Annotated in this window: 52 protein-coding genes and 4 pseudogenes (1 of these 56 running past the window's edge); 34 read left to right on the plus strand and 22 right to left on the minus strand. The window is 70.9% G+C overall.

Annotated features, from left to right (window positions below; genetic code table 11):
* Positions 1-91: 91 nt before the first annotated feature.
* From ACFU95_RS37540 to ACFU95_RS37555, 4 genes and pseudogenes are all read left to right on the plus strand, one after another.
* A pseudogene (locus tag ACFU95_RS37540) lies at positions 92-640 on the plus strand (universal stress protein); the annotation flags it as partial.
* Positions 641-797: 157 nt separating this feature from the next.
* Entirely contained in the window at positions 798-1,403 is a 606-nt protein-coding gene (locus tag ACFU95_RS37545) for a hypothetical protein (RefSeq protein ID WP_383837766.1), read from the plus strand.
* Positions 1,404-1,442: 39 nt separating this feature from the next.
* Positions 1,443-2,834 (plus strand): nicotinate phosphoribosyltransferase, encoded by a 1,392-nt coding sequence (locus tag ACFU95_RS37550; protein ID WP_383837769.1) that lies wholly within the window; start codon positions 1,443-1,445, stop codon positions 2,832-2,834.
* An 11-nt stretch (positions 2,835-2,845) separates the two neighbouring features.
* Entirely contained in the window at positions 2,846-3,133 is a 288-nt protein-coding gene (locus ACFU95_RS37555) for a DUF1876 domain-containing protein (RefSeq protein WP_383837772.1), read from the plus strand.
* 100 nt (positions 3,134-3,233) lie between these two features.
* Here the strand turns inward: ACFU95_RS37555 and ACFU95_RS37560 are convergent, their stop codons facing one another.
* On the minus strand, positions 3,234-3,908 hold the full coding sequence (locus ACFU95_RS37560) for a CBS domain-containing protein (RefSeq protein WP_383837775.1): 675 nt from the start codon (positions 3,906-3,908) through the stop codon (positions 3,234-3,236).
* A gap of 138 nt (positions 3,909-4,046) precedes the next feature.
* On the opposite strand from ACFU95_RS37560, the gene ACFU95_RS37565 reads away from it, so the two are divergent.
* Positions 4,047-4,928 (plus strand): pyridoxamine 5'-phosphate oxidase family protein, encoded by an 882-nt coding sequence (locus tag ACFU95_RS37565; protein WP_383837778.1) that lies wholly within the window; start codon positions 4,047-4,049, stop codon positions 4,926-4,928.
* Between the two features lie 103 nt (positions 4,929-5,031).
* Positions 5,032-6,024 carry an Acg family FMN-binding oxidoreductase gene (locus tag ACFU95_RS37570; RefSeq protein ID WP_383837781.1) on the plus strand — a complete coding sequence of 331 codons (993 nt, stop codon included), beginning with the start codon at positions 5,032-5,034 and terminating at the stop codon, positions 6,022-6,024.
* A gap of 46 nt (positions 6,025-6,070) precedes the next feature.
* Here ACFU95_RS37570 and ACFU95_RS37575 read toward each other — a convergent pair whose 3' ends face one another.
* Positions 6,071-6,748, minus strand: coding sequence for a CBS domain-containing protein (locus ACFU95_RS37575; protein WP_383837784.1), 678 nt, complete (start codon positions 6,746-6,748; stop codon positions 6,071-6,073).
* A 24-nt stretch (positions 6,749-6,772) separates the two neighbouring features.
* Positions 6,773-6,949, minus strand: coding sequence for a hypothetical protein (locus ACFU95_RS37580; protein ID WP_383837786.1), 177 nt, complete (start codon positions 6,947-6,949; stop codon positions 6,773-6,775).
* A 293-nt stretch (positions 6,950-7,242) separates the two neighbouring features.
* Between ACFU95_RS37580 and ACFU95_RS37585 the strand changes: the two genes are divergently transcribed.
* The 5 genes from ACFU95_RS37585 to ACFU95_RS37605 all read left to right on the plus strand — a co-directional run bounded on the left by ACFU95_RS37585 (position 7,243) and on the right by ACFU95_RS37605 (position 12,808).
* The gene (locus tag ACFU95_RS37585) at positions 7,243-8,118 is read left to right on the plus strand and encodes a universal stress protein (RefSeq protein WP_383837789.1); all 876 of its coding nucleotides are present in this window, start codon (positions 7,243-7,245) and stop codon (positions 8,116-8,118) included.
* Positions 8,119-8,136: 18 nt separating this feature from the next.
* Entirely contained in the window at positions 8,137-10,554 is a 2,418-nt protein-coding gene (locus tag ACFU95_RS37590; protein WP_383837792.1) for a glycoside hydrolase family 65 protein, read from the plus strand.
* Complete coding sequence (locus tag ACFU95_RS37595) at positions 10,551-11,429, plus strand: potassium channel family protein (protein ID WP_383837795.1); 879 nt, start codon at positions 10,551-10,553, stop codon at positions 11,427-11,429. Before ACFU95_RS37590 ends, ACFU95_RS37595 begins: the two co-directional genes overlap by 4 nt.
* 348 nt (positions 11,430-11,777) lie before the next feature.
* Complete coding sequence (locus ACFU95_RS37600; protein WP_383837798.1) at positions 11,778-11,978, plus strand: hypothetical protein; 201 nt, start codon at positions 11,778-11,780, stop codon at positions 11,976-11,978.
* Between the two features lie 80 nt (positions 11,979-12,058).
* The gene (locus ACFU95_RS37605; RefSeq protein WP_383837958.1) at positions 12,059-12,808 is read left to right on the plus strand and encodes a glucose 1-dehydrogenase; all 750 of its coding nucleotides are present in this window, start codon (positions 12,059-12,061) and stop codon (positions 12,806-12,808) included.
* A gap of 126 nt (positions 12,809-12,934) precedes the next feature.
* Here the strand turns inward: ACFU95_RS37605 and ACFU95_RS37610 are convergent, their stop codons facing one another.
* Positions 12,935-13,987: a class I fructose-bisphosphate aldolase gene (locus ACFU95_RS37610; RefSeq protein ID WP_383837801.1), complete on the minus strand. Its 1,053-nt coding sequence runs from the start codon at positions 13,985-13,987 to the stop codon at positions 12,935-12,937.
* A 323-nt stretch (positions 13,988-14,310) separates the two neighbouring features.
* Here ACFU95_RS37610 and ACFU95_RS37615 point away from each other — a divergent pair, with 323 nt between their 5' ends.
* Positions 14,311-15,198 (plus strand): universal stress protein, encoded by an 888-nt coding sequence (locus tag ACFU95_RS37615; RefSeq protein ID WP_383837804.1) that lies wholly within the window; start codon positions 14,311-14,313, stop codon positions 15,196-15,198.
* An 84-nt stretch (positions 15,199-15,282) separates the two neighbouring features.
* Here ACFU95_RS37615 and ACFU95_RS37620 read toward each other — a convergent pair whose 3' ends face one another.
* A complete protein-coding gene (locus tag ACFU95_RS37620) occupies positions 15,283-16,308 on the minus strand; it encodes a 6-phosphofructokinase (protein ID WP_383837807.1) in 1,026 nt (341 codons plus the stop codon).
* A gap of 604 nt (positions 16,309-16,912) precedes the next feature.
* Here ACFU95_RS37620 and ACFU95_RS37625 point away from each other — a divergent pair.
* Complete coding sequence (locus ACFU95_RS37625) at positions 16,913-17,128, plus strand: hypothetical protein (RefSeq protein ID WP_383837810.1); 216 nt, start codon at positions 16,913-16,915, stop codon at positions 17,126-17,128.
* Between the two features lie 118 nt (positions 17,129-17,246).
* On the opposite strand, the gene ACFU95_RS37630 is transcribed toward ACFU95_RS37625, so the two are convergent.
* Complete coding sequence (locus ACFU95_RS37630; protein WP_383837813.1) at positions 17,247-18,323, minus strand: flavodoxin domain-containing protein; 1,077 nt, start codon at positions 18,321-18,323, stop codon at positions 17,247-17,249.
* A gap of 374 nt (positions 18,324-18,697) precedes the next feature.
* Between ACFU95_RS37630 and ACFU95_RS37635 the strand changes: the two genes are divergently transcribed.
* Positions 18,698-19,573 carry a universal stress protein gene (locus ACFU95_RS37635; RefSeq protein ID WP_383837816.1) on the plus strand — a complete coding sequence of 292 codons (876 nt, stop codon included), beginning with the start codon at positions 18,698-18,700 and terminating at the stop codon, positions 19,571-19,573.
* A 316-nt stretch (positions 19,574-19,889) separates the two neighbouring features.
* Here ACFU95_RS37635 and ACFU95_RS37640 read toward each other — a convergent pair whose 3' ends face one another.
* Positions 19,890-22,166, minus strand: coding sequence for a heavy metal translocating P-type ATPase (locus ACFU95_RS37640; RefSeq protein ID WP_383837819.1), 2,277 nt, complete (start codon positions 22,164-22,166; stop codon positions 19,890-19,892).
* 88 nt (positions 22,167-22,254) lie between these two features.
* Positions 22,255-23,121: a universal stress protein gene (locus ACFU95_RS37645; protein ID WP_383837822.1), complete on the minus strand. Its 867-nt coding sequence runs from the start codon at positions 23,119-23,121 to the stop codon at positions 22,255-22,257.
* Positions 23,122-23,441: 320 nt separating this feature from the next.
* Here ACFU95_RS37645 and ACFU95_RS37650 point away from each other — a divergent pair, with 320 nt between their 5' ends.
* Positions 23,442-24,317, plus strand: a complete 876-nt coding sequence (locus ACFU95_RS37650; RefSeq protein ID WP_383837825.1) for a universal stress protein — start codon at positions 23,442-23,444, stop codon at positions 24,315-24,317.
* Between the two features lie 14 nt (positions 24,318-24,331).
* A complete protein-coding gene (locus ACFU95_RS37655) occupies positions 24,332-27,076 on the plus strand; it encodes a cation-translocating P-type ATPase (RefSeq protein WP_383837828.1) in 2,745 nt (914 codons plus the stop codon).
* Here ACFU95_RS37655 and ACFU95_RS37660 read toward each other — a convergent pair.
* From ACFU95_RS37660 to ACFU95_RS37675, 4 genes are all read right to left on the minus strand, one after another.
* A complete protein-coding gene (locus tag ACFU95_RS37660) occupies positions 27,017-27,865 on the minus strand; it encodes an Acg family FMN-binding oxidoreductase (protein ID WP_383837831.1) in 849 nt (282 codons plus the stop codon). The two genes, ACFU95_RS37655 and ACFU95_RS37660, sit on opposite strands and share 60 nt — an antisense overlap.
* A gap of 428 nt (positions 27,866-28,293) precedes the next feature.
* A complete protein-coding gene (locus ACFU95_RS37665; RefSeq protein WP_383837834.1) occupies positions 28,294-28,998 on the minus strand; it encodes a response regulator in 705 nt (234 codons plus the stop codon).
* 145 nt (positions 28,999-29,143) lie between these two features.
* The gene (locus ACFU95_RS37670; RefSeq protein ID WP_383837837.1) at positions 29,144-29,821 is read right to left on the minus strand and encodes a CBS domain-containing protein; all 678 of its coding nucleotides are present in this window, start codon (positions 29,819-29,821) and stop codon (positions 29,144-29,146) included.
* A 52-nt stretch (positions 29,822-29,873) separates the two neighbouring features.
* Positions 29,874-30,338: a cyclic nucleotide-binding domain-containing protein gene (locus ACFU95_RS37675; protein WP_383837840.1), complete on the minus strand. Its 465-nt coding sequence runs from the start codon at positions 30,336-30,338 to the stop codon at positions 29,874-29,876.
* A 221-nt stretch (positions 30,339-30,559) separates the two neighbouring features.
* On the opposite strand from ACFU95_RS37675, the gene ACFU95_RS37680 reads away from it, so the two are divergent.
* Positions 30,560-31,483 (plus strand): carbamate kinase, encoded by a 924-nt coding sequence (locus ACFU95_RS37680; protein ID WP_383837843.1) that lies wholly within the window; start codon positions 30,560-30,562, stop codon positions 31,481-31,483.
* A gap of 7 nt (positions 31,484-31,490) precedes the next feature.
* Here ACFU95_RS37680 and ACFU95_RS37685 read toward each other — a convergent pair whose 3' ends face one another.
* Positions 31,491-33,224, minus strand: coding sequence for a SulP family inorganic anion transporter (locus tag ACFU95_RS37685; protein ID WP_383837846.1), 1,734 nt, complete (start codon positions 33,222-33,224; stop codon positions 31,491-31,493).
* 205 nt (positions 33,225-33,429) lie between these two features.
* Here ACFU95_RS37685 and ACFU95_RS37690 point away from each other — a divergent pair, with 205 nt between their 5' ends.
* The 4 genes from ACFU95_RS37690 (at position 33,430) to ACFU95_RS37705 (ending at position 36,979) form a co-directional block, all read left to right on the plus strand.
* The gene (locus ACFU95_RS37690) at positions 33,430-34,038 is read left to right on the plus strand and encodes a hypothetical protein (protein WP_383837849.1); all 609 of its coding nucleotides are present in this window, start codon (positions 33,430-33,432) and stop codon (positions 34,036-34,038) included.
* A gap of 109 nt (positions 34,039-34,147) precedes the next feature.
* Positions 34,148-35,053, plus strand: coding sequence for a universal stress protein (locus ACFU95_RS37695; protein WP_383837852.1), 906 nt, complete (start codon positions 34,148-34,150; stop codon positions 35,051-35,053).
* A gap of 25 nt (positions 35,054-35,078) precedes the next feature.
* Positions 35,079-36,101 (plus strand): zinc-dependent alcohol dehydrogenase, encoded by a 1,023-nt coding sequence (locus ACFU95_RS37700; RefSeq protein ID WP_383837855.1) that lies wholly within the window; start codon positions 35,079-35,081, stop codon positions 36,099-36,101.
* A 5-nt stretch (positions 36,102-36,106) separates the two neighbouring features.
* Entirely contained in the window at positions 36,107-36,979 is an 873-nt protein-coding gene (locus ACFU95_RS37705) for a universal stress protein (protein ID WP_383837858.1), read from the plus strand.
* Positions 36,980-37,028: 49 nt separating this feature from the next.
* Here the strand turns inward: ACFU95_RS37705 and ACFU95_RS37710 are convergent.
* A pseudogene (locus ACFU95_RS37710) lies at positions 37,029-37,372 on the minus strand (polyphosphate kinase 2); the annotation flags it as partial.
* On the opposite strand from ACFU95_RS37710, the gene ACFU95_RS37715 reads away from it, so the two are divergent.
* The 4 genes from ACFU95_RS37715 (at position 37,371) to ACFU95_RS37730 (ending at position 43,835) form a co-directional block, all read left to right on the plus strand.
* Positions 37,371-39,752, plus strand: coding sequence for a phosphoketolase (locus ACFU95_RS37715; RefSeq protein WP_383837861.1), 2,382 nt, complete (start codon positions 37,371-37,373; stop codon positions 39,750-39,752). The pseudogene ACFU95_RS37710 and the gene ACFU95_RS37715 overlap by 2 nt on opposite strands.
* A gap of 117 nt (positions 39,753-39,869) precedes the next feature.
* A complete protein-coding gene (locus tag ACFU95_RS37720; protein ID WP_383837864.1) occupies positions 39,870-42,566 on the plus strand; it encodes a GNAT family N-acetyltransferase in 2,697 nt (898 codons plus the stop codon).
* 12 nt (positions 42,567-42,578) lie between these two features.
* Entirely contained in the window at positions 42,579-43,310 is a 732-nt protein-coding gene (locus ACFU95_RS37725; RefSeq protein WP_383837867.1) for a CBS domain-containing protein, read from the plus strand.
* A 24-nt stretch (positions 43,311-43,334) separates the two neighbouring features.
* Positions 43,335-43,835 (plus strand): flavodoxin domain-containing protein, encoded by a 501-nt coding sequence (locus ACFU95_RS37730; RefSeq protein WP_383837870.1) that lies wholly within the window; start codon positions 43,335-43,337, stop codon positions 43,833-43,835.
* Between the two features lie 492 nt (positions 43,836-44,327).
* On the opposite strand, the pseudogene ACFU95_RS37735 reads toward ACFU95_RS37730, so the two are convergent.
* From ACFU95_RS37735 to ACFU95_RS37745, 3 genes and pseudogenes are all read right to left on the minus strand, one after another.
* Positions 44,328-44,477 (minus strand): annotated as a pseudogene (locus ACFU95_RS37735) (thioredoxin family protein); the annotation flags it as partial.
* Positions 44,474-45,472 (minus strand): thioredoxin-disulfide reductase, encoded by a 999-nt coding sequence (gene trxB / locus ACFU95_RS37740; RefSeq protein ID WP_383837873.1) that lies wholly within the window; start codon positions 45,470-45,472, stop codon positions 44,474-44,476. The pseudogene ACFU95_RS37735 and the gene trxB, both read right to left, overlap by 4 nt.
* Positions 45,469-45,882, minus strand: a complete 414-nt coding sequence (locus ACFU95_RS37745) for an arsenate reductase ArsC (RefSeq protein WP_383837876.1) — start codon at positions 45,880-45,882, stop codon at positions 45,469-45,471. Before ACFU95_RS37745 ends, trxB begins: the two co-directional genes overlap by 4 nt.
* 92 nt (positions 45,883-45,974) lie before the next feature.
* Here ACFU95_RS37745 and ACFU95_RS37750 point away from each other — a divergent pair, with 92 nt between their 5' ends.
* Genes ACFU95_RS37750 through ACFU95_RS37760 form a run of 3 tightly spaced genes read left to right on the plus strand, consistent with a single transcriptional unit; the run spans position 45,975 to position 48,123 of the window.
* On the plus strand, positions 45,975-46,283 hold the full coding sequence (locus tag ACFU95_RS37750; protein WP_383837879.1) for an ArsR/SmtB family transcription factor: 309 nt from the start codon (positions 45,975-45,977) through the stop codon (positions 46,281-46,283).
* Complete coding sequence (locus ACFU95_RS37755; RefSeq protein WP_383837882.1) at positions 46,280-47,071, plus strand: aquaporin; 792 nt, start codon at positions 46,280-46,282, stop codon at positions 47,069-47,071. The genes ACFU95_RS37750 and ACFU95_RS37755 overlap by 4 nt, the downstream gene beginning before the upstream one ends.
* Entirely contained in the window at positions 47,068-48,123 is a 1,056-nt protein-coding gene (locus ACFU95_RS37760) for an ArsO family NAD(P)H-dependent flavin-containing monooxygenase (protein ID WP_383837885.1), read from the plus strand. The genes ACFU95_RS37755 and ACFU95_RS37760 overlap by 4 nt, the downstream gene beginning before the upstream one ends.
* Before the next feature lie 21 nt (positions 48,124-48,144).
* Here ACFU95_RS37760 and ACFU95_RS37765 read toward each other — a convergent pair whose 3' ends face one another.
* The 3 genes from ACFU95_RS37765 to ACFU95_RS37775 are packed head-to-tail and all read right to left on the minus strand — an operon-like array spanning position 48,145 to position 49,313.
* Entirely contained in the window at positions 48,145-48,483 is a 339-nt protein-coding gene (locus tag ACFU95_RS37765; protein WP_383837888.1) for a TIGR02391 family protein, read from the minus strand.
* Positions 48,480-48,887: a hypothetical protein gene (locus ACFU95_RS37770; protein WP_383837891.1), complete on the minus strand. Its 408-nt coding sequence runs from the start codon at positions 48,885-48,887 to the stop codon at positions 48,480-48,482. Before ACFU95_RS37770 ends, ACFU95_RS37765 begins: the two co-directional genes overlap by 4 nt.
* A 57-nt stretch (positions 48,888-48,944) precedes the next feature.
* Positions 48,945-49,313: an ArsR/SmtB family transcription factor gene (locus tag ACFU95_RS37775; RefSeq protein WP_383837894.1), complete on the minus strand. Its 369-nt coding sequence runs from the start codon at positions 49,311-49,313 to the stop codon at positions 48,945-48,947.
* Between the two features lie 81 nt (positions 49,314-49,394).
* On the opposite strand from ACFU95_RS37775, the gene ACFU95_RS37780 reads away from it, so the two are divergent.
* The 4 genes and pseudogenes from ACFU95_RS37780 (at position 49,395) to ACFU95_RS37795 (ending at position 50,879) form a co-directional block, all read left to right on the plus strand.
* Positions 49,395-49,751 (plus strand): ArsR/SmtB family transcription factor, encoded by a 357-nt coding sequence (locus ACFU95_RS37780; RefSeq protein ID WP_383837897.1) that lies wholly within the window; start codon positions 49,395-49,397, stop codon positions 49,749-49,751.
* Between the two features lie 32 nt (positions 49,752-49,783).
* A pseudogene (locus ACFU95_RS37785) lies at positions 49,784-50,500 on the plus strand (MFS transporter); the annotation flags it as partial.
* A 44-nt stretch (positions 50,501-50,544) separates the two neighbouring features.
* Entirely contained in the window at positions 50,545-50,787 is a 243-nt protein-coding gene (locus tag ACFU95_RS37790) for a hypothetical protein (RefSeq protein ID WP_383837960.1), read from the plus strand.
* The gene (locus tag ACFU95_RS37795; RefSeq protein WP_383837900.1) at positions 50,730-50,879 is read left to right on the plus strand and encodes a hypothetical protein; all 150 of its coding nucleotides are present in this window, start codon (positions 50,730-50,732) and stop codon (positions 50,877-50,879) included. The genes ACFU95_RS37790 and ACFU95_RS37795 overlap by 58 nt, the downstream gene beginning before the upstream one ends.
* 59 nt (positions 50,880-50,938) lie before the next feature.
* On the opposite strand, the gene ACFU95_RS37800 is transcribed toward ACFU95_RS37795, so the two are convergent.
* Positions 50,939-52,027: a flavin-containing monooxygenase gene (locus ACFU95_RS37800; protein WP_383837903.1), complete on the minus strand. Its 1,089-nt coding sequence runs from the start codon at positions 52,025-52,027 to the stop codon at positions 50,939-50,941.
* Between the two features lie 107 nt (positions 52,028-52,134).
* On the opposite strand from ACFU95_RS37800, the gene ACFU95_RS37805 reads away from it, so the two are divergent.
* Both ACFU95_RS37805 and ACFU95_RS37810 read left to right on the plus strand, forming a co-directional pair.
* On the plus strand, positions 52,135-53,511 hold the full coding sequence (locus ACFU95_RS37805) for an NAD(P)-binding domain-containing protein (RefSeq protein WP_383837906.1): 1,377 nt from the start codon (positions 52,135-52,137) through the stop codon (positions 53,509-53,511).
* A 28-nt stretch (positions 53,512-53,539) separates the two neighbouring features.
* Positions 53,540-54,007, plus strand: a complete 468-nt coding sequence (locus tag ACFU95_RS37810; RefSeq protein ID WP_383837909.1) for an ArsI/CadI family heavy metal resistance metalloenzyme — start codon at positions 53,540-53,542, stop codon at positions 54,005-54,007.
* Between the two features lie 391 nt (positions 54,008-54,398).
* Here ACFU95_RS37810 and hypE read toward each other — a convergent pair whose 3' ends face one another.
* Positions 54,399-55,106, minus strand: partial view of a hydrogenase expression/formation protein HypE gene (gene hypE, locus ACFU95_RS37815; protein ID WP_383837912.1) — the 3' portion only. It continues 327 nt past the right edge of the window; 708 of the gene's 1,035 nt are visible here — the last part of the coding sequence; the start codon falls outside the window, past its right edge — the gene reads right to left on this strand; it ends in the stop codon at positions 54,399-54,401.

Raw genomic sequence — 55,106 nt, forward strand, 5'->3', positions numbered from 1 at the left:
TCCGGGGAGGTATCCGGCCGCCAGTGGGGAAGCTCGCGGCCACAGAGTGCTAGATAAACGGCCGCCTACGGGGAGTATCCACTGGCCGCCGTCAAGAGGGCTCGGAGACCTTGCCGGGATGCTCCTGGGCTCGGTCAGCCTGGCCGTGGCGGCACGAGCGGACTGCCCGGTGGTCGTAGTGCGTGGCGCGGCGGAGCACCGGGGTGCCCGGTTCGGGAGTGTCGCCGTCGGTGTCGAGGAGGGAGAGGGCAGCGGCACGGCCGTGCAGTTCGCGTTCCGCGAGGCCCATGTCCGGCAATGTCAGCTGGTCGCGGTGCACGCTTGGAGCGCACAGTATGGTGCTCGCACTTCACCTCAAGCCCCCTCGTGGTACGCCCTGGAGACCCAACGCCGCCCGCCGGCGCAGGTACTCGACGACGCCCTGCGCGAGCCGGCGGAGCGTTACCGCGACACCTCGGTGAGCCGGCGGGTGGTCGAGGGACCGGCACGCCGGGCACTGATGGAGGCCGCGTCGGAGGCGGACCTGCTGGTCGTCGGCGCCCGTAGACGACAGGGGCACCTGGGCCTGCAACTAGGCCTGACCAATCACGCGGTACTGCATCACGCGCCATGTCCCATCGCGATCGTTCCCCAGGTGTGACCGCGTGCGACGGGAAACGGACCATGTCGACGGTCGGCCCCCGCTGGGCCGGAAGTCGGCCCCCACAGGGACTTTCGGCCCTGTGACCGGAGGCCGCTGCCGTCGGATGGTGGGACGAAGCGGGGGAACCGACCAGCAAGTTGCTGGAGGCCGACTCATGAGCGCAGAAGAATCGCCGTACGCATCCGGCCCGCACCCGTCGCGCCAGGAGCACACGTCAAAGGAGGCGAACCCTCTGCGACGTACATCCGACAGGTTCGAGTCCTGGTTCCGTGGCTTCCTGATGCTGCTCCTCGTCCTCGGCCTGCCGGTGGCCGCGCTCAGCGCGGGGCTGACGGCGTACGAGTCGTCGATGCGTACCGTGCAAGCCCAGTCGGCGGAACGACAGGAGGTCACCGCCCGCCTGACGTCGGACGGCAAGGGCGTCACCGCAAGCGGGAAGCAACAGGTCAGGGTCCGCTGGACAGACGACAGCGGCACGGTGCGGACGGCGACCACCCTCGTGAAGTCGGGAACGCCCAAGGGCGCCACCGTGCGGGTGTGGGTGGACAGGGACGGAACCATCACCGGTCCGCCGAACAGCGAGCTCAACGCGAGGACCACCGGCTGGTTCGTGGGTGGTTTGGCGGCGCTCGGCGTGGCCGGCGGGTTCTTCGCGGCAGGGGCAGGCATGCACCACCTGCTGGACCGGAGAAGGCACGCACAGTGGGACGCGGAGTGGGATCTGGTGGAGCCCGAGTGGTCCGCGCGCTTCCGCCGGTGACGGGAGGGAGACCGGACGTGAGCCGAGGAGGCGACGTCGATGTCCGATGCGACGACCACCGATCTGTACGAAGTGACGATGGCCATGTCCTATCTGCGGGAGGGGATGACCGGCCCGGCGACGTTCAGCCTTTTCGTCCGCGACCTTCCTCCCGAGCGCGGCTTCCTGGTTGCCGCGGGACTTGAGTCGGCCCTGGACTACCTGTCCGGCTTCCGCGTCGGCCCTGAGGACGTCGACGTCTTCGCTTCCGCGCTGCACCGGCCGCGGCGGGATCTGGAGCCCCTGCTGGGGCTGGAGTTTACCGGCCGCGTGCGGGCGGTGCCGGAGGGGCGGATCGTGCTCGCGGGAGAGCCCCTGCTGGAGGTCACTGCGCCGCTTCCGCAGGCGCAGTTGGCCGAGACGTATGTCCTCAACCAGCTCAGCCATCAGACGGCGATCGCCTCGAAGGCCGCGCGGTGCGTGCTCGCGGCGGCGGGGCATCCGGTGGTGGACTTCTCCCTGCGGCGGACCCACGGGACGCAGTCGGGGTTCCAGGCCGCCCGTCTGGGTGCGATGGTCGGCTTCGCCGGGACCAGCAACGTGGCTGCGGCCACGGCTGTCGGCATACCTGCTGTGGGCACGATGGCCCACTCCTTCGTGGAGGCGTTCGCTTCGGAGGAAGAGGCGTTCTGCGCTTTCGCACGGTCCCATCCCGGCCCGTTGACCTTCCTGGTGGACACCTACGACACCGTGGAGGGCGTCCGTGTCGCGGCGCGCGTCCTGAAGGACCTCGACCGCGGGCCCGGCTCCGCTGTACGGCTGGACAGCGGCGATCTCGGAGCCCTGGCGGTCCGGGCCCGCTCCGTCCTCGACGACGCGGGCCTGCCGGACGTACGGATCATCGCGAGCGGCGGTCTCGACGAGTACGCCGTGGACGACCTGGTCCGCTCCGGAGCCCCGATCGACACGTACGCCGTCGGCACCCGCGTCGGGGTCTCGGCCGACGCGCCCTATCTGGACTCCGCGTACAAGATGGTGGAGTACGACGGACGCCCGGTGATGAAGCTTTCGTCGGCGAAAGTGACCGCACCGGGCCCCAAGCAGGTGTTCCGCCGTGCCGGCTGCGCCGACGTGATCGCTCTCGCCGACGAGCAACCACCCGACGACGGCAGTCCGTTGCTGGAGACGGTGATGCGGAACGGGCAGCGCACCGGCGCCAGGTCCGCGCTCGACGAGTGCCGGGAGAGATTTGCCGTGGACCTGGGCGGGCTGCCCTCGGCGGCCCGTCGGATCCGAGCGCCGGTCGCGCCTGGCGCGACGGCCTCCGAGCACCTCAGCGCACTCACCGTCCGAGTCCGCAGGCGTATCGAGGAGCAGATGCAGGCCGTCTCCACACGGAGCACGGTCTCGGAACGAACCGCATCCGGATCACATCGGTCCGAACCGAGGTGAGGAGGAAAGCGATGCCGCATACGGTGGAATGGAAGGTCCGTCTCCATCTTTTCGAGGACGACGAGGGAACGACGAAGGCACGGGTGGTAGTGGACACGGGCACCACGGCCCTCACCGGCCACGGGGCTGCGCACTGTCATCCTGTGGACATGAACGTGCCGGAGATCGGCGACGAACTGGCGGCGGGCAGGGCCATGCACGACCTCGCCCAGCAGCTGGTGAACGCCGCCGAGCGCGACATCGAAGGCCCGGGCGCACCCCGGCCGAGCACCCGTCAGGTCGCCGGATGGCCCTTGTGACCGACGGCGATGCGGCTGCCCCGCACGACCTACAGTATCCGGTGCCGGATCGGGAGTCCGGGCGATTTTTCGGCAGGCATCTGCTATGTCGTGCGGGGGCTCAGCTGCCGGTGGGGGATCGCCGGGTGTCGTCCGTCTGAAAGGCGATGTGCTCGGCGACCGAGACCACGCCGTCGACGCTCCGGCACAGCCGCTCGATGACGGGGATCAGGCTCCTGACCTCGACGGAGCCACCGAGGTCGACCCGCCCGTCGCGCACGTCGACGGTCACTTCCGAGGGAGCAAGCCCCATGGTGCGCCACAGCACGTCCTCGGTGATCTCGTCGCGGATGGCGTCGTCCCGGCGGAGGAAGATCCGTAGCAGGTCACCGCGGCTGACGATGCCCAGGAGGCGGTCCGCCTCGTCCACCACGGGCAGTCGCTTGACGTGGTGGGCCTCCATCAGCCGGGCGGCCTCGACCACGCTCCACTCCGGGCGCGCGCACACGGCGGGAGCCGACATCAGTTCCTCGGCGCGGGAACCCTCGGCCTTGGCGCGTTCCCATGCCTCCAGGTGAGGAACCGGGACGCGACCGGACGGGTCGGCCTGGTCGGCGCTCTTGCGCAGCAGGTCGGCTTCGGACACCACACCAATGGGGTGGTCCAGATCGTCCACCACGGGTACGGCGGTGACGTCGTTCTCCGTCAGCAGCCTGACGATCTCCTTGAACGGCATGTCACGCCGCGCCCGGACGACGCCTCGGGTCATGAGCTCCGCGACCGTTCGGTGGTGCATGTCGGCTCTCCTTCCGGGACGTGACAGCCAGTCGCACGGCCCATCCTGCGTGTGGAAAGGGGGTCTGTCGGCCCATGCGGCGGTGTGTCGTACGTGGCAGGTTGGTTACAGCACCATTCTGAGGAGAGGGCGGCGATCATGCGAGCTCATCTCGGCGACCATCTCGTCATCGAAAGCCCGGCCACCGGCGTCACCAGGCGCGACGGCGAGATCGTCGGACTCCACCATGGGGATGGAACACCCCCCTACGATGTGCGCTGGTCGGACACGGACGAAGTGACGCTCGTGTTCCCCGGGCCCGACGCACACATCCGCCAGGTCGAACACGGTGATGCGGGGGCTGCGCCCGGGGCCGCCCCGCCGACCGGGACACCCAACCCCGGGGACATCGGCCGGCGCGTGGCCGTCGAACGTCACAGGCAGAGGCTCAGCCAAGGGGAAACAGCCCGTCGCGCCCGCATGTCGCCGGACTATCTCGCGTACCTGGAGGAACAACCCGCCGACCCGACTGTGGCGACTCTCATCAGGCTGGCCGACGCGCTGGGCACCACCGCCGCTGCCCTGCGCGGGGGCGGCATCGATCTGCCCCCCGGCCAGGGCCAAGCACTGCTGCACCCTCAGCTGCGGGACCTCAGCCCGGAGGAATGCCGCACCCTGCTCTCCACACATGGCGTGGGGCGTATCGCGGTGTCGGCGACCGACGGACGCCCGGCGGTCGTCCCGGTCAACTACGAGGTCGTCGATGACGCGATCCTCTTCCGGACCGCGCCCGGCTCGGCGCCAGCGGCAGCCGTGGGAAAGGAGGTCGCCTTCGAGGTCGACCATGTGGACGACGCCCTGAGCCAGGGCTGGAGCGTGCTCGCCGTCGGCCCCGCGCGCGTCATCACGGAGCCCGACGCCGTGCGCAGGCTCACTCAGGACGCCCACACCACGCCGTGGCCGGGCGGTGCACGCGAGATGTGGGTGTCGATCCGGCCCGCGAGCCTCACGGGCCGGCGCATCACTCCTGCCGACCAGTGAGCGGCCCTGGGATACGGCCCGCCCTACGCGCACCCGTCACCAAGCGAAGAGTGATCGACTGATCCCGTCCCGGGGTGCCGCCGGCTCGCGAGAGGAGGATCCGGTGAGCGAACAAGCACTGTCCGACGAACGCGTGACGGCCCTGGTCCACGACGCTGCCGCCGCCCCGTCGATGCACAACGCACAGCCGTGGCGCTTCCGCTACGTCCGGCACAGCCGCACGTTCGAGTTGCGCGCCGACTTCGAGCGCGCCATGCCACACTCCGACCCCCGAACCCGCGGCCTTCACATCGGCTGCGGTGCCGCTCTGTTGAACCTGAGGGTCGCTGCGGCCCGCGAGGGCTGGTATCCGCAGACCCGGCTGCTGCACGAGCCGGCCGACCCGGCGCTCCTCGCGAGTGTGCGGCTGAGCGGGCCCGGAAGCGGGGAGAGCGACCTCGGCGCGCTGTACCCGGCGATTCGCGAGCGGCACAGCAGCCGCTTCCCCTTCGAGGAGACGGAGATCCCCGATGCCGTACGGAGGGCGCTCAGCGAGGCCGCTCGCCTTGAGGGAGCCGTACTGACGTTTCCCACCTCATGGCATCTGCAGGAGGTGCTGGACATGGTCCAGGAAGCCGAGGCGCGCAACCTCACCGACCGTGGCACCGACCAGGATCTGGCCGAATGGACCCGTATTGACGCCCCGTCAGTGAACATGACCGACGACGGAGTCCCGGACTACGCCTTCGGGCCGCGCAAGCGCGGGGGCAAGGCTCCGATGCGCGACTTCGCGGGCCCGCGACAGGTGGCGGGACGGGGCGCGGCGGACTTCGAGCGGAACCCTCAACTGGCCCTGGTCAGCACGATCCACGATCGCCCGGAGGACTGGTTGCGCGCCGGCCAGGCCATGGAACGGGTCCTTTTGCTGGCCACCCTGGAGGGTGTGTCCAGCTCCTTCGCCACCCAGCCCGTCGAATGGACGGACCTGCGCTGGCCGCTGCGCGACCCGGTGTCCGGGACGGGCTACACACAGATGCTGCTGCGCCTGGGATACGGCCCCAAAGGCCCCCGCACACCGCGCCACCCGGTGTCGGAGGTACTCGACATCCGGCCCTGACGCGCCAGGGGACCGCAACAGGTCGGCGTCCGTGACTGGCAACCGCTCACTGAGTTTCCTCGGGGCCGTCCGGGTCGGCTGACGGACCGGTGAGATGGGGCTCGACGTCCACGACGCCTTCCACGGCACGCACGAGGCGTACGGCGACCGAGATGAGCGAGGTGTCGTGGATGTGCCCGCGAAGGGTGACGACCCCCTCATGGACGTTCACGTGGATAGCGTGGCTGAGAGCCGGGAAGAGGTAGGACACCACGGTGCGGCGGACCTCTTCCTCGATGGCCTCGTCCGATCGCAGGAAGACCTTCAGCAGATCGGCGCGGCTGACGATGCCCTGGAGCATGCCGATGTCGTCGACCACGGGCAGCCGCTTGACGTGCCTGACGGCCATGATCCTTGCCGCCTGGGCCAGGGTGGCGTCGGGGTGGACGGTGATCGCGGGGGTGCTCATGAGCTCCTCCGCCGTCACTGCCCGGGCCTTGGCGAGATCGGACAGCCGTCGGCGCTGTTCGAAGCGGCTTGGGTCGCTGTCGCGGAACTCCTCCTTGGGCAGCAGGTCGGCCTCCGAGACGACGCCGATGACGCGCCCTTCTCCCTCCAGTACCGGCATGGCACTGACCTTCCAATGCTCCATGGTCCGGACGATCTCCTTGAAGGGTGCGTCGCGTCCGACGGCCACGACCGTCTGCGTCATCACATCGCTCACGATGTGCGGGGTCTCAGGCACTTCGGACCTCCTCGTCCTGCCTCGTCAGGGCACTTCGCCGGCGCCGTGGGGCGCATACAGGTCGAGCAGCCGCACCCGGGCGGACCTGAGCCGCCCTGCGATCACTCCGGCGACATAGGTCCACAGCGCTTGCTTGAGCTCGGGGTCGTTCTCGCACAACTCATCGTCGATCGCGAACGACACTTCATGAGCGAGCGACATGAGCCGCTCCTGATGCTCCTTGCTTGGTCAGGGTGCCGAAAACACCGGACCTGGCAATCACAGTCGCCTTCCCTTCACCATGAGGCCGATGAGACGGCCGTGGTGACGATGCGAATGCGGCACTCCGCCCCGCTCTCTCACCTGACTCCACAATCATCGCAAATCGGCACAGTGCAACCTGGGTCTCACCCCCCTGGCGAAAGCCGGTCCACGTGTCGCGATGGCCCCAGCGGGGTGCGACGGTATTGACAGGGGGTTTCCGGCAGTGGCCCGGCAGGAAGGTGGTGGTGACCATGGAACTCCCGCTCGTGGTGGGTGTCGACGGATCGGATTCCAGCCTGCAGGCCGTGGACTGGGCGGTGGACGAGGCGGCGCGCCTCGGGTTGTCTCTGCGGCTCGTCTATGCGTCTTTGTGGGAGCGGTACGAGGGCAGCCGCCCCTCCTTCAGTGCCGACCGTCCGGCCGAAGAGGTCATGGCCGAGCACATCGCCGCGTCCTGCGCGGAACGCGCCGAACTGCGCAACCCAGAGGTCAAGGTGTCGAGCGAAGTGCTGCCGAGCGATGCCGTGTCCGCGCTGCTGCACGCTGCTCATGAATCCTCTGCTTTGGTCACGGGTTCTCGCGGACGTGGTGAGATCGCCGGGTTGCTGCTGGGATCGGTCAGCCTCACGGTGGCTGCCCGTGCCGTGTGCCCGGTCGTCGTGGTCCGCGGCGGGGAGCGGAACCGGCAGGGCTCCTTCGGCCGGGTGGTGGTCGGCGTCGGTGACTCCGCAGACGGCTCGGCCGCTGTGCGGTTTGCCTTCCGCGAGGCCGAGGCGCGCGGCTGCGCCCTCACTGCCGTACGGGCCTGGCGCCGCCCCGCCCATGAGCGCGCGGACCATCCCCTGACCGCGGGCGATACCGCCGGTGCCGACGAGGAACCCGCCTCCGCTCTGCTCACCGACGCACTGCGCGACGCCGTACGGAATCACCCGCAGGTCGATGTGCATCGCCAAGTCGTCGAAGGCCCCGCGCACATGGTCCTCCTGGACGCCTCGGTCGAGGCCGACCTGGTGGTCGTCGGTGCGCTGAGGCGGCACGGCCGCTTCGGTCTGCAACTCGGCAGGGCCGCCCACACCCTGCTGCATCACTCGGAATGCCCGGTGGCCGTCGTTCCGCAGCGGGCCTGATCCGGCGTTGGGCGACGGATGTCGGAGTGGACGTGGCAGTACGAGGGCTACGACCCCGCTGCCGAGCGGCTGCGTGAATCGCTCTGCACGCTCGGCAACGGCTACTTCGCCACGCGCGGCGCGGCGCCCGAGTGCCGGGCGGGCTTGGTGCACTACCCGGGAACCTACGCGGCCGGGTGCTACAACCGCCTGGAGTCGACCGTGGCGGGACGCCGGGTGGTGAACGAGGACCTGGTCAACCTCCCCAACTGGCTGCTGCTGCGGTTCCGTCTCCGTACCGCTGAGGGAGTCTGGCGCCCGTGGTTCTCCCCGGACACGCACTCCCTCCTGGACTACAGGGTCACCCTGGACCTGCGCCGTGCCACGCTCACCCGCGCGTTCCGCCACCGGGACGACGAGGTGGGCGTGCTCGACGTTGCACAGATTCGCCTGGTGCACGTGGGGGATCCTCATCTTGCCGCGCTGCGGACGGTTTTCACGGCCGAGAACTGGTCGGGAGAGATCGAGATCGAGTCCTGTCTCGACGGCGAGGTGATCAATGGCAATGTGCACCGTTACCGTGCCCTCAACGGCCGACATGTGACCCGTGTGCGGACGGGGACGCAAGAGCCCGACACGGTCTGGCTGAGCTGCCACACCAGTCGTTCGGACATCAGTGTGGCCATGGCCGCCCGGACGGTACTCGTGGACGGGTCTGCGGCCTCGTCGGCTTTTCGCGCGGCCCGCCGCCGTGCAGTCCACCGACTGGTGGTCCCGATCGCTCCCGGCCGTCCCGTCGCTGTGGAGAAGACCGTGACGCTGCACACCTCACGGGACACGGCGATCAGCGAACCGCTCGAAGCAGCACTCGACCGCGTTTCCACGGCTTCGGACTTCTCGTCCCTGCTGGACTCCCACGTCGCCGGGTGGGAGCGGTTGTGGCGGCGAGCGGAGATCCAGGTGCCCGGCCAGGCCGGCCGCGTCCTGCGCCTCCACCTCTTCCACGTCCTGCAGACGCTGTCCCCGCACACCGCGGATCTGGACGTGGGCGTGCCGGCCCGAGGGCTGCACGGTGAGGCGTACCGGGGGCATGTCTTCTGGGACGAGCTGTTCGTCCTGCCCTATCTCAACCTGCACTTCCCAGAGATCTCCAGGGCCCTGCTGAACTACCGGTACCGACGCCTCCCGCGAGCACGCCGGGCGGCCGCCGCGCTCGGCCGGGCCGGGGCGATGTACCCCTGGCAGAGCGGCAGCGACGGCCGCGAAGAGACCCAGGAGTGGCATCTCAACCCCCGCTCGGGGCGCTGGCTTCCGGACCACTCCCGGCTCCAGCACCACGTGGGCTCGGCGATCGCCTACAACGTGTGGCAGTACTGCGAGGCAACCGGCGACACCGAGTTCCTGCACACCAAAGGCGCCGAGATGCTGCTGCAGATCGCTCGCTTCTGGGCGGACCTTGCCGTCTTCGACTCCGATACGGGCCGCTACCGAATCCGCGGCGTCGTCGGCCCCGACGAGTACCACGACAGCTACCCAGGTGCCGACCGGCCGGGACTGGACGACAACGCGTACACCAACGTCACCGCCGTATGGGTCCTCACCCGCGCCCTGGACCTCCTGCGGCGCCTTCCCACCTGGCGCCGGGAGGAACTGTTCGATCGCGTCCGGCTGGAGGCGGGCGAACTCCCGAAGTGGGACGAGATCTCCCGGCGCTTGCTGGTGCCGTTTCACCAGGGCGTCATCAGCCAGTTCGCGGGCTACGATGACCTCGCCGAGCTGGACTGGGACGCCTACCGGGCGCGCTACGACAGCATCCGGCGGCTGGACCGGATCCTGGAGGCCGAGGGCGACACGGTCAACCGCTACAAGGCGTCCAAGCAGGCCGATGTCCTCATGCTCGGCTACCTGTTCTCTCCCGCCGAGCTTCGGGACCTGTTCCGCCGCCTGGGGTACGACCTGGAGGACGAGGTCTGGCGCAGGACTGTCGACTACTACCTCCAGCGCACCAGTCACGGCTCCACGCTCAGTGGGCTCGTCCACGGCCTGGTCCTCGCCAGGGCCAGGCGAGCCGAGGCGTGGCAGTACGTCCAGGAGACTCTGGAGGCAGACATAGCCGACATTCAGGGCGGCTCGACCGGCGAAGGCATCCATCTCGGGGCCATGGCCGGGACCCTCGACCTCGTACAGCGCGGTCTGACGGGACTGCAGACGCGCGAGGACGCCCTGTGGCTGGACCCCGTGCCCCTTCCGGCGCTCTCCGAGTACGGATTCTCGCTGCGCTACCGCGGCCACTGGGGTGTCGGCGTACGGCGCAGGAGGGGACAGCTTGAGATCGTCGTACCCGACTCGGAGGAGTCACCGATCCGCGTGGTGCTGGCCGACCGGGCCGTGAGCGTCGCGCCCGGAGAGACCTGCGCGCTCGTGCTGCCGGAGTTGACCCCTAGGAGACGTGGATGAAGTGGTTGGTCTCGCTGGCCGGTGCCGGGCTCGTCATGGTCACCCTGCGGGACCTGTTCCACACCCTTTGGCACCCCACCCGCCATGGCGGCCTGAGCCGTCTCGTGATGACGGCGCTGTGGCGACTGGCTCGGCGTTTCCGCTCGCGCGGGCGTGTGGTCGGGCTCGTCGGGCCACTCGCCATGGTGACGGTCGTGGGAATGTGGGCCCTCACCGTCATCCTCGGCTGGGCCATCGTCTACTGGCCCCACATGCCCGGGGCCTTCACCTTCTCACCCGGTTCCGAAGCGGCGCAGGAGCCGGCGTGGCTCGACTCCCTGTACCTCTCGCTCGTCACGGTGGCCACGTTGGGGCTGGGGGACATCGCACCCGCCGAGGGCTGGCTCCGCCTGGTCTCACCATTGGAAGCCCTGGTCGGCTTCGCCCTCCTGACAGCCACCGTCTCCTGGGTGCTGGAGATCTACCCGGCGCTGACCCGCAGGAGGGTCCTGGCGATCCGGCTGGCCCTGCTGCGCGACTCGGACCCGACGACGCAGCAGGTCGACTGCACGGCGGGGGCGCTGTTGCTGGACAGCCTGGCCACCGAAGTCGTACGCGTCCGTATCGACTTCACCCAGTACGCCGAGGCGTACTACTTCCACGACGGGGAGGACCACTCGTCCCTGGCCGCCATGGTCGGCTACGCAGCGGACCTCGCCCAGCGCGGACAGGCAGCGCGGCGGCCGGAGGTACGACTGGCCGGTGACCTGCTCGACGGTGCACTGCAGGACCTCGCCGCCATCCTTGACCAGCGCTTCCTCCATACGGGAGGAACGCCGACGCAAGTCTTCGCCGCGTACGCCGCCGATCACGGCCGAAACCAGGCCGAGCCCTGAGTAGCGGCTGATGGTGCTGTGCTGGTCGCCGGAGGCCCGTCTCGGGTCGGACCGGGCGGCGCCGGACTGCAAGCCGCCATGCCTGGAGGAGGTTCCGTTCGACAGCGCCGTAGGGTGGGGCGCCGGCGTGCGTCGACGGAACGGCTTCCGCCGTGGGAATCCGGTCTGCCGCTCCTCAGCACCTTCCTGAAATACGTCGTCTGTCGCCGCTCGGTGACCTGGCCGTCTGTGCCCCGGCATGCGCGCAGAACGCGAGCAATCGACACTGGTCCGGAGGAGTACCAGCCGTGGCCGGCCGGGCTCCATGGGCTCGCCCCGCGTGGACAACGGCGCTCGACGGAGATGACCATGACGGCTGGCCGGGCGATCCTGGATGCAGGTGCCACCTACATCCAGGAAAACGAGACCATCGACCCCCAGCGCCTCATCGGCGTGATCGGCCAGGCGGACTGCGCACGTCACCTGCCCGAAGACCAGGTGGGCCGATGCATGGAGGTCATCTGCCCGGCCCCTGACCGACCCACCGGCCGGCGGCCTGTGGTCTGGTGACCGGTGGTGTCATGCCGAGTCAGCCGCGGCTGATGCCGTCCTTGTGGATCTTCATCGAGATAGGGGTTCAGGAGGTCATGATGGGACGTCTCAACGAGCGGGTGGCGATCGTCACCGGTGGAGCGAGAGGGATCGGCGCCGCTGTGGCACGTCTGTTCGCGGCTGAGGGCGCTGGGGTGGTGGTCGCCGATGTCCTTGACGCCGAAGGGGAGAAGCTGGCGGCGGAACTCGGCGGCCCGGCCCGTTATGCGCACCTGGACGTCAGCGGCGAGGATGGCTGGCAGAGGGTGGTGGCGCAGGTCGAGCGGGAACTCGGCCCGGTCTCGGTGCTGGTCAACAACGCCGGGATCCTCGAGTGGGGGACCATCGAGGAACAGAGCCTCGAATCCTTCCGGCGGGCCATCGACGTCAACCTTCAGGGTGCTTGGCTGGGCATGCGCACGGCGGCACCGTCACTTCGCCGGGCCGGCGGAGGCGTGATCGTGAACATCTCCTCGATCGCCGGCATCACCGGGTATGCCGGCATCGGATCGTATGTGGCCAGCAAGTGGGGACTGCGCGGCCTGACCAAGGCCGCGGCGCTGGAACTGGCCCCGGACGGGATCCGTGTCTGCTCGGTCCACCCCGGTGCGGTGCGCACCGCGATGACGGCCGACTTCGATGACTCCTTCACCGCCGGACAGCCCCTCCCACGGTTCGGTGAGCCTGAGGAGGTCGCCCGTATGGTGCTCTTCATCGTCGCCGACGCCACCTTCTCGACGGGCGTGGAGTTCGTCCTGGACGGCGGTGTCACCGCGGGTCCGCCGACCGTCCTGACACCCGGCCACTGACCCGACCGGGGTGGCCTGGAACGGCGGACAGGCCCGCCTCACCGCCGACGCTGCCGTGGAGGGACTGTGTCGTAGACGCAGGGTCTTGTACATGGGCTCGGCTACGCCGTCGGGCGGGGTGTCCTGTCAGGCGATGGTGATGCTGTCGTCGAGGTAGACGTCCTGGACGGTGTGGAGGAGTTCGATGCCCTCGTCGGTGGGCCGTTGGAACGCTTTGCGCCCGGTGATGAGCCCGGTGCCGCCGGCCCGCTTGTTGATCACCGCTGTGCGTACGGCCTGTGCGAGGTCCGTTTCGCCGGCCGATGCACCGCCGCTGTTGATGAGTCCGACCCGGCCCAGGTAGCAGTTGGCGACCTGCCAGCGGGTCAGGTCGATCGGGTGGTCGGTGGTGAGCCTGTCGTACAGGAGAGGGTCGGTCTTTCCGAAGTCCAGTGCCCGGTAGCCGCCGTTGTTCTCCGACTGCTTCTGCTTGACGATGTCGGCCTCGATGGTCACGCCGAGGTGGTTGGCCTGGCCGGTGAGGTCGGCCGACACCGCGTAGTCCACGCCGTCCTTCTTGAACGCCGGGTTTCGCAGGTAGCACCACAGCACGGTGAACATGCCCAGTTCATGGGCCCGTGCGAAGACCTCGCTGGCTTCCTGCAACTGGCGGTCCGACTGCTCCGAGCCGAAGTAGACCGTGGCGCCGACGCCGGCCGCGCCGAGGTCGAAACACTGCTCGACGTTGCCGAACATGATCTGGTCGTAGTGGTTCGGGTAGGTCAGCAGCTCGTTGTGGTTGAGCTTCACGATGAACGGGATCTTGTGCGCGTAGCGCCGCGAGACGGCCCCGAGCGCCCCCAGGGTGCTGGCGACCGCGTTGCAGCCGCCCTCGACGGCGAGTTCGACGATATTCTTGGGGTCGAGGTAGCGGGGGTTCGCGGCGAATGCCGAGGCCGCCGAGTGCTCGATGCCCTGGTCGACCGGCAGGATCGACACGTACCCCGTGCCGGCCAGACGGCCGTGGTCGAACAGGGACTGCAGGTTGCGCAGCACCCGGGGCGAGCGGTCGGTTGCGGCAACGACCCGGTCGACGAAGTCATGACCCGGCAGTACCAGGTCTTCCTTGGGAATCCCCTGGGCGGTATGAGCCAGCAGGTCCTTGGCCTCGTCGCCCAGCAAGCCTTGGATGTCGGTCATCGGCTCGCCTTTCCGGTCATTCGGAGTCGACGGATGCACCTCCAGGCTCCCGCAACCGCCAGGCTCATGTAAGTCCGTACGCGCTTCTCTCGATCGCGGGGCCAGTTGTCGGCCCGATGACGCCCCCGCCCGGCGAGCCTGCTGCCAGGTGCCGACTCTGCGAGAGCGGCCTGGTGGATCCAGCTGCGATCGGGCCACCAGAACCTTCCGGGACCTCACATCCGGTGCGGGCGCCGCACCGGTCCTGCCATGGAACAGTGGAAGAGAGGAGACAGGGGCCCTGCGGCGGTCGCGGAGGCACAGGCCGGTCGAAGGAGGACACGATGAGTCACCCTGTGCTGGCGGGTATCGACGGGTCCGAACGCAGTTCGGCGGCAGCCGACTGGGCGGCGTGGGAGGCCGCGTCGCGTGGGGTTCCACTGCGCCTGGTACATGCCTCGCCACCGCTCCCGGGCACTGTCCTGCCGGGCCCGGCGTTGGACAGGCTGCACCACGTGGGTGCGCGGATGCTTCAGCGGGTGGTCACCGACCTCCGCGACCGTTACCCGGATGTCGAGGTGCGGGGCGAGCAGACCGATGAAGCCCCGGCTGCTGCTCTCCTCGCCGCCGCCCGTGATGCCGGGCTCCTCGTCGTCGGCACACGGGGGACGGGAGGGTTCGACGGTCTCGCGGTCGGATCGGTGGCCCTACGGGTGGCGGCGGCAACCCCTTGTCCTGTCGTGTTGGTGCCCCAACGGCCGGGCACCTTCGGGGAAGGGACGCGCGCGGCACACGGCGCCGCCCAGATCGTGGTGGGGTTCGACGGGCATCACCCGGTCGGTGAGGTGGCGGACTTCGCGTTCTCGGTGGCTGAGGTGCGCGGAGCAAGCCTGCGAGTGGTCCAGGCATGGGCGTTTCCTGCCGAGGCCGTATCTCCGACGACGCTGGTGGTGACCGAGGAGGACCGTGCCACCTGGGAGGATCAGGAGGTCTTGCAGCTCTCCGATGCGCTGCGCCCGTGGCGGGAGAAGTACCCCAGTGTGACGGTCCGTACCGATGTCGTGCTGCTCCATCCCGTGGAAACGCTCTTGAACGCGTCCCGGGATGCGGCCCTGCTCGTCGTGGGCCGCCGCATTGATCCGCAGGCGACCGAAGGCCGACTGGGCCCGGTCACCCACGCCGTACTGCACCACGCCCGCTGCCCGGTGGCGGTCGTACCGCACGCCGGATAACGACCGGCCAGAAGACTGGTGGCGGTGGTGGGACTTGTCGCGGATCGGCTGGTCCCACGGCGATTCGGCGAGCGCCGGGGCGGGTCAGCCGAAGAACACCTCGAACTCGTCGTACAGCGACGGGTCGACCAGCTTGGTCTGCGCTGTGGCATCGGCGAGGGGCAGGCGGACGATCCGGGTGCCATGCAAGGCGACCATGACGCCGAAGTCGCCGTCCTTGACCGCGTCGATGGCGTGCAGCCCGAAGCGTGTGGCCAGCCACCGGTCGAAGGAGCTCGGAGTGCCGCCGCGCTGGACGTGACCTAGGACCGTGGTACGGGCGTCCTTGCCGGTGCGTTCCGAGATCTCCCGGGCCAGCCATTCGCCGATGCCGGACAGCCGGACATGGCCGAACTCGTCCAGCGACTGGTCCTTGAGGACCATCTGGCCCTCCTTGGGGACGGCCCCTTCGGCGACCACGACGATCGGCGCATAGTTGATCTTGAATCGGCTCTTCACCTGCTCACAGACCTGATCGATGTCGAACGGCCGCTCCGGGATGAGGATCACGTTGGCCCCACCGGCGATGCCGGCGTGCAGGGCTATCCACCCGGAGTGGCGCCCCATCACCTCCACCACCAGGGTGCGCATGTGCGATTCGGCAGTGGTGTGGAGGCGGTCGATGGCCTCGGTCGCGATACCGACGGCGGTGTTGAAGCCGAAGGTGTAGTCGGTGCCGGAGACGTCGTTGTCGATGGTCTTCGGCACGCCGACCAGGTGGATTCCCTGCCGACTCAGCTCGGTGGCCACACCGAGCGTGTCCTCGCCGCCGATCACGACGAGCGCATCCATGTCGTGTGCGGCAAGGGTGTTCTGCACGCGTCGCAGCCCGTCCTCGTGTTTGAACGGGTTGGTGCGGGAGGAGCCGAGGATGGTCCCGCCGCGGGGGAGGATCCCCCGAACGGTGGAGATGTCCAGCGGTCTGACGTCACCCTGGAGCAGACCGAGCCAGCCGTCACGGACGCCGGCGAAGTCGAAGGAGTATTCCTGGACGCCTTTGCGGACGACGCTGCGGATCACGGCGTTGAGGCCGGGGCAGTCACCGCCGCCGGTCAGCACTCCGACCTTCATGGGCTCTCTCCCATCCGCTGATCGCCTCGCCCGGTCCCGGGCCTTCTCGGCGATCGCGACCGCTGTCGGGCACATGGATCGCCTGCTTCTCCTTCATCCAGCCTCCCTCCGTTCGATCCGCAGTGGCCACTCGACCGGCGCAGGATCCAGGCGGCTCGCTCGTGAGGACCTCTGTCCGGCCTTCGGGCCGGTCTGGAGCGCGCCGGACAAGTGCGGGCCGTGTCGTAGGCGATCTGCGCGACCGGCCTCGGGACGACCCCGTCTCGATGCCGCGTAGCCGTATCTGCTCGGTCCACCCCGGTGCGGTACGCACCGCGGTGACGGCCGACTTCAATGACTCCTTCTGACCCCCGGCCACTGACCGGCTATGGGGGGCGCCCGGATCTGTCACAACGGCCCTGGGGTCTCGGGTCTGGGGACGGCTACCCGGCTCACCTTGAGTCGGCTCTGCTGACGGAGGGCGTGTGTGTGGGTGTGCCGGTCCGCGGACGTCCCCGGTGCAAGGGCCGCTCCAGCCCTCCCTTGCAGGGCTCATGTGCCGCCGGTCATATCGGAGTTGGCTGAAAGCACGGGGGAATGGCATCGACCCGAGGGGGAGATGATCGTGGGCACGAGTCTCACGCAGGAGTTCGGGGAGCGGCTCGCGCTCCTGCTGGTCGCGGCGACGGGAGTGGCCTTCGCCCTCGCCGCGCTCTTCGACTCGCTCCCGCTGCGCAGGCAGAACCGCCGCGCGCACCGGCCGCTGAGCAAGCCGGTCGAGCCGATACGGGCCCCGCACCAGCCCGGGACCGGGAGCCACCGCCCGTCCGTCCATGTGTGAGGCGGACGTCCGTCCACACCTCAGAGCAGTACACCGTCACAGCTCAGAGCACCACACCGATCGGCCGGGAAACCTGCGGACGGTCCCATCAGGGCCCCGCCCCCCATGGCGGGAGTCGTCACGCACGAAGCAGCTCCGCCGCGATCCCGGCCGCCCAGCCGTCGATGGCCGCCCAATCGCGGAAGTCGCCGTACCGGCCGCCCAGCAGCCGGAACCTGATCCGTCCGCCGAGCGGCAGCTGGGAGGCGCGGATGACGCCAGAGAAGAGCTCATGGCTCTGGTAGGACAGACCGGCCGGCAGGCTCTGGACGATCACCGGAGCCTCCATCGGCCCCAGCCTCTTCCACGGCCCCCGCAGCGCCCCTGGCATCCCCACGCTGTAGATCCACACGGGGCGTGACGCCAGCAGATCGAGGTTCTCGCGTACGAACCTTCGGGCCGGGTCGAGCCAACTCTGATTGTGCACGCCGCTGCCCAGGACGAACGCGCCATACGCGTCGGCGTCGGCGACGCCCTCCAGGGGGCGCACGTCGGCTTTCAGCCCCGCTCGGCCCAGGCCAGCGGCCAGCCGCTCGGCTACCCCACGGGTGGAGCCGTGTGCAGTCGCGTATCCCACCAGGACATCCATGACGTTCACCTCTGCCGGGGTTGACATGCTCGGGGGGCCTCGATGTCGGCCCGCCTTGGCCGCGCGCCGCCCGGCTAGGCGGCTCCGCTGCGGACGACGGCCGATGTTCTGGCACACAACGGGGTCGGCTGCCGGGCGGGGGCGGGCACCGTCACCACGGGGACCGTGGCGTGCCGCAGGCATTCGCGGCCCACCGTGCCGATGGCCGACATGGGCCGTGCGCCCCAGGGCCAGCAGCAGGGCTCCGCGCGTATGCCGCAGGAGTATTCTCGCGGGTGCCCCCTCCTCGACAACGGCCCGCAGGTCGGTGTCGATGTGTGGACCGAAGGCCGCTCGAACGGTCGAGGCGATCAACTCGGCGGCCCGCTCGCGCTGATCCGCGGCCGTGGGGCGGCCCGCCGTCGGCGTATAGGGCGCGAACCCGGCCGCGGTGACCGGTTCCCAGGCGTGCACGGCGAGGACGCACGTGCCGAAGGCTCGCGCCTGCTCCGCAGCCCATTGCAGCGCGGCCACGGAGGCCTCGGAGCCGTCGACGCCCACCACGATTCCACCGGCGTGTTCGGTCATGGTTGCCTCCCCGGACGGCCTCTGCTTCCACGGTGCCCCCTACCGGGCGGGCGGTGCGCGGGCCGAAGGGCTCCGGGGCAGTGCCGAACGGTCCCTTGCCGATGACCGGCTCAGTACAGCGAACAGCCAGCTCATCCCCGCGGACCGTCTCAGGGGCGGCTCGGGCAGGTGGCCGGGCCGATCGGCCCTGACCATCGGTGTGCGGGTCGCACTTAGTCTCGCCCGCCCCGGGCCTCCCCGGGGTGCCCTCGCGTTTGGGTCCAACGGCCCTGGGCGGGGCCGACCGACCCCTGCGGCTGCCCGCGCGGGCGTGTGACGGTGGAGTGGAAAGGGCGCCGCACCGTGCTGCGGCCCGACGAAAGGCGGTGGGGGTGATGGAGCTGCCCCTGGTCGTGGGTGTCGACGGATCAGAGCCGAGCCTCCGGGCAGTCGACTGGGCCGTGGACGAGGCGGCCCGGCACGGTCTGCGGCTGCGCCTGGTGTACGCCTCCCTGCGGGAGCGGTACGAAGGCGGCGCGCCGTCCGTCGGCCCTGAGCGCCCGTCCGAGGAGGCGATGGCGGACACCGTGGTCGCCACCGCGGCGGAGCGCGCCCGCCGACGCGACCCCGACGTGAAGGTCACCGTCGACGTGGTCCCCGGCGAGGCGGTGGACGTGTTCCTGAGCGAAGCCCACCACGCGTTCGCCGTGGTGACGGGGTCACGGGGCCGCAGCGAGTTCACCGGTCTGCTCCTCGGCTCGGTCGCCCTGACCGTTGCGGCCCGCGCCCACGGGACGGTCATCGTGGTCCGTGGCGACAAGGCCGGTCGGGCCGGCACCCACGAGCGGATCCTGCTCGGCGTGGCCGACCCCACGATCGCCGGTGAGGCGGTGCGGTTCGCCTTCCGCGAGGCCGAGGCACGCGGGTGCACGCTCGATGCCGTACGGGCCTGGCGTGCTCCCGCGCACAGGAGGGCCGACCACCCTCTGATGGCCGGAGAGCCAGCCCACTACGCGCAGGAACAGGCGTCCGCCCTGCTCGACGCCGCGCTCCACGGCCCGATGGCGGACCACCCTGGGGTCTGGATCCGCCGCGACACGGTGGAGGGCCCGGCCCGCCGGGTGCTCCTGAGGCGATCAGCGGCGGCGGACCTCGTCGTCATCGGAGCGCGGCGCCGATCCGGCCGCTTCGGGCTCCAACTGGGCCGAGTAGGGCACACGTTGCTGCACCACGCCGCCAGTCCCGTAGCCGTCGTACCGCAACCGGAGTGACCGTGGAGCGCTCGCTGACCCGGACTACGCCCCTAAACGCACCTGCCCCGGTGGGGTGATCACCGACTCGGCCCGGGTCCGGCCGGCCCGCCACGTGCACGCTTCCGGCGTCGGGCCGCAGTAGGCCGCACACCATCCTGATCGTCGTCGTCCTTCCGGGCCGTTCGGCCTGAGCAGGCCGTAGATCCCGCCCGGCGATGGCGCGGCTGAGGTCGTCGGTGGCGTGCGCTCGCCGAACCGGCGGACGAGGTGGGCGCCTTCGAGCACGTTCTGCCGGGGTTCGGGGTGCCCACGGGTTCGTTCATCTGCTGTCACCTCAGGGCGCGAGGGAGAAGTAGTTCTCTTCCTCTTGCGTGAAGTGCAGTCGCAGCACCGTGTGCAGCCCGTACAGACAGGCGCGCAGGTCGTCGAGCTGCTCCGGGGCCAGGGCCCCGTCGGGGCCGGCCAGAGCGAGGTGGGTTTCGACGCGGCGGGCGAGGCGGTAGATCTCGACATGGGCTCGGCTCATCGTGGCGGTCGCCTCGGGGCCGCCGAGTGTGGGGGCGAGGGCAGGGTAGAGCTGGTGCTCCTCGGCGTACTCATGCGGCAGCAGGCGCTCGGTGAGCAGACGGTGGACCTCCCGTACGGCTGTGACGGCCTCCGGCCCGGGGCTGTCCGAGAGGCGGTCGGCAGCGGAGCGCACGGCCTCCAGGACATCCTGGAGATCGTCGTGCTCGGCCGCGAACCGGTGGATGAGCGCCTCGGTGGAGGGCTGGAGCGCCGGGCGTGCCGCGCGGTCGTCGCCCAACGCGCGCAGGGCGTTGAGGATCACCGCGGCGTCGATGCCTTCCTGCAGCAGGGCGCCGAGGGCGGGCGGGAGCAGACCGAAGGCGGCCGCGGCCATCGCGGCCAGGGACAGCAGCATGCCGCCGAGCGCGCTCTGCACGGCGATGCGCCGGGACCGTACGGCGATGGCGACGGCGTCGGCCAGGCGGTCCACCCGGTCGGTGGTCAGCACGATGTCGGCGGCCTCGGAGGACGCCGTGGAGCCACGGGCACCCATCGCCACGCCGATGTCGGCGGCGGCGAGGGCGGGTGCGTCGTTCACGCCGTCGCCCACCATCACGGTGACCGCGCGGTCGCGTTCGGCGCGCACCGCGGCGACCTTGTCCGCGGGGGAGAGGCCGGCCCGCACGTCGTCCAGGCCGAGGACGGCGCCGACCTCGCGGGCGGGTTCCGCACGGTCGCCGGTGAGCATCACGAGCCGTTCGATGCCGGCGGAGCGCAGTCGGCGCAGGGTGCGCGGCGCGTCGTGGCGCAGCGGATCGGACAGCAGGACGGCCCCGACCGGGCGCCCTTCGATGGTGAGCCAGGCGACGGCCGCCCCGTCCAGGACTGCGCGGTTGTCCACCGCGCGGGCCCAGGCGGGCTTCTCCGCACCGTCGTCGAGGCGGCCGACGGCCATCCGGCGTCCGGCGACGGTGCCGACGGCGCCGCGGCCGGGTTCCTCGGTCATGTCCGAGGGCACGGTCAGGCGCAGGCCCCGTTCGCGGGCCGCCTCGACAAGGGCCCGGGCCAGCACGTGCGGCGAGTACTGGTCGATTGAGGCGGCCAGCCGCAGTACCTGCGACGATTGCCAGCCGTGGGCGGCGACCACGTCGATGACGCGGGGACGCCCGCCAGTGAGGGTGCCGGTCTTGTCCAGCAACAGGGTGCGCGCACGGCCGAGGTTCTCCAGCGCACCGCCGTCTCGGACCACCACCCCGTGGCGTGAGGCGCGCGACAGACCGGAGACCACGGCCACCGGCGCCGCCAGCAGCAGCGGGCACGGCGTGGCGACCACCAGGACCGCCACCGCCCGCACGGCGGAACCCGTGACCAGCCATGCCAGGCCCGCGACGGCGACGGCGAGCGGCAGGAACCAGGCCGCGTACCGGTCGGCCAGCCGCACCACGGGCGCCGACTCGGCCCCGGCCTGCCGGGCCAGCCGCACGATCCCGGCGTAGGTGCTGTCCCGTTCGGTCGCGGACGCGCGCAGCTCGAACGCACCGCCCGCGTTGACCGCACCGCTGCGCACCGAACGGCCCGGGGCGTGATGCACGGCCAAGGGCTCTCCGGTGAGGACCGACTCGTCGAGTACGGCGGTGTCGCCGACCACGGTCCCGTCGACGGGGACGACCTCGCCGGGCCCCACCACGAGCAGATCCCCGACGGCGACCTCGGCCGACGGCACCACGTGCACCTCGCTGCCGGTGCGGCGCCGGGCGGTGCGGGGCGCGTGCTCAAGCAGGGCGCGCAGATCATGGGAGGCCCGCTTCCGGGCGGCCGCCTCCAGGGCGCGGCCGGTGGCCAGCATCAAGGCGATCAGGGAACCGGCCAGATACTCGCCCACGGCGAGTGTGCCGCCCAGTGCAAGGACCGCGATCAGGTCCACGCCCGCGTGACCGCGCCGCAGCGCGCCGAGTACCCAGCCCACCGCGGGTCCGATGGCGACGACCGTGCCCACGGCCCAGCACAGGTTGGCGAGATCGCGGGCACCCGCCCACCAGAAGATGCCGCCGACCGTCAGGGCGACAGTGGTGCCGGCCAGCAGGAGCGACTCCAGCGGTGGCATACGGGAGAGGGTCGACGGCATCTGGTGCAACGGCTTTCGAGGAAAAAGGTGGTCCATGACGGTGCTCGTCCCGGAGATGGTGGTCTGTTCAGTCGTGCGGCACGACGGCGACCGGGCAGGGCACGTGATGCAGCGCCGCGTGGGCGACGGGGCCGAGCTTCCACGTGAGGTGCGTCGCGTGGTGCCTGCGCCCGACGACTGTGAGGGAGCCGCGCGCGGAGGCCGTCAGCAGCACCTGCGTGGCGGGGCCCGTGGCGACGTGCTTGGTGACGGGGACGTCGGGGAACTTCTCCCGCCACGGCGCCAGTACCTCGGCCAGCCGGACGCGCTCCTCGGCCTCGACGTCTTCGTCCCGGAAGGGGGCGAGGGAGGACAGCGGCAGTGCCCGTACCGCCCGCACGCGCCTGCCGCGCGGTGCGGCCATGGAGAAGGCGAACTCCAGCAGCGGGTCGGCAGCGCCGCCGGACTCCGTCAGCCCGACGACGACCTCGTCGCGGTCCGCCGCTGCGGGGTGGCCCCAGCCCGCCTCGACGGCGGGGTCGCCCGCCCGGACGGCGACGGTAGGGCAGGGCGCCAGGCCCAGCACGTGCAGGCTGATGGAACCGAGCAGGAAGCTCGCCACGGAGCCGTGCCCGCGCGAGCCGAGCACCAGCATCGACGCGCGCGTGCCGCGTTCCAGAAGGGCCTGCGTGGCGGGGGCGGAGATCAGTTCGGTGGTCAGGTTCAGCTCCCCGTCACGGTGCAGCAGTTCGGCCGAGGTTCGCTGCAGAACATCCCGGCCGTAGCGTTGCTTCGTGTGCGCCTCCTGCCGGATGGGCACGTCCAGCGGCTGCGTGCTCCATGAGTGGAGCAACACAATGGGCAGATGCCGGTCCGCCGCTTCGCGGGCGGCCCACCAAGCGGCCGTCACGCTCGCGGGCGAACCGTCGAGTCCGACGACGACAGGTCCGGTCATGACGCACCTCCGGTGTTGGTGCGGCACCGGATGCCGAGGTGCCGCGCGTGTACTCCCTCCCCTCCAGGGTCGGCGCGCGGCGCCCGCCTGGCGAGGGCCGGATGGGCTCCCCAGCAGGGTCCGTACGGCCCTGTGCGGGATCCGGACGAGGGGGCGAGGCTGGGAAGGAGCAGCGAGGAGCGGCCGCACGGTGCTGCCCTCTTCGCGTCAATGAGGAGCCCGGCGGGGACCCGCCTGGGGAGGGCCGTACGGATTTCGGCAGGGCTTGCCCTGAGAAAGCCGAACGGCACCCGCGGATCCTGCCCGGAAAGGGGAGAGCGATGAACGGCCCGGTTGTCGTAGGGGTGGACGGCTCACCGTCGAGTCTGACGGCCGTGGAGGTTGCGGCGCGCGAGGCCGGTCTGCGGGGGGTGGGGCTGCGGCTGGTGCATGCTTTCGGCTGGCCGGCCGCGCACGTGCCGCCCGGGCGGCCCTGGGAGCCGAGCGGCGCCGGGTTGCGCGAGCTGATCGACGGCACGCTCACCAAGGCTGAGTGGCGCGCCCACGAGGCCGCGCCCGGGATCGAGGTCATGCGCGAGGTCGTCGTCGGCGAACCGGTGATGGTGCTGGAGATCGAGTCGCGCACCGCGTCCCTTACGGTGGTCGGCAGCCGGGGCCTGAACCGGTTCGGCGCCCTGCTGCTCGGCTCCACCGCAGGTCATCTGGCCTCCCATGTCGCCTGCCCGGTGCTGGTGGTGCGCGGTCGGCCGAGCCCGGACGGGCCGGTCCTCCTCGCCGTGGACGGATCGCCCGCGGCCCGGGGAGCCGTCGAGTTCGCCTTCGCCCAGGCCTCCCTGCGCGGCACGGACCTGATCGCGTTGCACGCCTGGAACCCCCAGGGCGAGCGCGCCTACGACGGCCCGTCCGACCCGCCCTTCGTGACATACGACGAGGACCGGCTGCGCGACGAGGAGCAGCGCGTGCTCGCCGAGGCGCTGGGCGGGCTGGGGGAGAAGTACCCCGACGTCACTGTGCACCGCAGGCTGGTGCGCGGCCGGATCCGCCACACTCTCATCGACGCGAGCGCCGACGCCGGACTTGTCGTGGTCGGCGCGCGCGGCCGGGGCGGCTTCACCGGGCTGCTGCTGGGCTCGGTCAGCCAGGCCCTGCTGCACCACGCGCACTGCCCGGTCGCCGTCGTTCGCACGGGTGAGTGACCGTGGACGGGCGAATGGCGGCAGAGGTCTCTTCCGGGCCCGTCGCTGGGGCGGACGTCCATCAGTTCGCGCCCGCGCAGGTGGCGGCCGGCCTCGGCGTCGACCCGGCGACCGGCCTGAGCACGCGGGAGGCCGACGAACGCACGGCGGCCTTCGGGCCGAACCAGCTGGCCGAACCGGAACGTCGGCCCGAGTGGCTCAAGTTCCTGGACCAGTTCCGCAACTGGCTGATCGGCATCCTGCTGATCGCCGCCGTGGTGGCCGGAGCCATCGGTGACATCAAGGACGCCCTGGTGATCACCGTCGTCCTCCAGATCAACGCCGTACTCGGCTACCTCCAGGAGCGCCGCGCCGAGCGCAGCCTGGAGGCGCTGCGCCGGATGCTCGTGCCTACCGCCCGCGTCCGCCGCGACGGTGCGGAACGGGTGGTCGAGGCCCACACCCTCGTACCCGGCGACGTCGTCCTGCTGGAGGCAGGTGACCGGGTCCCCGCCGACGGGCGGCTCACCGTCGCGGAGTCGGTGGAGGTCGCAGAGGCGGCTCTGACCGGCGAGTCCCAGCCGGTCGCGAAGAGCACCACGGCGGTCGAGGCCACCGCGACCGGCCCGGTGCCGCTCGCCGAGCGCAGCAGCATGCTGTTCATGAACACCGCCGTGACCCGAGGCCGCGCCGAAATGATTGTCACGGCCACTGGCATGCGCACCGAACTCGGTGCGATCGCCGAGGCGTTGCGCACCGGCGCCGAACCGGCCAGCCCGCTCCAGATCCAGCTGGACAGCCTCGGCCGCCGCCTCGCGCTGATCAGCGGCATCGCGGTTGTCGCCTACGCGCTGGTCTCCCTGCTCCGCGGCGAGGGACTCGCGGACATCGCCCTGCGGGCCGTGGCCCTCGCCGTCGCAGCGATCCCCGAAGGGCTGCCGGCCGTCCTGGCTCTGACGCTCGCGCTCGGCGTGCACCGCATGGCCCGGCGCGGCGCCATCGTCAAACGCCTGGCCTCGGTGGAGTCCCTCGGCTCGGCGACGGTCGTCTGCAGCGACAAGACCGGCACGTTGACGCTCAACGAGATGACGGTACGGGCACTTTGGACCGCCGGAAGGCTCTACGAAGTGACCGGCGAGGGCTACTACGGCACCCAGGGCGCCGTCCGCGGCGGCGAGGCACGCGCCGACCAACTTCTCTCCGCTGTACTCCCGTTCGCCCTCTGCAACGACGCACACCTGACCGGTGACGGCTTCGTCGGCGACCCCACGGAGGCCGCGCTCGTCGTCCTGGCCGCGAAGGCCGGTATCGATGCGGACGGACTGCGGGCCGAGTTGTCGCGCACTGCTGAGCTGCCCTTCGACGCGGCCACCAAGTACATGGCCACGTTCCACGCCGAACCCGACGGCCGCACCCGCGTCCACGTCAAGGGCGCGGTGGATGTCCTGCTGGGCCTGTGCACCGGCGTATTGACCGACGAGGGCGTGCGCGACCTCGACGACGCGCGGCGCGGCGAGATCGAGGCCGTTACCGCGCGGTTGGGCGGTTCGGGGCTGCGCGTCCTCGGCGCCGCCACCGCCCTGGTCGACGGCACGCCGGACCCCTCCGCGCTCCCCGGACTCACCCTCGTCTCCGTCGCCGGGATCGCCGACCCGCCACGTCCCCAGGCACGGGACGCGATGGCGCTGTGCCGCTCGGCGGGCGTCGCGGTGAAGATGATCACCGGCGACCACGCCGACACCGCCACGGCCATCGCCCGCGAGCTCGACATCGACGGCGATGTGGTGACCGGCGCCGAGCTGGACCGGATGACGGAGGACGTACTCGCCGCGCGCATCGACGACATCGGCGTGTTCGCCCGGGTCGCCCCGGAGCACAAGGTGCTGATCGTGCGGGCTCTGTCGAGCCGCGGTCACATAGTCGCCATGACCGGCGACGGCGTGAACGACGCGGCGGCGCTGCGGGCCGCCCACATCGGTGTGGCGATGGGGCGCACCGGCACGGACGTGGCCAAGGAGGCCGCCGACGTCGTGCTCACCGACGACGACTTCTCCACCATCGTGCGGGCCGTGCGCGAGGGACGGGCGATCTACGACAACATCGTCAAGTTCGTCCGCTTCCAGCTGGCCACCAATGTGGGCGCCATCCTGACCCTGCTGGGCGCCTCCCTGGCGGGCCTGCCCGCCCCGTTGACCGCGGCGCAGCTCCTGTGGGTCAACATCATCATGGACGGCCCGCCCGCCATGGCGCTGGCTGTCGATCCGGCTCGCGACGACGTGATGCGCCGCCCGCCGCGGGCACCGGCGGAGCGAATCCTGGACGCCCGTCGGCTGCTGGGCATCTCCCGGGCCGGCGCGGTCATGGCCCTGGGCACTGTGGTCCTGCTGGCCCTGGCCCGGGAACAGGTCGACACGGACACCGCGCTGACCATGGCGTTCACCACGTTCGTCCTGTTCCAGCTGTTCAACTCCCTCAATGCCCGCGCCGACGACGGCCCCCTGCTCGGCCGCCACCAGTTCCGCAACCGCACCCTGTGGCTGTGTCTGGCCGGTGTTCTGGCGGTGCAGATCGCCGCGGTTCATCTGCCCTGGGCACGCACGGTGTTCGGCACGGTGCCGCTCGACGCAGGCCAGTGGGCGCTGTGCCTGGGCACCGCATCCACGGTGCTGCTGGTGGAGTTGGGCGTGCGCGGAGTGCGGTGGCTCGCGCAGACGGTTCGCTCAGCTCAGAACCGGCCGCAGACCGCTCTCCAGCACCTGCGACGCCGGACGCCGCGGTGACGGCGGGCCCTCGGGGCCGTAGCCCACGCGGATCACCATCTGCGCGTGCGCCCACCGGTCGTCGGACGGCGCGGACACCAGCCGCTCGCGCAGGTCGGGCCACTCCAGCGCCTGATGTAGCGACGCCGCCCGGACGCCGTGAACGGTGGCCACCAGAAGGATACGTTGCAGGGCCTGCCCGGCGCGCAGCCAGTCCGCGCGCCGGTCGTGTGCGGTGGTCAGCACCACGAGGCGCGGCCGGGCCTCGAAGGGGCGGGCGGTCAGGTCGGCCGCGTGGTGGTGAGCGCCGAAGTCCCGCATCGGGAGGTGCTCGCGGTAGTCCTGCGGCCCGACGGCCGCCGGCGGCACCCCGAGACCCGTGTGGTCCGGCTCCCGGACCCAGCGACGGCCCTCAACGGCCCGTTCCCGGTCGGCCCTGGTGCGCTGCTCGTCCTCCCGCGTCAGCCGCAGCAACCGGTCAGCCGTGCCGAGCTCGGGCCGACCGAGCACGGCACCCTCCGCGTGGGCCGCCTCGGCGAGCTCTGCCAGCACCGCGCCGGGCAGTGGGCGGTCGGAGAAGGGCAGTCGGATGCTGTGCCGGCGCCACAGGGCGTCGTAGAGCCGCGGGGCCGCTGAGAATCGGGCGGGACCGCACAGCCGTACGGTGGCCAGCAGGCCGGGCTCGTCGGGCCGGGGCAGTAGGCGGGTGACCGGCTCCCGAGCGACGTGCGCCACGGCGATCCGCAGGTTGAGCAGTGCACAGCCGACGGAGACGTGCAGAGCGCGCCCCGTCGGGTCGGTGTGGCGCAAGCCGCGCTCGGTAAGCGCCCGGACCTCCAGCGTGCCCGTGTCCGGGTCGAACCGGGAACCGCCAGGGCTGGGTGTTGTGGACGGAGGGCGCGGCCGCGGACGCTGAGACCAGCGTCGCGAGGGTCGGGCCGTCGGGGACCGCTGTGGGCATGGGGACTCCCCCCGTCCCGGGCCGGATGGGCGCCGGGGCGGCTGGGTCAGGGCCGGGGATAGGCCGTACGGCCCGATGGCGTGCCGGAGGGCCCAACGTGGTTGTCAGGATCAACCGCAGGATCAGCGGTTCCGTTCGTCGCGGCGGACGGCCGGCGGCATGTCGAGCGGCGACGCTTCGGGGCGCGTAACCGGGAGCTACGGGGTGCCGCCGTTATGCGGGACGGGTGGCGTTCCAGCGGCGCGACTACCGGCAGGCCACGCAGGCTGGAGGGACATCAGCGCGCCGGACGCTCACCCGTCGACTCGGGCTGCTCCAGATGCGTGGCGAGCACCGCGGCCTGGACGCGCCGTTGGACGCCCAGCTTGGCCAGCAGCCGGGAGATGTGGTTCTTGACGGTCTTCTCCGACAGGTACAGTCGCTTGCCGATCTCGCGGTTGGTGAGGCCGTCGCCGATCAGCGCGAGGATGTCCCTCTCGCGCGGGGACAACCCCGCGAGCTCCGGCGGTTCTGCGGGTGCCTCGGCGGGTTCCGCGCGCAGGGAGCGCATCAGCCGGGCCGTCGTCGCGGGATCGAGCATCGACTGACCGGAGGCGACCGTACGCACCGCCGACACCAGGTCCGAGCCTCTGATCTGCTTGAGCACATAACCGGACGCTCCGGCCATGATCGCGTCGAGCAGGGCGTCCTCGTCGTCGAAGGAGGTCAGCATCAGCACGGCCAGCTCCGGCATCCGGCTGCGCAGCTCTCGGCAGACGGAGATGCCGTCGCCGTCCGGGAGACGCACGTCCAGGACGGCCACCTGCGGCCGCACCGCCGGGGCCCGGACCAGGGCGTGCTCGACGTTCTCGGCGTCCCCGACGACGGAGATGTCCGGCTCGGCGTCCAGCAGATCGGACAGCCCGCGCCGGACCACCTCGTGGTCGTCCAGCAGGAAGACGCGGATCGGGTCCTTCGCGGTGAAGGTGCGTGCCTCGGTCATGTCGACCCCTTGTTCCCCGGGTGTGTGACGGACTGCGGGCCGTCCGCGATGACGATCATCACGTACCCGAGCTGAAGGCACTAGGGCCGACCGGCCCCAGTCGTACCTGTGGCGCGCTGTGACCGGCCTCTTCGGGGCGGTCCGATCAGAGGGCAGATCGATCCTCAGGCCGCTGAAGTGCCCCGCCCGTCAGGTCGAACTCCACGTCCACGACTCCCTCCACAGACCGCACCAGCCGCGCCGCCACCGGCACCAGCGAGGTGTCCTTGACCTGGCCGCCCAGCCGTACGACCCCGTCCCGGACCTCGACCCGCACGGTCGATGCCGGCGCCGTGAAGAGGTGGGCCACGACCTCCCGCCGGACCTCCTCCGCGATCTCCTCGTCGCCCCGCAGGAACACCTTGAGCAGATCGGCCCGGCTGACGATGCCCTCCAGCCGCCCCGCCGCGTTCACGACCGGAAGGCGCTTGACCCTGGCCCGTGCCATGGTCCGTGCGGCCTGCGCGAGCGTCGAGTCGGTGGTGACGGTGAGGGCAGGGGAGGTCATCAGCTCGCCCGCGGTGACTGAACCGGCCTTCTCCAGGTCGGACAACCGGCGCAGCTGCGTGTAGCGGTCGGGGTCTCTGTCGCGGAACTCCTCCTTGGGCAGCAGGTCGGCCTCGGAGACGACTCCGAGGACCCGTCCCCCGTCGTCGACCACAGGCAGGGCGCTGACCTTGCGGTCCTGCATGGTCAGCACGATGTCCTTGAAGGCGGCGTCGCGGACAACGGCGGCGACAGCGCGGGTCATCACGTCACGCACGATGTGCGGGTATCCGGGCACGATGACTCCTCTGACTCCTCGATCGGGTGGGTACGCGCGGTGCCGGGCTCGGTCAGCTCGGGCTCCCGCTGCCGTGCGGGCCGTACAGGTCCAGCAGCCGGACACGGGCCGCCTGCAGCCGGTGGGCGACGACCTCGCCGACCCACCGGGCGATGCTCCGGCCGAACTCGGGGTCGCCCTGGCACATCGCGCGTACGGCGGTGGCGTCGAACTCGTACGCCCGCAGCGGCGAGGACGCCTCCGCGCCCAGGTGCCAGACATGCGGCGGGTACAGCCAGGACCAGCCGAGGAGTTCGTTGTGGCCGAGCGACTCGATGACGGCGGCACGGCGGCCGGGCACGCGCATGTCGAGGTCGACCGTGCCGGTCCGGATGATCCAGAACCGGTCGGCGTGTCCACCCTCCTCGAAGAGCCGGGCGCCTTGCGGGAACGACACCTCCCGGGCGATCCGCAGCAGCCGTTCCCGGTGCTCGACGGGCAGCGCCCGAGGCATGCTCATCGTTGCTGGTGCGTTCATGGGGTGCCTCCAGGGCGGGCGTATGGAGCTACCACCTCCAGTGTGAGCACGCGCGACCGCCGCAACCATGGGCCACCCGGCCCCCAGGACTGGGCCACTCGGCGGCCTGCGGGAGCCCTTCAGCACCCTGCGCCAGCAGGGCGGTCGGCCGTTCGATGACGGAGAAAGGGATGGCCACTCGGCGCAGACTCGACGCGGAGGCGAGGGAAGAGGCGGAAACCATGCGTATCGTCGTAGCCCTCGGCGGCAACGCCCTGCTGCACCGCGGTGAACGCCCCGACGCGGACACCCAGCGAACCAACATCGTCCGCGTCGCCACCGCGATCGCCGCCCTCGCCCACGACCACCAACTCGTCGTCACACACGGCAACGCACCACAGCTCGATCTCCTCGCCGCCCAGAGCACGGCCGACGCGGCCCTCACCGCCCCCTACCCCCTGGATCTGCTCGGCGCCCAGACCCAGGGCATGATCGGCACCCTCCTGATGCGCACCCTGCACGACGTGCTGCCCGGACGCAGGGTCGTCACGCTCGTCACGCACACCCGGGTACGCGTCGACGACCCCGCCTTCGAACACCCCACAGAGCTGGTCGGACCCCTCTACCCCGAGAAGCCGGCCCGGTTCCTGGTGGCGAAGTACGGCTGGCACATGGCGGAGGACCGGCACGGCTGGCGGCGCGTGGTACCCGCGCCCTCGCCCGAGCGCATTCTGGAGGCCGATACCGTCCGGGTGCTGCTGGAGACGGGTGCTGTGGTGGTGTGTGCCGGCGGGGGAGGCGTCCCCGTCGTTGCCGACTGGGCCACCGGCGCGCTGCGCGGAGTGGACGCTGTCGTCGACAAGGACCTTGGCGCCGCCCGGCTGGCCGAGGACGTGAAGGCCGACTTCCTGCTGGTCCTCACCAATGTCCCGAACATCTACGCCGACTACGGCACCCCCGACCAGCGGCCCGTCCTGGACGTCACGCCCACCGAACTGCGCGGCGCCCACTACCCGGAGGAGTCGATGGGGCCCAAGGCCGAGGCCGCCGCCCGGTTCGTCGAGAACACCGGCCGGCTGGCCGCCATCGGCGCGCTGGACGCGGCGTACGAGATCGTGCACGGGCGATCCGGAACCCTCGTGCGGCCCGATCTGCTGATCGCCTGACACCCCGTCAGCGCTCCCGACACCACGTCCGGTACGCCGCCACGGCCGTCGGCAACGTCGGGTAGATCCGCCCCCTGCCCACCGAGTCCGCGAGCCCGTACGCCTCCAGATCGTCCAGGAGATCCTGCTTCACCCGGGCCAGGGCGAAGACGATCCCGCGACGGGTCAGTTCGCGGCGCAGTTCGTCGACCGCGTCCAGGGCTGTGATGTCCACCTCTACGTTCGCCTCGGTGTTGAGGACGAACCAGCGGACGGGGCCGGTCTGTTCGTCGACGGCTGCCAGGGCACGGCGGTGGAAGTCCTCGGCGTTGGCGAAGAACAGCGGGGAGTCGTAGCGGTAGACGAGCAGTCCGGGGACGGTGCGCGCCTGCGGATAGTCGTCCACGTCGTGCATGCCCGCCACGCCGGGGACCAGCCCCTCGACGGCGTCGTGCGGCCGGGCCACCCGGCTCAGCAGCTCGGCCACGGACAGCCCGACGGCGACCAGGACGCCGTAGAGCAGATCCAGGGCGAGCACGCCGACCAGGCAGCCGACCGCCAGCAGCAGTTCCCGCCGCCGGAAGGCAGCCAGCCGGGCGAAGCCCGCGAGGTCCATCATGCGCACCGCTGCGTACACGACGAGGGCGCCAAGTACCGCAGACGGCGTGCGGGCCAGCAGCGGGCTGAGGAACAGCAGCACGGCGAGCACCGCCACGCCTGCCACCAGGGAGTACACCTGACTGCGGGCACCCGCCGAGGAAGCGAGCGCGGTGCGGCTGGCGCTGCTGCTCACGGGGAAGCCCTGCAGCCAGCCGGCGCCGAGGTTGGCCGCGCCCAGGGCCAGGAACTCCTGGTCGGCGTCGAGGCGCCCACCGTCCTCGTCGCGGCCGGCGAAGGCGCGCGCGGTGAGGATGAAGTCCGTATAGGCGACGAGGAGAACGCCCAGTGCGGGCAGCAGCAGATGCGGCAGCTCGGTCAGGTCGGGTGCGGCGAGGGTGGGCAGTCCGGCCGGGACCTCGCCGATGACCTCGACGCCGTACCTCTCGTCGAGATCGAAGGCGGCCACGGCCCCCGTGCCCAGCACCACCGCCAGCAGGGGGCCCGGCACAGCGCGCAACAGCCACGCCGAGGTGAACAGGAATGCGACGATGACGGCGGAGAAGATCACCGTCTCCGGATGTGCATGCTCCAAGTTCCGCACGAATGACCAAAGTTGAGGGAAGAAGCCCGACCCCTCCGTTTCGACACCGGTCAGCTGGGGCAGCTGGTCCACGATCATGATCAGGGCCACGCCCGCCAGATAGCCGATCAGGACCGGGCGGGACAGGAGGTCGGCGACGACGCCCAGGCGCAGCAGCCGAGCCGCCAGGCACAGCAGACCGACCGTCACCGCGAGGGCGGCGGCCAGGGTGGCGTAACGGTCGGCGTCCGCGGCGGCCAGCGGGGCGACCACGGTCGCCGTCATCAGAGCGGTCGTCGACTCGGGGCCGACCGACAGCAGCCGGGACGAGCCCAACACCGCGTACAGGCCGAGCGCGGGCAGGATCGCCCACAGTCCGGAGACCGGCGGCAGCCCGGCGACGCCTGCGTACGCCATCACCTGCGGCACGAGATACGCGGCCACGGTCACACCGGCGAGCAGATCGCCGCGCAGCCAGGAGCGGCGGTAGCCGGTCAGGACAAAGGCCCCGGGGGCCAGTCGGTGGACCACGGGCATCAGGCGGTGCGACCCCGAGGCGTGCCTGCCCGAGCCGTGGGACATGGGGTTCCTTTCGCCGGCTGTTTCCAGGATCCGTCGCGACCGCCCCGACCGGTGGTCCGGCGTCAAGGTTCGGTAGCTCGACAGGACCCGAGGAAGGGGCCGTTCAGCCCCATGGACGCCGACTTTCGGCACCAGGCCACGGCATGTCCGCGCCACGAGAGTGGATGCCGTCAACAACGAATCCGTCCCGAGGGGGATGAAGATCATGGCAGTTCACGATCAACCGCACCGGCACCTGGGATTCCGTCTACCGACCTTGCGCAGGACCCGGACGGCCGAGGCGGCGGCCTACACCACCGCGACGAGCGCTTATGTCTTCGCCGGGCTCCGGCTGCTGACCGGGTTCATCTTCCTGTGGGCGTTCCTGGACAAGATCTTCGGGTTCGGCTACGCCACCCAGTCCGGCAACGGCTGGATCGACGGCGGCTCGCCCACCAAGGGCTTCCTGAGCGGCGTGGCGGCCGGTCCGATGGAGTCGGCCCTCCACGACTGGGCCGGGGACGCCTGGGCGGACTGGCTGTTCATGCTCGGCCTGCTCGGCATCGGTGTGGCGCTGATCCTGGGCATCGGGCTGCGGCTGGCCGCCATCGCGGGCACGTTGATGATGGCGCTGATGTGGATCGCCGAGTGGCCGCCGGCCAAGCACCTGTCCGACGGCTCGCCGAGCATGTCGACCAACCCGTTCGCCGAGTACCACGTCGTGTACGCCGTCGTTCTGATCGCGCTTGCGGCCGTGGGGGCCGGCGCGGTCTGGGGACTCGGCAGGGCGTGGGCCCGGCTGCCGATCGTCAGCCGCAACCCCTGGCTGCGGTGAACCCAAGGGCCGTTGGGCCGGTTGGTCCCGACCGGGGACCAGCGGCCCCTGACGCAGCAACTCCTCAAGTCAGACGCTGATGACAGATCCCCGATCAGGAGGCAGAACCATGGTCCACACCGTTGTCGCAGGTCTCGACGGCTCGTCCGAGAGCCGGGCCGCGGCCGAGTGGGCGGCCCGCGAGGCGAAGCTGCGCGGCCTGCCGTTGAAGATCGTCCATGTCTGGGAGCCCGTCCCGGAACCCATGGCCCAGGCCCCGCTGCTCGGCGCCGAGACCCAGCAGCACTGGAGCGAGCGCATTCCGCGCGAGGCCGCCGAGCGGATCCGGGTGCGCCACCCCGGCGTCGAGGTGACCACCGAGCAGTTGGTCGGCGGATCGGCCGACACCCTGGTCAAGGCCGCCGCGGACGCGGAACTGCTGGTCCTCGGCTCGCGTGGGCTCAGCGGTTTCGGCGGCTTCATGGTCGGCTCCGTCGGACTCTCCGTCGTGGCGCACCTGAAGCGACCCGTCGTCCTGGTCCGTGCCGGTGAGCAGGCCGCAGACGAACACGAGCCGGACCCGGAGGGCATCCCATCTGCCGCCACGCCCTACCGGCCCGTCCTCCTGGGCCTCGACGCGGCGAACCCCGACGACTCGGTGATCGAGTTCGCCTTCGAGGCGGCCGCCCACCGCGAGACCGGCCTGCGGGCGATCCACGGCTGGAACCTGCCCCCGTACTACATCTACGGCCTTTCCGCCGATCTCCAGCTGCACGACGAGATCGCCCGGCAGCAGGCCGCCGTTCTGGCGGAAGCGCTGCGGCCCTGGCGCCGGAAGTACCCGAGCGTCGAGGTCACCGAGGAGACCCCGTCCGGCAGCCCCGGTATCCGGCTGGTGGACGCCTCCCACGAGGCCTCCCTGGTCGTCGTCGGCCGCCGTATCCGCCGCAGCCCGCTCGGCGCCCACGTCGGCCCCGTGACCCACGCAGTCCTGCACCACGCCACGGCCCCCGTCGCGGTCGTTGCCCACAACTGACACCCACCCCTGAGGAGTTGACCCCATGAAGGCAGCGGTCGTCCGAGCCTTCGGCGAACCTCTGGTCATCGAGGACCGCCCCGACCCCGAGCCCGGCCCCGGTCAGGTCCGCATCCGCGTCGAGGCCTCCGGGCTGTGCCACACCGACATCCACGCCGCCCACGGCGACTGGCCGGTCAAGCCGAACCCGCCGTTCGTGCCCGGTCACGAGGGAGTCGGCCTGGTCGAGAAGCTAGGCGACGGCGTCACCCTCTTGAGCGTCGGCCAGAGGGTCGCCGTGCCCTGGCTCGGCAAGGCCTGCGGGCGGTGCGAGCACTGCCTCTCCGGCTGGGAGACGCTGTGCGAGCACCAGATCAACACCGGCTACGGCTGTGACGGCGGCTACGCCGAGAAGATGCTCGCCTGGGCCGACTTCGCGCAGCCCGTCCCGCAGGGCGTCGGCGCCGTGGACGCCGCACCGCTGACCTGCGCCGGCGTGACCACGTACAAGGCGCTCAAGGTCGCCGACGTGCGGCCCACGCAGCTGGTCGCGATCTCCGGTGTCGGCGGGCTCGGTCACCTGGCCGTGCAGTACGCGAAGATCGCCGGGGCCACCGTCGCCGCGATCGACGTCACCGACGAGAAGCTCCAACTCGCCGCGGAACTCGGCGCCGATCTCACCATCGACGCCCGCAAGCACGACGTCGGCGAGGTCCTCAAGCGGTACGGCGGCGCCCACGCGGCCATCGCCCTCGCCGTGAACGAGGACGCGTTCGCCGCCGTCAACTCCGGCCTGCGGCGCGGCGGCAAGCTCGTCATGGTCGCCCTCCCGGCGCACGGCACCGTCCAGGTCCCGATCTTCGACACCGTTCTCAACGGCACCTCGGTCATCGGCTCCATCGTCGGCACCCGACAGGACCTCACCGAGGTCCTCCAGCTCCACGCGGCCGGCCGCACCAGGGTCATCTGCGAGACCCGTCCGCTGGCCTCCGTCAACGAGTCCATCGAGGACGTGCTGCGCGGCCAGGTCAAAGCCCGCATCGTCTTCGACCTCGGCGCGGGGCGGTGACGGCGATGGACCTGCCTCTGGTCGTCGGAGTCGACGGCTCCGAGCCCAGCCTGCGCGCCACGGACTGGGCGTCCGACGAGGCCGTGCTGCGTGAGGTCCCGCTCCATGTCGTGTACGCCTGCCTGTGGGAGCGCTACGAGGGGGCCTCAGTCGCCAGGGACCTCGGCAAGCCCAGCGCACAGGTCATGCCCCAGAAGGTCGTCGCGGCCGCCGCCCAGCGGGCGCAAGCTCGGCACCCGGAGCTGAAGGTGACCTCCGACGTGGTGTTCGAGGAGCCCGAGTACGCCCTGGTGCGCGAGAGCCGGAACGCGTCCGCGCTGGTCGTCGGCACCCGCGGCCGCACCGGCCTCGCCGAGGCGCTGCTCGGTTCTGTCAGCCTCACTGTGGCCGCGCACGCCCACTGCCCGGTGATCGTGCTGCGCGGCAGCCACGACAACCAGGCCACGCCCCCGGTCCACGGACGTGTCGTGGTGGGCGTGGGCGAGGATGCCGAGGCCTCGTCGGCCGTGCGTTTCGCCTATGAGGAGGCCCGGCGCCGCGGGGTCCCCCTGGAGGCCGTACGAGCCTGGTGCTGTCCCGCGCACGAGACCACCGACCACCCCTTGCTCGCCGACGCACCCGCCCGGCTGCACGAGCAGCACGCCGAGGAGACCCTCGCCGACGCTCTGCGGGACGCCCCGCCGGACCTGGAGCTGCACCGCCGTGCCGTCGAGGGCCACGCCCGCCGCGTGCTGGTGGACGCCTCGCACGGTGCCGACCTCCTGATCGTCGGCGCCAAGCGCCGCACCGGCCACCTCGGGCTCCAGCTCGGCCGCGTCGCCCACGCGGCACTGCACCACTCCGCCTGCCCGGTCGCCGTCGTACCGCAGCCGGTGTGAGCGCCGTGCCCGGCAAGGAACAAAGGAACGGGTGGTGCTCCTCCTTGGTGCCAAGGACCATGACGTGCTCGATGTACCGCGGGAAGTACCACCGGGTGCGCTCGCGTTCGCTCGGCTTGGGCAGGGCCGCGATCCGTGCCACCCTCGGGTTGAGGTGTTCGGTGATCCGTTTGACGGTGCCGCCCCTGCCGGCCGCGTCCCGCCCCTTGAGGATGACGACGACGTGGGCGCCCGCCCCGCGTCCCCGCTCCTGCACTTTCGCCAACTCCATCTGCGGGCACGCAGCAGTTCCTTCTCGTACGTCTTGCGCGGCAGTTTCCTCGCCTTGTTGCCGGCCGCACCGCCTCCCACCGCCCGTCGACCGCGTACTCGATGACCTACGGAGTCACCCATGCCCGAGTTCGAACACCAGGACAGCACCGTACTGACCGACGACGAGCTGCGAACGCTGGACGCCCACTGGCGGGCCGCCAACTATCTGGCCGCCGGACAGATCTATCTGCTGGCCAACCCGCTGCTGCGCGAGCCGCTGATGGCCGAGCACATCAAGCCGCGGCTGCTCGGGCACTGGGGCACCTCGCCGGGGCTGAACCTCGTGTACACCCATCTCAACCGGGTGATCAAGGCGCGTGGCCTGGACGCGCTGTGCGTGTGGGGCCCGGGCCATGGCGGCCCGTCGGTGCTCGCCAACTCCTGGCTTGAGGGGTCGTACAGCGAGACCTATCCGAACGTCGGCCGGGACGGGGCCGGTATGGGGCTGCTGTTCCGGCAGTTCTCCTTCCCAGGCGGCGTGCCGAGCCATGTGGCGCCGGAGACGCCAGGGTCGATCCACGAGGGCGGTGAGCTCGGGTACGCCCTCTCGCACGCGTATGGTGCCGCCTTCGACAACCCCGGCCTGGTGGTCGCCTGTGTGATCGGCGACGGCGAGGCTGAGACCGGGCCGCTGGCCGCCTCCTGGCACTCCAACAAGTTCCTCGACCCGGTGCACGACGGCGCCGTTCTGCCGATCCTGCACCTCAACGGCTACAAGATCGCCAACCCGACGGTGCTGGCCCGTCTGCCGGAGCAGGAACTCGACGCCCTCCTGCGCGGATACGGCCACGAACCCATCCACGTGACCGGCGACGACCCGGCCACTGTCCATCGTGCCATGGCCTGTGCCTTGGACGATGCGCTCGACCGCATCGCACTGCTCCAGCGCACCGCCCGCGAGGAGGGCGTCGGCGAGCGTGCCCACTGGCCCGTGATCGTCCTGCGCACCCCCAAGGGCTGGACCGGCCCCGCCGAAGTCGACGGTGTGCCGGTCGAGGGCACCTGGCGCGCTCACCAGGTCCCGCTGGCCGGAGTCCGCGAGAACCCCGAGCATCTGCGCCAGCTGGAGGCGTGGCTGCGCTCGTACCGGCCCGAGGAACTGTTCCACCCGGACGGCCGCCCCGTCCCCGATGTACTCGCCTGCGTCCCCGACGGTCCCAGGCGCCTGGGCGCCACCGCGCACGCCAACGGCGGCCTCCTCGTCCGTGACCTGCCCATCCGCTCCCTGGACTCTTTCGCCGTAACGGTCGACAAGCCGGGTACGACCTTGCACGAGCCGACCCGGATCCTCGGAGACCTCCTGGAACAGGTCATGAAGGACACCGCGGCCCGCCGCGACTTCCGCGTCGTCGGTCCGGACGAGACCGCCTCCAACCGGCTCCAGGCCGTATTCAACGCCAGCGGCAAGGCCTGGCAGGCACAGACCCTCCCGGTCGACGAACACCTCGACCGGCACGGCCGCGTCCTGGAAATCCTCTCCGAGCACACCTGCCAGGGCTGGCTGGAGGGCTATCTGCTCACCGGACGGCACGGAGTGTTCTCCTGCTACGAGGCGTTCGTGCACATCGTCGACTCGATGGTCAACCAGCACATCAAGTGGCTCAAAACGTCCAGGGAGCTGCCGTGGCGCGGCCCCATCGCGTCCCTGAACTACCTGCTGACCTCGCACGTGTGGCGGCAGGACCACAACGGCTTCTCCCACCAGGACCCCGGCTTCGTCGACCACGTCCTCAACAAGAGCCCCGAGGTCGTCCGGGTCTACCTGCCGCCGGATGCCAACACCCTCCTGTCGGTCGCCGATCATGCGCTGCGCAGCCGCGACTACGTGAATGTGATCGTTGCCGGTAAGCAGCCCTGCTTCGACTGGCTGTCGATGGACGCCGCCCGAGCCCACTGCGCGCGAGGCGCCGGCATTTGGGACTGGGCGGGCACGGAGAACGGCGGCGAACCGGACGTGGTGCTCGGCTGCGCGGGCGACGTGCCCACCCAGGAGGTCCTGGCCGCCGCCCAGCTGCTGCGGGGCCACCTGCCCGACCTCGTTGTGCGTGTGGTCAACGTCGTCGACATGACCCGACTGATGCCCCGCGAGGAGCACCCGCACGGCATGACCGACTTCGAGTACGACGGCCTGTTCACCCAGGACAAGCCGGTGATCTTCGCCTACCACGGCTATCCCTGGCTGATCCACCGGCTCGCCTACCGGCGCACCGGCCACCCGAACCTGCATGTGCGCGGCTACAAGGAGTCGGGCACCACGACCACGCCGTTCGACATGGTCGTCCGCAACGACCTGGACCGCTACCGCCTGGTCATGGACGTCATCGACCGCGTCCCCGGACTCGCTGTCCGCGCCGCTGCCGTCCGGCAGCAGATGGCCGACGCCCGCACCCGCCACCATGCCTGGATCCGCGAGCACGGCACCGATCTGCCGGAGATCGCGGAGTGGGCCTGGAACGCCTGATACACGGCCATCCTTTGAGGGCCGACCGGCCCACCCGCACCGCCCGGACAGCCCATGGGGCCGCCGCCCGTTTCGCTGGACGCTCGTAGTGACGAGAAGACTCGAAGGAGATCCGCGATGACGGACGACACGCTCAGCCGGCCCACGGTCCACGCCCTGCTCGCGGACGGCACCACCGTGTGCATCCGTCCCGTGCGACGGGACGACCACGACCAGGTGCAGGGCCTGTACGAGGAGATGTCTCCGGAGACCCTGCGGCTGCGGTTCTTCGCCGTGAGCCGCCGCTCCGCCGCGACGGCCGCCGACCGGGCCTGCGCCGAGCAGCACCCCGGATACCGGTCGCTGCTGGCCGAGACGGGCGGCCGGGTGATCGGCCTCGCCGAGTACGACAGCGGCGGGGCCGGGGACACCGCGGAGATCTCCATCGCGGTCGCCGACGGGCTGCACCACCGGGGCGTCGGCACCGTCCTGGTCGAGCACCTCGTCTCCGCCGCCCGCGCCGAGGGCATCACCGGCTTCACGGCGGACGCGCTCAGCGAGAATCACGAGGTGCTGAAGCTCTTCGCCGACCTCGGCCTGCGCACCGCCCGCCGCTTCGAGGGCCCCGAGGTGCGCTGCACCATCGCCCTCGACCAGAGCGACACCTATCTGACGGCCGTGGAGGAACGCGGCCGCGCTGCCGACGTCGCCAGCCTGGAGCCGTTGCTGTGGCCGAAGGTCGTCGCCGTCGTCGGCGCCGGACGCAAGCCAGGGTCGGTGGGCCGGGCGATCCTGCACCAGCTTCACGCGGGCGGTTACACAGGCCGTCTGTTCGCGGTCAACCCCGCGGCGAGCTCGATCCTCGGGGTGCCGTGCCACCCGTCGGTCAGTGCCCTGCCCAGGACCCCCGACCTCGTGGTGCTCGCCGTACCGGCCGCCACGATCCCGGCCACCGCCGAGGAGTGCGGGAAGGCGGGCGTACGGGCAATCCTCGTCGTCACCGCCGGGTTGGACGCGGACCAGGCCCGGGCCCTGCTGGCGGCATGCCGCTCGCACGACATGCGCCTCGTCGGCCCCAACTGCCTGGGCATCTCCAACACCGACCCGAAGCTGCGCCTGGACGCCACCTTTGCCGCCGGCCACCCGCGCCCCGGTACCGCGGGTGTCGCCGTGCAGTCCGGCGGAGTGGGCATCGCCCTACTCGATGGCATGTCCCGCCTGGGCATCGGTGTCTCCTCTTTCGTCTCCCTCGGTGACAAGTACGACGTCAGTGGCAACGACATGCTCCAGTGGTGGGAGAGCGACGACCGCACCGACCTCGCCCTGCTGCACCTGGAGTCCTTCGGCAGCCCGCGTGCGTTCTCCCGTACGGCCCGCCGGGTGACCCGCCGCATGCCGGTCCTGACCGTCGACGCCGGCCGTACCGAGGCGGGCCGCCGCGCCGCCGCCTCGCACACTGCGGCGGCCGCCACCCGCACCATGACCCGCGGGGCCCTGTTCACCCAGGCCGGCATCACCGCCACCCGCTCGGTCGGCGAACTCCTCGAAGCCGCCGCCCTGATGCACTCGCAGCCGCTGCCCGCAGGACTGCGCGTGGCCATCGTCACCAACGCCGGGGGAGCGGGGGTCCTCGCCGCCGACGCTTGCGCCGAGGTCGGGCTGGAGCTCCCGGCGCCCGGGTCTGAGCTGATCGACGATCTGCTCGACGCGTTGCCCGCGGGCGCCGCCGCCGGCAACCCCGTCGACGCCACCGCCGGGGTCACGGAGCAGCAGCTCGGCGACTGCGTGGACCGGATCATGCGGAGCGGCGCCGTCGACGCCGTCCTCGTGGCCCTCGTCCCCACGGCGGTCGCCGCGGCGACCGGCGACGACCTGGTCCGGGCCCTCACCCACGCCGCCCCCGGACGGCGCCCCAAGCCGATCGTCGCGGTACGACTCGAACAGGGCCTGCCCGTCGAGCTGCTGCCCGCCACCGTAGGCGGCACCGTCCCCGCCTACGCCGAACCTCAGGCGGCGGCCCGGGCGCTGGCCCACGCGGCCCGCCGCGCCGCCTGGCTGGCCCGGCCCGCCGGGACGGTCCCCGACCTCGACGGCGTCGAGACGCAGCGCGCCCACGCCGTCGTCGAGGCCTACCTCGACCGGCATCCCGACGGCGGCTGGCTCGACCCGCGCGAATGCGCCGAACTCCTCGGCTGTTACGGCATTCCCCAGCTGGCCTGGGGCTGGGCCGACACCGAAGACGACGCCGTCCTCACCGCCGACCGGCTGCGCGGCGCCGACGGTCGGGTCGTGATGAAGGGCCACTGGCCGGGACTGGTGCACAAGACCGCCGAGCACGCCGTCCACCTCGATCTCCGGGGGGACCACCAAGTCCGCGCCGCCTTCCGTGACTTGGAGACACGGTTCGCCGGTCTGCTGGAGGGCGTGGTCATCCAGCCCCTCGCCGACCGCGGCACCGAGCTGTTCGCCGGCGTCGTCCAGGACCAGGTCTTCGGTCCTCTCGTCCTGTTCGGGCTCGGCGGCACCGCGACCGAGGTCCTCGCCGACCACGCCGCACGGCTCGCCCCGCTCACCGACCACGATGTCCACGACCTGATCACGGCCCCGCGCTGCGCCCCGCTCCTGCTCGGTGCGAACGGTGCCCGGCCGGTCGACCTCAAAGGCCTCGAAAACCTGCTGCTGCGGCTGTCCCGCATGGCGAGTGATCTGCCGCAGCTGGCCGAGGCCGATTTCAACCCCGTTCTCGCGTCACCGGGCGGAGTCACTGTCCTCGATGCGCGCGTACGCCTGCTGCCGTGCAGGCCCCAGGATCCGTATCTGCGCCGGCTCCGCTGAGGAGGGACAACCATGAAGCACAACAAGGTCGGCTCCGTGATGACCACGGAGGTCGTCCGCGCCGAGTACGGCACCCCGTTCAAGGAAGTGGCCAGGCTGCTCGGCGACCACCGCATCAGCGGACTGCCCGTGGTCGACGACGACGAGAAGGTCATCGGCGTCATCTCCGAGACGGACCTACTGGTCCGGCAGGCGGAGACGCCCGACCCGTACGAGCCAAAGAAGCGCTTCCGCTTTGACCGGCTGACCCGCGCCGGCCGGACGCGGGCCGCGAAGGCCCGGGCCCGCACCGCCGGCCGGCTGATGAGCGAGCCGCCCATCACGGTCCACGCCGACGACACCATCGTCGAGGCCGCTCGGACGATGGCGCAGCACCACATCGAACGGCTGCCCGTCCTGGACGAGGAGCACCGGCTCGTCGGCATCGTCACCCGCCGCGACCTGCTCCAGGTCTTCCTGCGGCCCGACGCGGACATCCGCGCCGAGGTCGTCGACGAGGTGCTGGTACGGGCCCTGTGGCTGCCGCCGCGCAGCATCGCCGTCTCCGTGACGGAGGGCGTGGTCACGCTGCTGGGCCAGATGGAGCGCAAGAGCGAGACGGAGATCGCCGTCTCCATGACCCGTCAGATCGACGGCGTGGTCGCGGTCGTCGACAAGCTCGGCCACCGGCTGGACGACTCGCACGTCCGGCCCGACGAGCAGGCGCTGCACGGCATCGCCGACGACTGGCTGCGCAAGCTGTGAAGTGGTGAAAGGAGGCGGAGCACCATGACCACCAAGGTGCTGGTCGCCTATGGGACGACGAACGGATCGACCGCGCAGATCGCCGAGGCCGTCGCCGAGGTCCTGCGCAAGGAGGGCCTCACCGCCGAGGCGCTGCCTGCCGGCTCCGTCGCACGCGTGGAGCCGTATGACGCCGTCGTGGTCGGCGGCGGGCTGTACGCCGGACGCTGGCACAAGGACGCCCGCCGGTTCCTCCGTCGGCACCGCCGGGATTTGGCAGATCGCCCGCTGTGGTTGTTCAGCAGCGGCCCGCTCGACCCCTCCGCATCGGAGCGGGACATCCCGCCGGTGCCAGGCCTGAAGCGGGCCATGACCCGGTTCGACGTGAACGGGCACGTCACCTTCGGTGGCTGCCTGCAGGAGGGCGCCAAGGGGTGGGTCGCCCGGATGATCGTCAAGAACGGAAAGGGCGGAGACTACCGGGACTTCGCCCAGATCGAGGACTGGGCGCGGACAGTCGCCGACGAGTTGGTCACCAAGGGCTAGCAAGCTCCGCGGGTCAGGAACGTTCCTGAAGGGTGGCAGCTGTCGTATGAGAGCCCCGGCCGCGCGTCCCACGTGCGGCCCGGCCGTGCCGCTCTCCACCTGGCCCGCGCCGCTTGCCTGGCGCCCTCACCGCACAACGGCCAACCGTGGCTCTTCGCCGAGGAGGGCCACGACCACGGGTTCGAGGTGCAGTTGCAACGTGGGCGGCGGATGATCCTGACCGACCGGGTGGCCGGGAGGCGGTCATCGCCTGCGGGACGGCCCTTTCAACGTGCGGATCGCCGTGCACCAGCTGGGCTTCCGGTCCGCTGTCGACCTCCTACCGGAACCCGGGAACTCCGGTTACCTGGCCCACGTGAGCTACGTGGCCCACGCACCGGCCACGCCGCAAGAGACACTGATGGCCCGCGCGACGCCCCACCGGCACACCCACCGCGGGCCTTTCGGACTCGACCCGGTGCCGGACACTCTCCTCGACGAGCTGCGCGACCAGGCCCGCACCGAGGGCGCGAGCTGGCGGCAGGGGCCGCACCAGGCAGCCCAGAAGTCGACCAGTATGGGCTTGTCGCTGGCCAGAACGTCCTGCTCGAAGGAGCCGTCGGTGACGTTCTTGACAGACCTGGTCTTCCTCCGGGGCGTCAGACGGCCGCTACGACCGGTTCGCCTGCGGTGTCGGCGTCGCTCAGGGCGGCCAGGTACCGCTCGGCGTCCAGGGCGGCCGCGCAGCCGGAGCCGGCCGCGGTGATGGCCTGGCGGTAGGTGTGGTCGACGACGTCGCCCGCGCCGAAGACGCCGGGGATGTTGGTGTGGGTGGAGGGGGAGGCGACCTTGAGGTAGCCCTCGTCGTCCAGGTCCAGCTGGCCGGTGACCAGGTCGGTGCGCGGGTCGTGGCCGATGGCGACGAACAGGCCGGTGGCGGGGAGTTGGGAGGTCTCGCCGGTGACGGTGTCGCGCAGGGTGAGCCCGGCGAGTTTGCCGCCGTCCTCGTGGATCTCGGCAACCTCGCGGTTCCAGGCGATGGAGATCTTCGGATCGGCGAAGGCGCGGTCCTGCATGGTCTTGGAGGCCCGCAGGGTGTCGCGGCGGTGGACGATGGTCACGGAGCGGGCGAAGCGGGAGAGGAAGGTGGCTTCCTCCATTGCCGTGTCGCCACCGCCGACCACGACGATGTCGTGCTCGCGGAAGAAGAAGCCGTCGCAGGTTGCGCAGTACGACACCCCGCGTCCGGAGAGCGCGTCCTCGCCGGGCAGGTTCAGCTTGCGGTGCTGCGAGCCGGTCGCCACGATGACAGCCTTCGCCCGGTGCACCGTGCCAGCGCTGTCGGTGACGGTCTTGACGGTGCCGGTGAGGTCGACCTCGACGATGTCGTCGGGGACCAGCTCGGCGCCGAAGCGTTCGGCCTGGGCCCGCATGTTCTCCATCAGCTCCGGGCCCATGATGCCGTCGCGGAAGCCGGGGAAGTTCTCCACCTCGGTCGTCTGCACGAGCGCGCCGCCGGCTGTGACGGCGCCCTCGAAGACCAGCGGCTTCAGCGAGGCGCGGGCGGTGTAGAGGGCGGCGGTGTATCCGGCGGGGCCGGAGCCGACGACGATGACGTTGCGTATGTCCGCGGGCGTGTCCGCCGCTGTGCCGCTCACGCCTGGGGCTCCGGCGCGATCTCCTTGATCAGACCCTCGACCAGCACCTTGATCTCATCCCGGATCGGACGCACGGCATCGACGCCCTGGCCCGCCGGGTCCTCCAGCTGCCAGTCCAGGTACCGCTTGCCGGGAAAGACGGGGCACGTGTCGCCGCAGCCCATCGTGATGCAGACGTCCGACTCCTTCACCGCGTCCACGGTGAGTATCTTCGGCACCTCGGCGGAGATGTCGATGCCGACCTCGGCCATGGCCTCGACGGCGGCCGGGTTGACGCCCGCGCCCGGGTTGGAGCCGGCGGAGCGGACCTCGACGCGGTCCCCGGCCAGGTGGGTCAGCCACGCGGCGGCCATCTGGGAACGGCCGGCGTTGTGCACACAGACGAACAGCACGGAGGGCTTGTCGGACATCGGAGGTTCTCTCTTGTCTCACGACGGCATCAGGCACGAAGGACATCAGCACCCGGTGGTGTCAGCCACCACTGATGTGACAGTATCAGCCCATGATGACGTCAGTCGACACTGATCTGATCCGGGTTCTGGCCGACCCGCTCAGGCTCCAGATCGTGACCCTGCTCGCCAAAGAGACGCTGTGCACCACCCACCTCGTGGAGGAGACCGGTGCCCGGCAGACCAACCTCTCCAACCACCTGAGAGTGCTGCGCGAGGCCGGGGTCGTCGAGACGGAGCCGTGCGGCCGGTTCACCTACTACCGGCTCAAGCCCGACGTCATCGCCTCGCTCGCCAGCCAGTTCGCCGACCTGGCCGAGTCCGCTCGCACCGCCGCCGAGAACAAGAGGGCCTGCCCATGACCCCCGCCGAAGCCACCTCGACCGCGGAGTCCGCGCCAGCCACGCCTGTGCCTGAGCCCGCCGCGCCCGCGCCGGGGGCCACCCCGCTGCGAACCCCCCTGGTCGCCCGGGCATCCGCCGAACTCATAGGCACCGCGCTGCTGGTGGCGGTCGTGGTCGGCTCCGGCATCCAGGCCACCGAACTGACCCAGGACGTCGGCGTACAGCTGCTGGCCAACTCCACGGCCACCGTCTTCGGCCTCGGCATCCTGATCCTCCTGCTCGGCCCGGTCTCCGGCGCGCACTTCAACCCGGTCGTCACGCTGGCCGAGTGGTGGACCGCCCGCCCTGGTGGCCCTGGGGTCACACCACGCGAGGTGGCCGTCTACGTGCCCGCGCAGATCGTCGGCGCGATCGCGGGCGCGATCCTGGCGGATGCGATGTTCGGTGAGCCGCTGGTGAAGTGGTCGACGCACGACCGCTCGGCGGGTCATCTACTGCTGGGTGAGGTTGTCGCCACGGCGGGCCTGATTCTGTTGATCTTCGGCCTGGCCCGCGCCAACCGCCTCCAGTTCGCCCCCGTAGCCGTCGCCTCCTACATCGGAGCCGCGTACTGGTTCACCTCGTCGACGTCGTTCGCCAACCCGGCGGTGACCATCGGCCGTGCGTTCACCGACACCTTCGCGGGCATCGCGCCCGGCTCGGTCCTGGGCTTCATCGGCATGCAAATCGTCGGCGCCGTAGTGGGACTGGGCCTCGTGGCGCTGATCTTCATGCCTGGACGGGCCGCCTCCGAGCGCCCCGCATGACACATACGAACCAAGCGGTAGTAATCGGCGGTGGCCAGTCCGGGCTCGCCGTCGGCTACCATCTGCGCCGACTCGGCGTGGACTTCGTCATCCTCGACGCTCAGATCCAGGCGGGCGGCGCCTGGCAGCACGCATGGCACTCGCTGCACTTGTTCTCCCCGGCCGCCTACTCCTCTTTGCCCGGCCGTCTCATGCCCGTACAGACCGGGGAGACGTACCCGGACGCACGCCACGTGGTCGGCTACCTAACCGACTACGAGCGTCGCTACGACCTGCCCGTACACCGCCCCGTACGCGTCGAAGGCGTCCACCGCGACGGCAGACTCCTGCGGGTCGAAGCCGACGCGGGCACCTGGCGTGCAGAGGCCGTTGTCAGCGCCACAGGCACTTGGTGGCGCCCCTTCGTACCCGCCGTTCCTGGCCGCTCGGACTTCCACGGACGGCAGCTGCACACCGTCGAATACCGCAGCCCGCGCGACTTCGCCGGGCAGCGCGTCATCGTGGTCGGCGGCGGCAACTCCGGCGCCCAAATCGCCGCCGAACTGGCGTACGACACCGAGCTGACGTGGGTCACTCAACGCCCGCCCCGCTTCCTGGCCGATGACATCGACGGGCGTGCCCTGTTCGACGCTGCCACCGCCCGCCGTCGCGCGCTCGACGAGGGCCACACAGACACCGGAGGCGTCGCGTCCCTCGGTGACATCGTCGCTGTGCCGCCCGTACGCCACGCCCGTGACGCCGGACTGCTCAAGGCGTCGCCCATGTTCGTACGCCTCGACCGTGGCGGAGCCCTCTGGGCCGACGGCACCCGCGCCGACGCCGATGTGATCATCTGGTGCACCGGCTTCCGCCCGGCTCTCTCGCACCTGGCGCCCCTTGGGCTGCGAGGTCAGCGCGGCCACATCGCCGTCGAGGGGACGCGTTTGGTGGACGAACCACGTCTCCATCTGCTCGGGTACGGCGACTGGACCGGGCCGGCCTCCGCCACTCTGATCGGCGTCGGCCGACCAGCGAGAGACGCGGCCCGCACGGTCGCGGATCTCGTCCTCTGACCCCGGTCCAGGGCTAGCCACTCAGACGGTCAGCACAGTCGCTGCATGCACCCAACGAGCCAACAGGCTGAAGGACGCGAGCTGTTCCAATGCCTCGTGTTCAGGCAGCTCGGGGAGACCGTCCTCATGGCTGTTGGGGTTGCGGATCGCCGCGTAGCACCCCTCGGCAAAGGCCATGGCTCCGCGGTGGACACTGCGGAAGGTGTCGCTTCCGTCGTCCTCCAACAACCGCAACCGGGGTTGATCCGCCTTCGGGGCATCCAGTGAGAAAACACGCTGGAAGAGCTTCGTCTCGCCGACGTCGCGACGCCCGATCTTGTTCTGAGCCTCGGCATTGACCTTCCTCGCGGCTGCCGTCACCGCCTCCCGGAAGTGTCCGCTCCCCCATAGAGCCCGGGCGCCGTCCCACACCCAAGGGTGCGGCTGCCCGCGCTCAGCTGGGGAGCGTCGTCGCCCAGACGGGAGCGGACCTCGGCATCCCGCAGAAGCGCGGCGTCGGCACGCTGAGCGGCTTCCCGATGCTGGACCCAGCGGTTGACATCGCCGTTCTTGCTCTTGTCGACCTCCGTGCGCCATCGAGGCAGGACCCTGTCGAGGATCTGTTCCACCACGTGGGCGCTGGCGGCGATGTCCGCCTGCGAGCCGCGGCTCGAGAGGCGAGAACTGAAACTGACAACGCCAGGGGGATCCGGCTTCCGGTAGAGCTCAGTGAGGCTGAGAAACTGGGCCAGCTCGTTGCGCGCCCAAGAGATGTCGATGCCCATGAGTTCATAGTGACGGGCCCCACTGACAATCAGGTGCCCGCTGGAGCAAGTCCGCCTTCAGCCCGCGATCTTCAGCATCTGACCCATCGCTGCCACCACCGACGGCTCCACCCGGTAGTACACCCACGTGCCGCGCCGCTCGGAGGTGAGCAAGCCGGCCTCCTTGAGTTTCTTCAGGTGGTGGGAGACGGTCGGCTGCGAGACGCCGACGTCGGAGATGTCGCACACGCACGCCTCGCCGCCCTCGTGCGAGGCCACAGCGGAGAACAACCGCAGCCGCACCGGGTCACCCAGCGCCTTGAACATCCGGGCCGTCTTCTCGGCCTCGTCGGCGGTCAACGGTCGTTCGGTGAGCGGAGGGCAGCACGGTGCCACGGCCTCGGGGACCTCGGGTTCCAGCAGCGGCAGCACCTGCGTATTCGACATGCATCTATGTTGACACATGTCGAACCAGTGAGCGAGGCAGTAGCGGTATATCCCGAGGTCATCGATTATCGTCGATTATCGATGAGGGATTCTCTGGAGCGTTCCGAGGCCGAGCAGTACGCCGGCTGGTTCAAGGCGCTGGCCGACGCCACGCGCATTCAGATCGTGACGCTGCTGGCGCGCAGCGGTGAGCCGCTCGCCGTGGGGCAGATCGTCGAGGCCGTGGGTGTGGGGCAGTCGACGGTCTCGCACCACCTCAAGGCGCTGGCGGAGGTGGGCTTCGTGCTGGTGGAGCGGGAGGGCGCGTTCAGCTGGTACCGGCTGAGCGAGGAGTGCGTCGACGCCTTTCCCTCGGCGGCCGATGTCGTCATGGGGCGCCCTGCGCCGGCCCGAAACGGAAGCAGTGCGACGCGCGGACGCTGGCGCAGCGACCCATGAGTACCGGCGTCGGACAGGCGGAGCGGGCGCCGATGCGTTCCGGTGCGGTCTATGTCCTGCTGCTGGGACTGGTTGCGCTGGACGCGGCCGGGTACAGCCTGATTGCGCCGGTGCTTCCCGGCCTGGCTGCGCAGACCGGGGCCAGTGCCACGACGCTGGGGTTGCTGGTCGCGATGTTCCCGCCGGGGATGGTCGCGGGTTTCGCGCTGGGCGGGGCCGTCATTCGGCGCAGCAGCCCGGCACGACTGCTACTGGGGGGATTGCCGCTGGTCGCAGTGGGCAGCCTTGGCTTCATCTTGAGCACGGATTTGGCCGTCTTCGCCGTCTCCCGTTTGGTGATGGGCCTGGGCTCAGGGTGTCTGTGGCGAGGGATCACCTTCGCCACCCTGGCCGCCTGGCCCAGCCAGGAGTGCCTGTGCATGAGCCGCATCTACGCCGCCTACTCCGCAGGCGGACTTCTGGGCCCGCTGCTCGGGGCGATCCACGGGGTGCGCGGCCCCTTCGCCGCCTACCTCACCCTCGTCCTCCTCGCGATCGTGCCGGTCCTAACGCTGCGACTTCCCGCGACGGCCGGCGCGTTCGCCCTCGACCGGCGAGCTCTGCACTCACCCGGATTCCGGGCATCCGCCGTCGCTATCGCCTTCGCCGTGCCGGCGCTCGGCACGCTCGAAGGGGTGCTGCCGCTCCACTTCGGGACCAAGCTGGGCCAGACCCAGATCGGGGTGCTGCACGCCGCAACGTCCGTCGTGGTGGCGGTGGCCGGGGAGTGGCGGCCCGGTGGCAGCCGCGGACGATGCTGCAGGTCTCCACCGTGCTGGTGGCCATTGGCTTCGCGCTCGCCGGTGCCGGTACGGCCGTACTCGCCTGGATCGCGGCACTCGTCATCGCGGGGATCGGCATCGGCCTGGCCAACACGGGAGCGACCGGCCTCCTCATCGACGCCGTGCCCGCACAGCGCATCGTGACGGCCATGGTGCTGTGGTCCCAGATCGGCATCCTGGGCTCCTGGCCGCTCCCGCGATCGGCGGCCCCGTAGCCGATGCATTCGGCTACGGCGCAGTCGCCGTCGTCATCGCGCTGACGGCCATGGGCGTGGCCGCGATGCTCGCCCGGCGCAACCGGTCATGAGCTGCCAGCTCCGCATCGCGGCTTCTGCCCTGAGGGTGGCGTCGGGCAGCGTCCGGACCTCAGTCAGCTCGTCCCGATCCCAGTCCTGCTTCACCGAAGTGAGCGAGGTGGGCTGCGACGTGCCGTGCTGTCCGGACGGCGTCCCGGCCCACTCCGCGCAGGGAGTTCGAAGACAGGCTGCGCTGCCACTCAAGGCCGACGTAGACCGGCCCCGGGTGAGTGAGTGAAATGCCCTCGCGGTGGCGGGGGTGCCCGGAGGCGTCGAGGGCTCCGAGCGGGGCGAGGTAGCCCAGATCGGGTCGGTAACCGGTTGCCAGCAGGATCGTGTCGACCTCCTCGGTCGTGCCGTCGGTCCAGATGACCTTGGTTTCGCTGATGCCGGTGAACAGCGGGCGCCGATCCGGTCGCCCGGGGGCGACCGCGGGCCGGTAACGGCCGTCGTCGATGATCAGCTGGGTCGGCGGGGTGCGCAGGAACCGGCCGATGGGCAGCGTGTCGAGGCTCGTGCGGGCCAGCCACCAATGCAGATCGCGCCCCAGCGTGCGCTGGCGAGCGAACCGCACCGCATGCCGCGCCGCCAGCGTCACGTGGGCCCGCCCGGCGACCTCGACGGCGATCTGCACCGCGGAGTTCCCGGCGCCGACCACCATGACGCGCTGCCCCGTGAACGGCTCGGGCGAGCGGTAGTCCGCAGCGTGCAGCACGACACCGGCGTAGCCCTCCAGACCCGGAAGATCAGGGCGGTGGGGGCGCCCGAAGGTACCGGTTGCCGCGACCACCGCACGGGCCTCCAGCTGGCTGCCATCCTCCAGGCTCAGCCCGAACGCGCCATCGCCGTAGCTGACTTCGAGCACGCGCGTCCGGGTGCGGATGTCGGCGTCCAGTCGGTCGGCGTATCGCAGCAGATATGCGATCACCTCGTCCCGGTGCGGGTAGCGATCCAGGTCCCCATCGAAGGGCATCCCGGGCAGCGAGCTGTACCGGGCCGGCGAGAAGAGCCTGAGGCTCTCGTAGTAGCGCGGCCAAGATCCCGCAGGCCGGTCGGACGATTCCAGGACCACCGGTGCCAGTCCGTGTCGGCGCAGGGCATGCGCCGCGGCCAGTCCGGACTGGGCGCTCCCGATCACCGCAACGTCCACCCGTTCCATGACTCGGCTCGACAGATTTGATGAATGTCTATGTTGACGCTTGTCGATACAACTGTCATGCTGAGCAGCGCAAGACATCGACAGATATCGAAACAAAGGGGAACCTCGTGGCTGCGTCCATTGACAGCGTGCTCGCCACCGACCAGCTGCCCGTCGTGGTCATCGGCGCCGGCCCCATCGGCCTGGCCGCCGCCGCCCACCTCGTCGAGCGCGGCATCGAACCCCTGGTCCTCGAGGCCGGCCCCGCCGCGGCCCCGGCCGTACGCGACTGGTCGCACGTCCGGCTGTTCTCACCCTGGGGCGAGGTCATCGACCCTGCCGCCGAGAAGCTCCTCGCCCCGACCGGCTGGGTCCGCCCCGACACCTCCGCCTACCCGACCGGCGGCGACTGGGCCGAGCGCTACCTGCAGCCGCTCGCCGACGTCCTCGGAGACAAGGTCCGCTATGGCACGGCGGTCACCGGCGTCGCCCGCGCCGGCCGAGACCGCATCGTCGACTCCGGCCGCGACGAGCAGCCCTTCACCGTGCACATCGAGTCCGCCGACGGCTACGAGGAGCGGATCACCGCCCGCGCCGTCATCGACGCCTCCGGCACCTGGTCCGTCCCGAGCCCGATGGGAGCCGACGGCCTGACCGCCCTCGGCGAGAAGACCGCCATCGACCGCATCGCCTACCGCGTCCCCAACCTCAACGACCCCGCCGTACGGGCCCGGTACGCAGGCAAGCGCACCGCCGTCATCGGCTCAGGCGCCTCCGCCTTCACCGCCCTCGCCCTCCTCGCCGACCTCGCGAAGGCGGAGAACGGCACGCACGCGGTATGGATCCTGCGGCGCGGAGTCAGCGACAACACCTACGGCGGCGGCGAGGCCGACCAGCTCCCCGCCCGAGGCGCCCTGGGCCTGCGCGCCAAGGCCGCCGTCGAGGCCGGCCACGCCAGCGCGGTCACCGGCTTCCGTACACAGGCTGTGGAACGCGACGGCGACCAGCTCGCCCTCGTCGCCGAGGACGGCCGCCGCCTCGACCCGGTCGACGAGGTCATCGTCCTGACCGGCTTCCGCCCCGACCTGTCCTTCCTCTCCGAACTCCGCCTCGGCCTCGACGAACGCCTCCAGGCCCCGACCGCCCTCGCCCCGCTCATCGACCCCAACGTCCACTCCTGCGGCACCGTCTACCCACATGGCGTCAACGAGCTCTCCCACCCCGAACAGGGCGTCTACCTGGTCGGCATGAAGTCCTACGGCCGCGCCCCCACGTTCCTCGCCATGACCGGCTACGAGCAGGTCCGCTCCATCACCGCCGCCATCGCAGGCGACCAGGAGGCCGCCGAACGCGTCGAACTCACCCTCCCGGAAACGGGCGTGTGCGGCGGCGCGGGCCTGTTCGACGAGCCGGAGAACGCCGAACAGTCCGGCGGCGGATGCTGCGCCGCCCCCACCACCCTCCAGATCGGCATCGGCGCCCCGGCCATAGCCGGCGGCTGCTGAACACCTCACCCACCCAAGGAGGTTCGCCATGACATCCCGCGTACAGCTCGCCCTCCGCGTCCCCGACCTCGCCGCATCCGTGGCCTTCTACACGAAGCTCTTCGGCACCGAGCCCGCCAAACTCCGCGACGGCTACGCCAACTTCGCCATCACCGAGCCCCCGCTCAAGCTCGTCCTCGTCGAAGGCACCGCGGGCGAGACGACCCGCATGGACCACCTCGGCGTCGAGGTCGAAAGCACCGAGGCCGTCCACGCCGCGACCACCTGGCTGGCCGAGGTCGGCCTGGCCACCAACGTGGAGAACGACACCACCTGCTGCTACGCCCTCCAGGACAAGGTCTGGGTCCACGGTCCCGGCCAGGAACCCTGGGAGGTGTACGTCGTCAAGGCCGACGCCGACTCCCTGGCCAAGCAGCAGGGCAGCACCTGCTGCGCCGGCCCTGCCGAAGCCGACACCATCTCGCAGGAACCGGCCGTCGCAGGCGGCTGCTGCTGATCCGCCGATGACCAACCTCCACACCAGCGAGGCCGCGACCGGGACGGGAGACCGGTCACGGCCTCGCGCCGCCCTGCCCGCACTGTGCACCACCCAGATCACCAGCTGGGGAATCGTCTACTACGCCCTCCCGGTCCTGAACACCCGCATCACGGCCGCCACCGGCTGGTCGACGACCGCCACCACCGCAGCCTTCTCCGGCGCCCTCCTGGTCTCCGCCCCCACCGGCATCCCCGTCGGCCGCATCCTCGAGCGCCGAGGCCCCCGCACGATGATGACCACCGGCTCCATCCTTGGCGTCGTCGCGGTGCTGGCCATCGCCTACGTGCCCAACCTCGCTGCCCCACCGCAGCATGGTTGCTGGCCGGCGTGGTCATGGCCGCCACCTCTCTCAGCAGATCCTCGGCAGCTGCTCCCCGAGCGGCATGTCCACGATCCGCCGGGCGCCCACCAGCGTGCGCAGCGTCACCCGCCCCGTCGGCCCGTCCGGCAGCACCTCGCCGATCCGTACCGCTCCTGCGCCCTCGCCTCCCGACCGCATCGCGCTGAGCACGGCCTCAGCCGCGTCGGCGGCGACGAAGGCGACGAGACAGCCCTCGTTGGCGACGACCAGCGGGTCCAGCCCGAGCAGATCGCAGGCCGAGGCAACCGGCTCGGGCACCGGCACCGCGCTCTCCTCGATCTCGACGGCGACCGACGAGTCACGGGCGATCTCGTTGAGGGAGGCGGCGAGCCCGCCGCGCGTCGGGTCGCGCAGCACATGGACATCGGCGCCGAACGGCACCAGGGCGCGCACCAGGCGGTGCAGGGGCCGGGTGTCGGAGGCGATGTCACCCTCGAAGCCGAGGCGCTCACGGGTGCTGAGCACGGTCGTACCGTGCAGTCCGATCGGCCCGGACAGCAGGACCGCGTCACCGGGTCGGGCCAGCGCCGCGGACGGATGCAACGAGCCGTGCCGCTGTCCGATGCCGGTGGTGTTGATGAACAGTCTGTCGGCGGCACCGCGTCCCACGACCTTGGTGTCACCGGTGACCACCGGCGCGCCCGCGTCCTGAGCTGCCTTCCCCAACGAGGCCATAACCGCCCGGAGTTCGGTCAG

It is taken from the genome of Streptomyces sp. NPDC057623, assembly GCF_042800355.1.
Taxonomy (GTDB): domain Bacteria; phylum Actinomycetota; class Actinomycetes; order Streptomycetales; family Streptomycetaceae; genus Streptomyces.

What these genes read in the sequence shown, in the direction of transcription:
- ACFU95_RS37720 (WP_383837864.1), top strand. Translation starts at nt 39,870, where the DNA reads ATGACGGACGACACGCTCAGCCGGCCCACGGTCCACGCCCTGCTCGCG.
- ACFU95_RS37645 (WP_383837822.1), bottom strand. Translation starts at nt 23,121, where the DNA reads ATGACCGGACCTGTCGTCGTCGGACTCGACGGTTCGCCCGCGAGCGTG.
- ACFU95_RS37585 (WP_383837789.1), top strand. Translation starts at nt 7,243, where the DNA reads ATGGAACTCCCGCTCGTGGTGGGTGTCGACGGATCGGATTCCAGCCTG.
- ACFU95_RS37610 (WP_383837801.1), bottom strand. Translation starts at nt 13,987, where the DNA reads ATGACCGACATCCAAGGCTTGCTGGGCGACGAGGCCAAGGACCTGCTG.
- ACFU95_RS37810 (WP_383837909.1), top strand. Translation starts at nt 53,540, where the DNA reads ATGACATCCCGCGTACAGCTCGCCCTCCGCGTCCCCGACCTCGCCGCA.
- ACFU95_RS37600 (WP_383837798.1), top strand. Translation starts at nt 11,778, where the DNA reads ATGACGGCTGGCCGGGCGATCCTGGATGCAGGTGCCACCTACATCCAG.
- ACFU95_RS37690 (WP_383837849.1), top strand. Translation starts at nt 33,430, where the DNA reads ATGGCAGTTCACGATCAACCGCACCGGCACCTGGGATTCCGTCTACCG.
- ACFU95_RS37745 (WP_383837876.1), bottom strand. Translation starts at nt 45,882, where the DNA reads ATGTCCGACAAGCCCTCCGTGCTGTTCGTCTGTGTGCACAACGCCGGC.
- ACFU95_RS37640 (WP_383837819.1), bottom strand. Translation starts at nt 22,166, where the DNA reads ATGCCACCGCTGGAGTCGCTCCTGCTGGCCGGCACCACTGTCGCCCTG.
- ACFU95_RS37680 (WP_383837843.1), top strand. Translation starts at nt 30,560, where the DNA reads ATGCGTATCGTCGTAGCCCTCGGCGGCAACGCCCTGCTGCACCGCGGT.
- ACFU95_RS37635 (WP_383837816.1), top strand. Translation starts at nt 18,698, where the DNA reads ATGGAGCTGCCCCTGGTCGTGGGTGTCGACGGATCAGAGCCGAGCCTC.
- ACFU95_RS37750 (WP_383837879.1), top strand. Translation starts at nt 45,975, where the DNA reads ATGATGACGTCAGTCGACACTGATCTGATCCGGGTTCTGGCCGACCCG.
- ACFU95_RS37655 (WP_383837828.1), top strand. Translation starts at nt 24,332, where the DNA reads ATGGCGGCAGAGGTCTCTTCCGGGCCCGTCGCTGGGGCGGACGTCCAT.
- ACFU95_RS37790 (WP_383837960.1), top strand. Translation starts at nt 50,545, where the DNA reads ATGCTGCAGGTCTCCACCGTGCTGGTGGCCATTGGCTTCGCGCTCGCC.
- ACFU95_RS37695 (WP_383837852.1), top strand. Translation starts at nt 34,148, where the DNA reads ATGGTCCACACCGTTGTCGCAGGTCTCGACGGCTCGTCCGAGAGCCGG.
- ACFU95_RS37545 (WP_383837766.1), top strand. Translation starts at nt 798, where the DNA reads ATGAGCGCAGAAGAATCGCCGTACGCATCCGGCCCGCACCCGTCGCGC.
- ACFU95_RS37560 (WP_383837775.1), bottom strand. Translation starts at nt 3,908, where the DNA reads ATGCACCACCGAACGGTCGCGGAGCTCATGACCCGAGGCGTCGTCCGG.
- ACFU95_RS37725 (WP_383837867.1), top strand. Translation starts at nt 42,579, where the DNA reads ATGAAGCACAACAAGGTCGGCTCCGTGATGACCACGGAGGTCGTCCGC.
- ACFU95_RS37675 (WP_383837840.1), bottom strand. Translation starts at nt 30,338, where the DNA reads ATGAACGCACCAGCAACGATGAGCATGCCTCGGGCGCTGCCCGTCGAG.
- ACFU95_RS37760 (WP_383837885.1), top strand. Translation starts at nt 47,068, where the DNA reads ATGACACATACGAACCAAGCGGTAGTAATCGGCGGTGGCCAGTCCGGG.
- ACFU95_RS37595 (WP_383837795.1), top strand. Translation starts at nt 10,551, where the DNA reads ATGAAGTGGTTGGTCTCGCTGGCCGGTGCCGGGCTCGTCATGGTCACC.
- ACFU95_RS37605 (WP_383837958.1), top strand. Translation starts at nt 12,059, where the DNA reads ATGGGACGTCTCAACGAGCGGGTGGCGATCGTCACCGGTGGAGCGAGA.
- ACFU95_RS37730 (WP_383837870.1), top strand. Translation starts at nt 43,335, where the DNA reads ATGACCACCAAGGTGCTGGTCGCCTATGGGACGACGAACGGATCGACC.
- ACFU95_RS37550 (WP_383837769.1), top strand. Translation starts at nt 1,443, where the DNA reads ATGTCCGATGCGACGACCACCGATCTGTACGAAGTGACGATGGCCATG.
- ACFU95_RS37615 (WP_383837804.1), top strand. Translation starts at nt 14,311, where the DNA reads ATGAGTCACCCTGTGCTGGCGGGTATCGACGGGTCCGAACGCAGTTCG.
- ACFU95_RS37580 (WP_383837786.1), bottom strand. Translation starts at nt 6,949, where the DNA reads ATGTCGCTCGCTCATGAAGTGTCGTTCGCGATCGACGATGAGTTGTGC.
- ACFU95_RS37780 (WP_383837897.1), top strand. Translation starts at nt 49,395, where the DNA reads ATGAGGGATTCTCTGGAGCGTTCCGAGGCCGAGCAGTACGCCGGCTGG.
- ACFU95_RS37630 (WP_383837813.1), bottom strand. Translation starts at nt 18,323, where the DNA reads ATGACCGAACACGCCGGTGGAATCGTGGTGGGCGTCGACGGCTCCGAG.
- ACFU95_RS37705 (WP_383837858.1), top strand. Translation starts at nt 36,107, where the DNA reads ATGGACCTGCCTCTGGTCGTCGGAGTCGACGGCTCCGAGCCCAGCCTG.
- ACFU95_RS37665 (WP_383837834.1), bottom strand. Translation starts at nt 28,998, where the DNA reads ATGACCGAGGCACGCACCTTCACCGCGAAGGACCCGATCCGCGTCTTC.
- ACFU95_RS37555 (WP_383837772.1), top strand. Translation starts at nt 2,846, where the DNA reads ATGCCGCATACGGTGGAATGGAAGGTCCGTCTCCATCTTTTCGAGGAC.
- ACFU95_RS37700 (WP_383837855.1), top strand. Translation starts at nt 35,079, where the DNA reads ATGAAGGCAGCGGTCGTCCGAGCCTTCGGCGAACCTCTGGTCATCGAG.
- ACFU95_RS37715 (WP_383837861.1), top strand. Translation starts at nt 37,371, where the DNA reads ATGCCCGAGTTCGAACACCAGGACAGCACCGTACTGACCGACGACGAG.
- ACFU95_RS37685 (WP_383837846.1), bottom strand. Translation starts at nt 33,224, where the DNA reads ATGTCCCACGGCTCGGGCAGGCACGCCTCGGGGTCGCACCGCCTGATG.
- ACFU95_RS37775 (WP_383837894.1), bottom strand. Translation starts at nt 49,313, where the DNA reads ATGTCGAATACGCAGGTGCTGCCGCTGCTGGAACCCGAGGTCCCCGAG.
- ACFU95_RS37565 (WP_383837778.1), top strand. Translation starts at nt 4,047, where the DNA reads ATGCGAGCTCATCTCGGCGACCATCTCGTCATCGAAAGCCCGGCCACC.
- ACFU95_RS37650 (WP_383837825.1), top strand. Translation starts at nt 23,442, where the DNA reads ATGAACGGCCCGGTTGTCGTAGGGGTGGACGGCTCACCGTCGAGTCTG.
- ACFU95_RS37620 (WP_383837807.1), bottom strand. Translation starts at nt 16,308, where the DNA reads ATGAAGGTCGGAGTGCTGACCGGCGGCGGTGACTGCCCCGGCCTCAAC.
- ACFU95_RS37800 (WP_383837903.1), bottom strand. Translation starts at nt 52,027, where the DNA reads ATGGAACGGGTGGACGTTGCGGTGATCGGGAGCGCCCAGTCCGGACTG.
- ACFU95_RS37755 (WP_383837882.1), top strand. Translation starts at nt 46,280, where the DNA reads ATGACCCCCGCCGAAGCCACCTCGACCGCGGAGTCCGCGCCAGCCACG.
- ACFU95_RS37770 (WP_383837891.1), bottom strand. Translation starts at nt 48,887, where the DNA reads ATGGGCATCGACATCTCTTGGGCGCGCAACGAGCTGGCCCAGTTTCTC.
- ACFU95_RS37590 (WP_383837792.1), top strand. Translation starts at nt 8,137, where the DNA reads ATGTCGGAGTGGACGTGGCAGTACGAGGGCTACGACCCCGCTGCCGAG.